Origin of the sequence: Leisingera sp. ANG-DT, from assembly GCF_000813785.1 — a bacterium.
Classification (GTDB): Bacteria; Pseudomonadota; Alphaproteobacteria; order Rhodobacterales; family Rhodobacteraceae; genus Leisingera.
Genome location: NZ_JWLE01000013.1, coordinates 1 through 57,671, shown reverse-complemented (window position 1 = coordinate 57,671; position 57,671 = coordinate 1). Strand labels below are relative to the sequence as shown.

The following is a 57,671-nucleotide window of genomic DNA, read 5'->3' as shown; positions in this document are numbered from 1 at the left end:
CGATGCCGCCGACGTGCTGCGCTTTGGCAAGGATCTGGTGGTGCAGCATGGCTTCACCACCAACCTCAAGGGTATCGAATGGCTGCGCCGCCACTTCCCGGACCACCGGGTGCACACGGTGAACTTCCCGGGCGATCCGTACCCGATCCACATCGACGCCACCTTCACGCCGCTGCGCCCGGGCCTGATCCTGAACAACCCCCAGCGCCGCCTGCCGGAGGAGCAGCGCGAGATGTTCAACAAGAACGGCTGGGACATCGTCGACGCGGCCCAGCCGGCCCACAACACCCCGCCGCCGCTGTGCTATTCCTCGACCTGGCTGTCGATGAATGTGCTGGTGCTGGACCCGAAAACCGTCTGCGTCGAGAAATCAGAGGTCTACCAGGCAGAGCAGATGGACAAGCTGGGCATGGAAGTGGTCGAAGTCGAGCTGCGTGACGCCTATGCCTTTGGCGGCGGTCTGCATTGCTGTACCGCGGATGTCTACCGCGACGGGGAGTGTGAAGACTATTTCCCGCATCAATAAGGCCCTCTGGGACCCCCTGCGCCGTTACCCGGCGCGGGAAACGGCCAGGAAAACATGCGTTTTCCTGGCCGGAATTCTTGCAGAATTCTGGTTGCGCTGTATCCGGGGCGCCGGTCAGAGGTATTCCGGCCCGGTGCGCTTGGGCAGCCCGTCGTCGCTGTTGAACCAGCAGAGCTTCTCTTCATGGGCGACATGCAGGGCCGGGGCAAAGGCCTCCGGGTCTGCCATCGCCGCAACGTAGAAATGCATGGTGCCGGACATCGCCTGCGAGCGGAACGACATGGGCGAGCCGCAGGTGCCGCAAAATGTCCGCTCTACTCCCGGGGATGACCGGAACAGTTTCGGCTCCTCTCCGGTCCATTGCCACTGGCCGTCGGTGACGCCGATATAGGTGGTCATCGGCGCCGAGCATTGCCTTCGGCAGCTCTCGCAATGGCAGTTCACGACCGACAAGACCGGCAGTTCCACGTTGAATGTCACCGATCCGCACAGGCAGCGTCCTTGCATGGGGGCCTCCCTTGGCTGATGGGATCATCCTTGGGCATGGGGTGCTGCATGTCTGGAATGTATGCGAAGCCGATGCGGCTGGCAGCGTCATTTGACGCCTGATGAGTGCCTTTATACCCCGTAGCGTTTTCTCAGCTTGCGTACCCGAGAACTGATCTTGTTCCCTGGCTTGATGCGCTCAGCAAACTCTCTAGTCGGCTTGTACCAGGACTTGTCCTTGTCGCTGTACTTCCATAGCTGGCCCTGACTGTCGGCGACGTGGCGGAAGCACTCCTTGCGCTGTTTGCCTGGTTCGTCTTTGCCGTGGTACCAGAGGGCTTCATAACAAAGATTGCCCTTGGAGGTTGCATACCATTTGCCGAGGCCGACGCTGTCTTCCCAGATAGCTTGAAAGCTGCCGTCTGGCGCCCAATAGGTGCCGCCCTTGCTCCAGATCCAGGTTTTCCCGGCGTACAGCTTGGCGATGGTTTCACCGCTGACCCCGTTCTTTTTGTCTGGGCCAGCCGCAGAAGCTGGTGCTGCTGCAATGATCGACGCAAACGCCAAAACGCAGATTTTCTTGAACACAGACATCACTTGTACCCTCCAACTGGTGAACGGAGTGACTATACCATAAATTGTTCGGAAATCCGACGGCGTGATTGCAAGCTGTATTAGATTTTGCTGCTTAGAGTGGCCGCCCCTGGTAGCGAATTAGGGTGCAGGTTTAGCCCTGCGGCAGCGCCATCCGCAGGATGTGCTGCGGGCCTGCAAGGCCGTGCGGGTAGATGCCCCCTGTATCCTGAAACCCGCCTTTCAGGTAGCAGCGGACTGCCGCAGGATTCTGCATGTTGACCGTCAGCACCACGGCAGGACGATCCGGGTATTGGGCGGGCAGGTAGGTTTTCAGGGCCGCTACGGCGGCAGTGGCATAACCTTTGCCCTGCGCGCGGCGATCAATCATGAAGCCGCGTAGGCCCAGGGTATTTGCCTCCGCGAAATCATAGGTCTCATGATAAAGACGGTCTGTTTTGAAGAACCCGACCGCGCGGGTGCCGTCGAGGATGGCGTGAAAATCCACGCCGTCCTCATCTTCTCCAAAAGCCTGCGCTACGGTGCCGGAAAAACGGATTTGATCCGGTTCAACCTCAATACGGCTTACTAGGTCAAACTCGCTGCGGGCCACCGGGCGCAGGGCTATTGGCATCAGTCTTCCATCGCTTCCAGCTCGTCAATGAAGCCGGAGATCATCGAAAGGCCCTTGTCCCAGAACTTGGGATCGGTGGCGTCCAGGCCAAAGGGCGCCAGCAGTTCCTTGTGGTGCTTGGAACCGCCGGCCTTGAGCATCTCGAAATACTTGTCCTCGAACCCTTCGCCGCCCTCGGCATAGACCGAGTAGAGCGCGTTCACCAGGCCGTCGCCGAATGCATAGGCGTAGACGTAGAAGGGCGAGTGCACGAAGTGGGGGATATAGGCCCAGAAGGTCTCGTAGCCGTCCATGTACTCAAACGCTTCGCCCAGCGATTCCGCCTGCACCGACATCCAGATGGCGTTGATGTCATCCGGGGTCAGTTCGCCCTCAGACCGGGCGGCGTGCAGTTTGCATTCAAAGTCATAGAAGGCGATCTGGCGCACAACCGTGTTGATCATGTCCTCGACCTTGCCGGCCAGCAGCACCTTGCGCTGCGCCTTGGTTTCAGCGTTGTCGAGCATTTTGCGGAAGGTGAGCATCTCGCCGAAGACAGACGCGGTTTCCGCCAGGGTCAGCGGGGTGGAGGACAGCATTTCGCCCTGTTCCGCCGCCAGCACCTGATGCACGCCGTGGCCCAGCTCATGCGCCAGGGTCATCACGTCGCGCGGCTTGCCCAGGTAGTTCAGCATCACGTAAGGATGCACGTTGGTGACGGTGGGGTGGGCAAAGGCACCGGGCGCCTTGCCGGGCTTCACGCCCGCATCGATCCAGCCGTCCGAGAAGAACGGCGCGGCAATCTCACCCATGCGGGGATCAAAGGCGTTGTAGGCCTCCATCACCGTCTTTTCAGCCTCATCCCAGCCGATGGTGCGGGTATCCTCCAGCGGCAGCGGCGCGTTGCGGTCCCAGACCTGCATCACGTCCAGCCCCAGCCATTTGCGCTTCAGCTCATAATAGCGGTGGGAAAGCTTGGGGTAGGCGGCAACCACTGCCTCGCGCAGCGCCTCGACGACCTCGGGCTCCACGTCGTTGGAGAGGTGGCGGCCGGTCTGCGGGCTGGGCATGCCGCGCCAGCGGTCGATGATCTCTTTCTCCTTGGCCTGGGTGTTGTGGACACGGGCGAAGGTCTTGATGTTCTCGCCAAAGACGCGCGCCAGTTCGCGGGCCGCGGCCTCGCGCTTGCTGCGGTCCTGCTCAGTCAGCAGGTTCAGGGTGCCTTCGATGTTCAGCTCTTCGCCGTTCACGGTGAAGGTGAGGCCCGCGATGGTCTCGTCAAACAGCTTTTCCCAGGCGTCGCCGACAATGCCGAGATCATGCATGAATTTCTCCAGCTCATCCGACAGCTGGTAGGGCTTCATCGAGCGGATGCGGCGGAAAACGCTGTCATAGCGCGCCAGTTCCGCATTGGCGGCCAGATGCGCGTTCATCACGCTGTCTTCGATCCGGTTCAGTTCCAGCGTGAAGAACACCAGCGGGGTGGTGGCGATGGTGACCTTTTCCTGGCAATCGGACAGAAAGGCCGCGCGGTCGGCGTCGGTGGTCAGCTGGTAATAGCGCAGCCCCGCAAAGGACATGATGCGGCCGGCGATGTTGTTGATCTTCTCGTTGCGCTGCACGCATTCCAGCAGCCCGTCTGCATTCAGATCAGCGAGCTTGCCCTCGTAATCGGCGGCAAATGCGGCGCATTCCTTCTCCAGCCACTCCAGGTCGCGGGCCAGTTCGGGGGCGTCCTCAGACGCATAAAGATCGCTGAGGTCCCATTCCGGCAGATCGCCGAGGCCGCCGGAACCGGCAGTGGCGTTTGCGTCGCGGACGGGGAAGGGAAGCTGGAACATGGGGGCTCCTGTCATGAGAAATTCGTTGACCCAACATCTAAGGGCGGGCTTGCGGGATCACAAGCAGGCCGGACGCCGGGCCGCAAGAGAATGGCATTTTCGGGTAAGAGCCGGGTAAACGGGGCGTACGCAGCCCAGGCAACGGGGGTCAGCGGCTGTACTGATCAAACAGGCGGCACATGCGGGAAAACACATGGGCGCGGATTTCCGGGGTTTCCATCATCACCTCGTGCTGCCCCCCTTTGATCAGGTCCAGCTCGCCGCCCGGCCAGCGGTTCATGCGGTCGTGAATGGCGCCGGGATTGACGATTTGCTCGTCAGTGCCGAGGAAGGTGATGCAGGGCAGGGCGGGGGAGGGCATCGCTGCCAGTTCCGCGCATTCCTGCAGGCTGACCCGCAGCCATTGGATGGTGGGACCTCCCAGCGCCAGATCCGGCTGTGCCGCCAGCTGGGCGTGCATCAGCTTGTACATTTCCGGATCGGTGGTCAGCGTGTTGCCCTCGAACGGGGTGATCTGCACGTATTGCTCCAGCGCAGTGGTCGGCAGCAGCCGTTCGTCCAGGCGCAGCAGCGGCGCGATGCCGCCAAGGGCGTGGACGAGCGGGCGCAGCAGCGGCGGGATCTGGATGCCCCACATCGGGCCGGTGAAGGCGCAGGAGTTGACCTCCAGCCCCTCGATCAGGGCGCGCAGGCCGATGGCGCCACCCATCGAGTGGCCAACCAGGTGCCAGGGCCGGGGCAGGTCCAGCTGCGCGGCCAGCGCGGCCAGCGCCTGCACATCTTTCTGGAAATCGGTGAAATGGCCGACATGGCCTAGCCGCCGTTCGGCCAGCATCCGTCCGGCCAGCCCTTGGCCACGCCAGTCCACGGTCAGGGTGGCATGGCCGCGGGCGGCAAACTCGGCCGCGGCGGGCCCGTATTTCTCGATGTATTCCGTGCGTCCGGGGAACAGCAGGACCGTGCCCTTTGCCTCCCCTTCAGGACGCCAGTGGCCCGCGCGGATGCGCAGGCCATCTGAGGTGTGCACCCAGTGGGCTTCCCCGCCTGCCGGTCCCTGCGCGATCTCCGCAAACAAGGGGGCGGGCTGGAGGTCCACCGGAGCGCCGTCCATCAGGCCAGCGCCGAGGCGAGCTGCATCGCCGTGCCCATGTCGCCGTCAATGGTCAGCTTGCCGGACATGAAAGCGGCGGTCGGGTTCAGGTCGCCCTCAAGGATCGACTGGAACGTGTCGGCGTCGGCGGACATGGTGACATCGGCCTCTTCGTCGGCGACGCGGGCGCCGGAGCTGTCCAGCATGATGGCGCCCAGGCCTTCGATCTGGAACTTGGCGGAGGCGGTGAATTCGCCTGCGTCCAGTTTGCCGTTCAGGGCCTCAGCTGCCTGTTCAAGGGTAACGCTCATCTTGATCCTCAATCTGTTTTGCGCGCCTTATAGCACAAACCTGTGAAGCCATAGCAGCTATTACTGGTAAATGCAGCGCGCGGGATTACACTGGGGGCATCATGGTGGCAAATTTCCCAAAGCTCAAAGCTATCGTGGCGGCAACGGCTGCCATGGCCGCGCTTTCCCTGCCTGGCAGTGGTGCCGCGCAGGCGCTGTCTGCCGAGGTGCTGCTGCAGGATCTGGCGCAGTCCGAAGCATCGGAGGCCGCGGCGATTGACCGCGAGCTGCAGGCGCTGTGGGCCAGGAGCGGTTCTCCTTCAATGGACCTGCTGCTGCGGCGGGGACGGGACGCGATGGAACGCGGCGACCTGCAGGAGGCGGTGGAGCATCTGACCGCGCTGACCGATCACGCGCCAGGCTTTGCCCGCGGCTGGTATGAACGCGCGCGGGTTTACTTCGAGATCGGCCTCTACGGCCCTTCGATAGCGGATCTGGAACGGTCGCTGGCACTGAACCCGCAGGACTACAACGCGATCTATGCGCTGGGCGTGGTGTTTGAGCAGTTCCGCCAGCCGGAACGCGCCTATGAGGCCTACCAGCGCGCCAAGGCTATACATCCGCACCACGAGGAAGTAAGCAGCGCCCTCGAACGTCTGAGGCCCTCGATCGAGGGCAGGGAACTGTAAGCCCCGCTGGGGCGCGGGGGCTGAAGTTATGGCAAGCGCATCGCGGATCGTGGCCGTTCTGGGCCCGACCAACACCGGCAAAACCCACTATGCCATCGAACGGATGCTGGGCTACCGCACCGGAGTGATGGGCTTTCCGCTGCGCCTTTTGGCGCGGGAAGTCTATGACAAGGTGGTGGCTGCGCGCGGCCCGTCAGTCGTGGCGCTGGTCACCGGCGAGGAGCGGATTGTGCCGCCCCGGGCGCAGTACTGGATCTGCACGGTGGAGGCGATGCCAGAGGGCATGGGCTGTGACTTCCTGGCGATCGACGAGATTCAGCTCTGCGCCGACCCGGAGCGCGGCCATGTGTTCACAGACCGGCTGCTGCGCGCCCGCGGTACTCATGAGACGCTGTTTCTGGGCGCAGACACCATGCGCGGACCGATCTCGGCGCTGGTGCCGGGTGTCGAATTCGTCCGTCGCGACCGGATGTCCGATCTGGTCTATACAGGTTCGAAAAAGATAAGCCGGATGCCGCCCCGGACCGCCATTGTCGGGTTTTCGGTTGATAATGTCTATGCGATTGCCGAGCTGATCCGCCGCCAGAAGGGCGGTGCAGCGGTGGTGATGGGGGCGCTCTCCCCCCGGACACGCAACGCCCAGGTGGCGCTCTATCAGAATGGCGAGGTTGATTACCTTGTGGCGACCGATGCCATCGGCATGGGGCTGAACCTGGATATTGACCATGTGGCGTTTTCCTCCACCACCAAGTTTGACGGCCGCCGGATGCGCCCGCTGGCACCGAATGAACTGGCGCAGATTGCAGGCCGCGCGGGCCGGGGGATGAGTCATGGCACCTTTGGCGTCACTGGCGATGCACGGCCGCTGGACGAGGGCACCGCCTCGGCGATCATGAGCCACCAGTTCACGCCGCTGAAAAAACTCAACTGGCGCTCTGCCGACCTGCAGTTCGGCACCGTCGAGGCGCTGATCAACTCGCTCGAATCAAGCCCCACGAACGAGAACCTGATCAAGGCGCGTGAAGCCGATGATCTGGGCGCGCTGAAGATGCTGTCGCGGGAATCCGCCGTGATCGCGCGCACCACCAACGCGCAGTCGGTGAAATTGTTGTGGGATGTTTGCCGGATCCCTGATTTCCGCGGTATCTCCCATGCCGAACACACGTCGCTTCTGGGGGTGATTTTCGAGCATTTGCATGGCGGCGGGGTGGTGCCGGACGACTGGATGGCCCGCCAGATAAAGCGGATTGACCGCACCGACGGAAACATCGACACATTGTCCAAGCGTCTGGCATTTATCCGGACGTGGACATATGTCGCGCAGCGGAATGGCTGGCTGCGTGACGAAAGCCATTGGCGCGGGGAGACGCGCGCTGTAGAAGACAGGTTGTCGGATGCTCTGCATGAGCGTTTGACTCAGCGATTTGTGGACCGGCGCACGTCTGTGCTGTTGCGGCGGCTCAAACAGAAGGAGGCCCTTTTGGCCGAAGTGAATGACAAGGGTGAAGTGACGGTCGAAGGCGAATTCGTCGGCCGTCTGGAGGGGTTCCGGTTCAGCCCGGACAAAGCTGCGCAAGGCACTGAGGCAAAGGCCCTCAAGGCGGCCTCGCTGCAGGCATTGGCGCCGCAATTCCATCTGCGCGCGGACCGGTTCTACAACGCGCCCGATACCGAGATCGACTTTACCGAACAGGGCGGTCTGATGTGGGGCGAACATGCGGTCGGCAAGCTGGTTGCCGGCGCCGACGCGCTGAACCCGCAGATCGAGGTCTTTGTGGATGAGGCCGCCGGGCCGGACGTGGCCCAGAAGGTCGAGCGCCGTCTGCTGCATTTCATCACCCGCAAGATCAACGCGCTGTTCGAGCCGCTTCTGAACCTGCAGAAAGATGAAGAACTGACCGGTCTCGCGCGCGGCTTTGCCTTCCGCATGGTCGAAAACCTCGGCGTGCTGCCCCGTGCAGGCGTGGCGCAAGAGGTCAAGGACCTGGATCAGGACGCCCGCGGCGCGCTGCGCAAGCACGGCATCCGCTTCGGCCAGTTCACCATTTTCATGCCGCTGCTGCTGAAGCCGGCGCCGACCCGTCTGCGCTTGGTGCTGTGGTCGCTGGCAAACGGCCTGCAAGACTTCCCCGAGGCGCCGCCCCCGGGTCTGGTCACCGTGCCGTCCATCAAAGACGCGCCGGAAGGCTATGACACCATGTCCGGCTACCGTGCCGCCGGCGAGCGGATGATCCGCATCGACATGCTGGAGCGTCTGGCTGACATGCTGCGCGGCGAAGACAGCCGCGGCGGCTTTGAAGCCAAGGCCGACATGCTGTCGATCACCGGTATGACGCTGGAGCAGTTCGCCGATCTGATGCAGGGCCTGGGCTACAAAGCCGAGAAGGGCGAACGCGAAAAGGTGAAGCCTGCCGACGCCGTGGTGGCAGAAACCGGCACGCCTGCCGAAGGTCAGCCGGTGATGGATGCCGCTGCAGAGGCAGAGAACACCCCGGCCGCGGCACCGGATGCCGAAGGCGAGCCTGCGCCGGCGGATGTGCCTGCCGGCACTGAAGCCATCGCAGACGAGGGCGTTGCCCCCGTCGCCGAGGAACCGGCCGAGCCGGCAGCCGAGGCGCCCGTTGCGGAAACGGCTGCGGGCGAAACCCCGGTTGGTGAAGCAGCCGATGCGGCTGTTGACGCGCCGGAGGTGGAAGTCTTTTTCACCTTCACTTGGGGCGGTAACCGCGGCGGACGCCAAGGCGGCCAGCGCCAGCAGAACCGCCGCCCGCAGGGCGACGGCAAGCCTGGCGGCAAGGGCAAGCCGCGCGGTGCCAAGGGCGGCGACCGTGATGGTGGCCGGGGCAAGCCGGGCCGCAAGGGCGGTCCGCGCCAGGATCAGGGCGCCAAGACCTATTCCTCGCGTCCTGCCAAGAAGGAAAAGCAGATCGACCCGGACAACCCCTTCGCCGCAGCGCTGATGGGGCTGAAGCAGGGCGATTGACCCGGCTATGACTGAGGGGGCGCCCAAGATCCGCATCGACAAGTGGCTTTGGCATGCGCGGTTTTTCAAAACCCGCAGCCTGGCCGCGAAACAAGTCAGCGCGGGCCATGTGCGCCTCAACGGCACCAAGGCTTTGAAACCGGCTCAGAACGTTGCCCCGGGTGACGTTCTGACCTTTGCTCAAGGCAAAGTGATCCGGGTGGTCAAGGTGGAAGCCATCGGCGAACGCCGCGGCCCGGCGCCGGAGGCACAGGCGCTGTACTTTGACATGACGGAAAAGCAGGAAAAAATTCCGGCCAATCCAAAGTTCGAGGGAAAAGGCCGTCCGGACAAAAAAGCCCGCAGGGCGCTTGATCTTACCCGCAAGCCAGAGGGCTTTTGACGCCTTGAAGTGCAGCCGCGTCTGGATTAGCTAGGCGCAAACGGAAAACGGGACTCGGTACAATGACCTATGTCGTGACGGAAAACTGCATCGCCTGCAAATACACCGACTGTGTCGAGGTATGCCCGGTGGACTGTTTCTATGAGGGCGAGAACACCCTTGTGATCCATCCCGACGAATGCATCGACTGCGGCGTTTGCGAACCGGAATGCCCCGCTGACGCAATCCGCCCGGATACCGAGCCGGACATGGACAAATGGGTTGAATTCAACCGCAAATATGCTGAACTGTGGCCGGTGATCGTGTCCAAGAAAGATCCGATGCCGGGGTATGAGGAACGCGACGGCGAAGAGGGCAAGATGGAGAAGTATTTCTCCGAGGCCCCCGGCGAAGGCGGCTGATTCTCTGGCTCCCGCGGGAACGCCGCATTTGTGCGGAAAACCGCCGTATCACTTCGGGTTTTCACGGAGCCTTGCCAGAAGGCCGCCTTTCGGGCGGCCCTTTTTTATGATATACTTAGCGCACAATAGACATAAACAATCGGAGTCCGCCCCCGGTGCGCCGTAGCAGTGGCGTGCAAAATGGGCGGTATTTCTGCGGAGAAAATGTCCTGAGGGCTGGTCAAACTGAACTGACCGGATCTGGATTTTTTTTACGCCATAGTGCCGGTGCCGCCCGGCCATGAGTGAGGAAGAACCTGTATGACCAAGTCGAAGAAGCTCGAATTCCGCCCCAATGATTATGTGGTCTATCCGGCGCATGGCGTCGGCCAGATCATCTCGATCGAGGAGCAGGAAGTGGCCGGCTTTGCGCTGGAGCTTTTCGTGATCACCTTTGAAAAGGACAAGATGACCCTGCGGGTGCCGACCAACAAGGCAACTGAAGTGGGCATGCGTTCGCTGAGCTCGCCGGATGTGATCGCCCAGGCGATGAAGACGCTCAAGGGCAAAGCCAAGGTGAAGCGCGCCATGTGGTCGCGCCGCGCCCAGGAGTACGAGCAAAAGATCAACTCCGGCGACCTGATCTCGATCGCTGAGGTGGTGCGCGACCTGCACCGCACCGACGACCAGCGCGAGCAGAGCTATTCCGAGCGTCAGCTGTACGAGGCTGCGCTGGAGCGCCTGACCCGCGAAGTGGCCGCTGTTTCCGGCAACGATGAAATCGCCGCTGCCAAGCAGGTGGATGAGGTCCTGACTTCCCGCGCTGCCTGATCGCTGCGCTGATCTAAGATTGAAGGCCGTGCCCGAAAGGGCGCGGCTTTTGTTCGTCTCAGGGTGAGTTAACCGCAGAAGGCAAGCAGGACGAGAAGTCCGGCAATCTCAGCCGCCTGCTGCGAAGCGCCCAGAACATCTCCGGTCTGGCCGCCGACCTTGGCCTTGGCCAGGGCGCCCAGCCCGGCCGCAGCAGCACCCATAGCCAAAGCCACGCCAAAGGCCGCGCCGCCGATCAGTGGCAGCGACAGAGCAATTGCCAGCACTGCAGCCAGCAGGCAGGGCAGGGCGCGGGGGCGGCCAACGGTCTGTGACAGGCCGGCGGAACGGGCGTTTGGCAAAAATGCCATAAGCTGGGGCATCACTGCCCGGCTCATCATTGCGATTGTCAGCAGCGGCCAGACACCGGCCGCCGCGAACACAGCGGCCGAGGCGCTCCACCGCAGTCCCAGCCCCAGGATCAGCGCGATCACCCCGTAAGCTCCGATACGGCTGTCCTTCATGATCTCCAGCCGCCGCTCGCGGGTAAAGCCGCCCCACAGCCCGTCGGCGGTGTCGGCCAGCCCGTCCTCATGCATGGCGCCGGTCAGCATCACCTGCACTGCCAGCGCAAGACCTGCGGCCACCATGGCAGGCAGCCCGGCAGCCAGCGCCAGCGCCGCCAGCAGCGCTGCGGGCAGCGCCACTGCGAGACCGGCCAGCGGAAACGCCCAGACCGCCTTGGCCTGGCGCTGGAAGGCCTGCTGCGGCAGGTGCGGCAGCGGCAGCCTGGTCAGCAGCACCAGCGCCAGCAGAATGTCTTTTGCCTGAATGTCGTTTTTTTGCATTTGCGGGCCTATTGCAGTGCTTGCGGCGGGGCTGCCAGCGGTTAAACAGGGTCAATCCGCTTTATCCGCGTCCACCACTCAGATGCAACGAGGCTTTCACATGCTGCCACAGCTTTCCTCCCTTGATGATTTCCGCGCCGCACTGGCGGGCGCGCCTGCGCAGGACCAAGCAGCTGCCGCCGCCGCTACGGCGCGAAACAGTCAGCTGACAAAGCCGCCGGGCGCGCTGGGGCGTCTGGAGGAATTGGCGATCTGGTACGGCGGCTGGCGCGGCAGTGAGCGGCCGGAAATTGCCGCGCCCCAGGTGATCGTTTTTGCAGGCAATCACGGGGTGATGGAGCAAGGTGTTTCGGCATTCCCGGCAGAAGTGACGGCCCAGATGGTTATCAACTTCGAGCACGGCGGTGCAGCCATCAACCAGCTGGCAAAGATGGCAGGCGCACGCATGGACGTTCATGCGCTGGAGCTGGACCGTCCGACCGCTGATTTCACCAAAAGCGCCGCAATGAGCCAGGATGACTTGCTGGCGGCGCTGAAGGCTGGATGGGAGGCTGTGGACCCTTCGGCGGACCTGCTGGTTGTTGGCGAAATGGGGATCGGCAACACCACACCGGCTGCGGCCCTGGCCTGTGCGCTGTTTGGCGGAGAGGCGTCGGACTGGACCGGCCGCGGCACAGGTGTGGATGATGCGGGCCTGGCGAACAAGACCCGGGTGGTGGCGGAAGGCGTCGCGTTGCACCGCGCTGCAATCCGCGACGGCCTGGACGCGCTGGCCTGCCTGGGCGGGCGTGAGATTGCGGCCATGGCGGGTGCAATCGCCGCCGCCCGGGTGCTGCATATCCCGGTGATCCTGGATGGGTTTATCTGCTGCGCCGCGGCGGCCTGCCTGCTGCAGACTGCGGATGGTGCGCTGGACCATGCGGTTGTGGGTCATCAAAGCGCCGAAGCTGCGCATGCGGCATTGCTGGCAAAGCTGGGCAAGGAACCGCTGCTGTCGCTGGGCCTGCGCCTGGGCGAGGCCTCCGGGGCGGCGCTGGCGATTCAGGTTCTGAAAGGCGCCATCGCCTGCCACAGCGGTATGGCGACCTTTGCCGAAGCCGGCGTTTCCGACAGCTGAACCTATCGGCCTGAAGATCCAATTCTGAAGCCCCGGCCTGTGCCGGGGCTTTTTGTCATTCTGCAGCTTCGGAAGAGCGTTTGCGCTTCCGCTCAGCCATTTCGAAGATCGCGCTTTCGATAGCCTTCTCCAGTTCCTGCGCCCGTTCGATATAGGCAGGGTTCTGGCTGGCGGGCACGCCCGGGATCCAGTGCTGTGCCAGATCGCGCAGGTTCTGGCGGTCGTGATTGTAGAAGGTCTGCGCGGCTTGCGCGGCCTCGTATTCGCTGAGACCGACGTTCTCCAGCACATAGCGGCCGGCGCGGACGGAGCTGTCGAACAGCTCGCGCACGATGTCGTCGGCACCGGCCTGATACAGCTCATAGACATGGTTGCGGTCCTTGGCGCGGGCAATGATGTGCAGGTCCGGGTAGGCCCGGCGCACATAGGAGACCATCTTGACCACACCTTCCGGGTCATCCAGCGCCACAACAAAAACCTTGGCCTTGGCGATACCTGCGGCCTTCAGAAGCTCCGGGCGGGTTGGGTCGCCCAGGAAACTCTTGACCCCGAAGCGGCGCATTAGCTGCACTGCCTCCATATCGTGGTCCAGTACCACGGTCTTGAAGCCGCTGGCCTGCACCAGCCGGTTGACGATTTGTCCGAACCGCCCGATGCCGGCAATGATCACCGGGCCTTCTTCGTCGATCTCGTCCGGCTCAGGTGCCTGCAGAGGTTCTCCCATGCGTTTGGACAGCAGATCATAGGCAATGAACAACAGCGGGGTAATCAGCATCGACAGGGCAATCACCAGCAGCAGTTTTTCGGACAGCGCCGGCGGAAGCACGTTGAGCTGGGTGGAAAAGGCCAACAGCACAAAGCCGAATTCGCCGGCCTGCGCCAGGCTGAGTGTAAACAGCCACAGACGCCGCCGGCGCAGGCCGAAGGCGCGGCCGACAACAAACAGCACCGCGCCCTTGGCAAAGATCACCAGCAGCGCGAGACCGATCAGGTCGCCGGGATCGGCCAGGAACTGGCGGTAGTTGATGCCGGCGCCAACAGTGATGAAGAACAGGCCCAGCAGCAGTCCCTTGAAGGGGTTGAGGTCGCTTTCCATCTCGTGCCGGAACTCGGAGTTGGCCAGCACCACACCCGCCAGGAAGGCACCGAGCGCTGGCGACAGGCCAACAAGGGTCATCACGAAAGAAATGCCGACCACGATCATCAGCGCCAGTGCAGTATACATCTCGCGCAGGTTGGAGGCGTGGATGAAGCGGAACAGCGGCCGGGTCAGGTAAATGCCCGCCAGGATGATGAAGGCAATCGCAGCCAAAGTGACCAGCGCCACCGCCCAGCCTGGCAGCCCGTCCACCAGTGACAAAGAGCCGTGGCCGCCATGGCCGCCAGCGCCTTCGCGGCTGATTGAACCATCTGCAGCAAACTGGGGGATGGCATAGGTGCCTAGCAAGGGCAAAAAGGCGAGGATCGGAATGACCGCGATATCCTGTGTTAGCAGCACCGAGAAGGCGGAGCGGCCGCCGCCGGTCTGCATCAGCCCCTTCTCCGACAGGGTCTGCAGCACAATAGCTGTAGAGGATAGAGACAGTGCCAGGCCGACAGCCAGGCTGACATGCCAGGGCTGGCCCATGGCCATTGCTGCGCCCATCAGCACTACCGTCGATAGGGCAACCTGCATGCCGCCCAGCCCGATCAGCTTGTCCCGCATCGCCCAAAGCGCGCGCGGCTCCAGCTCCAGCCCGATCAGGAACAGCATCATCACCACGCCGAACTCGGCAAAATGGCGCAGGTCCTCGGTTTCCGCACCGGTCAGGCCCAGCACCGGGCCGATGGCGATGCCAGCCGCAAGATAACCCAACACAGAGCCCAAACCGAGACGCGCTGCCAGCGGCACCGCAATCACTGCTGCGCCGAGGTAAATTGTCGCCTGATAGAAAAATTCTTCCATATTACAGGTATCGCAAGCCTGCCCCGGCCTTGGCAATGGCTTTGCGGCGGCGGAACAGGCTGTTGCGGCAATCGGGCGCCTGTGCGGCCTTTACTGCTCAAGCATCCGGATATCTTCGCTGAGTTTGCCGATCCGGTCCAGCCGCCTGGAAATCCGCTCCTGGAAGCCGCCGAGCTGGTCAATAATATCCGCCAGGGTTTCACCGGAATCAGTCAGGCGAGCGCTTTCGATCTTGAGCAGAACCCGGGTGGAGCTGAGGCCCAGGAAATGCCGGTGCATGATCTGGCAGGCACCGGTGATGCGCGCGGCTTCCTCATCCACTTCCTTCATGCCGTCTTCAGACCGTTTGACCTGCTGCTTCACCAGGTCGCCCAGAATCTTTCGTTCTGATTCCATGTCGGCATCACCCAGATCGCGGCGTTCCTGCTGCAGCTGATTGTCGCATTCGATCAGAACGCGCGCCATGCCCTCGACAAACAGGCTGTCGTTCACCGAAGATTTGATCTTGGCGAAGTTGCTGTTTTCGCCCATCACGTGGGCGCCAAACCAGTCCGACATCTGCCGTGACATGGCGCCGTAGTTTTGAGACAGAACAGTGACCGGCCCGCCTGAGGGTTCGATGCGCGACGCCAGCACCCGCAGATTATGCGGAATCGTGTGCATGGCATCAAAGTCTGCGATCAGACCATCAGTTTCCTCTGCCAGCTTTTCGGCGTCTTCCAGCATGCCGGTCAGCTCTTGAATCCGTGCGTTCTGCTGGTTGCCCAGACCCTTGTCCCGCGCGATCAGTTCCTGGCTGAGGGCATGTGCTGCAAACTGGTGGTAGTCCTCGAAGCCCTGGCTTTTGAGCCAATCGAGAAGGTACTGGGCGCTTTCCTCCGGTTTGACGCCCTCGTCCTTTTCACGCTTCAGCATTTTGGCGTAAAGGCCGCGCACCTCGTCAAACAGCTTGCTGCTGGGCTTGATGCGGGCCGACAGGTACCCGTCCCCGCAGGGCACCACCACTGCAAAGACCCAATAGTACAACCCATCCTTGGCCTTGTTCTTGACGTAGGCACCGATGCTTTCGCCGCGCTGAATGGTGTCCCAGAACAGCGAGAACACCCCCTTGGGCATGTCCGGGTGGCGGATCACCTTGTGCGGCGCACCGATCAGTTCTTCCCAGGGGTAAGCGCCGACGCGGCGGAACACGTAGTTCCCGGCGCGGATCACCCCCCGGCTGTCGGTTCGGGAAAAGAATACTTCATTGAGGCCAAACGGTGCCTCGCCGCTGGTTGGGCGGGTTTCAACACGGCGGTCTACAAAGGACACGGAAAAGTTCCACTTTGGGTTACAGAAGTCGTTGCTGCATCTTTAGGTCCAAATCCTTCCCAGCTGGTTAAGTCGGCAGCGGCGCGTCGCGTTTTAATTGTGCCATCACGATCTGGCTCTGGACCCTGGCAACGCCCGGATGGGGCAGCAGAATTTCATGAATCAATGTGTTCAGTGCTTGGAGATCGGTGCAATAGACACGCAGCAGGTAATCGGCCTCGCCGGTCATGGTCCAGGCTGACGTGATTTCCGGCTGACTGGCGACCAGCCGCGCAAATCCCTTGGACTGTTCCGGCCCGTGGCTGCTGAGGTGAACCTGCACAAAGCCCTGTACCGCCAGTCCCAGTTTGGCCGGGTTCAATCGGGCCGCGTAGCCTTCAATGTATCCCTCTGTTTCCAGCCGCTGCCGCCGCCGCCCGGCCTGACTGGGCGACAAATTCAGAATCTCTCCCAGCTCCTGTGCAGTGAGATGGGCATTTTTCTGCAGAGCTGCGAGCAGTTTTGTGTCAGTCGGATCCAGCATGCGTGATTTCTCCTGAATTCAACATTGTGATGCGTAACTTGCGCGCAAATCAAGGGTGTGGTGCGCAAATACGCGGAAAAACTGCATAACGAATGCGGTATTCTTGATGCAAGAATTCACCTTGTCCCGAATGACATGAAGGAGACGCGCAATGGGTCCTTTCCCGCACAACGCCCCGAAATCCGAAATCACCCCTGAAAACCCCGCAGGCACCGACGGCTTTGAGTTTGTCGAATTTGCCAGCCCGGAGCCGGACGAACTGCGGGCGCTGTTCACCCGTATGGGTTATGAGCTGACCGGCCACCGCAAGGACCAGCCGCTGGTGGAGCTGTGGCAGCAGGGGGACGTCACCTACATCCTGAACGCAGACCCCGACAGCTTTGCCGCGAAGTTCGTCGATGAGCACGGCCCCTGCGCACCGGCGATGGGCTGGCGGGTTGCTGATGCGCAAAAGGCGTTTGAACACGCGGTGTCCAAAGGCGCCGAGGCCTATGAAGGCCCGGGCAAGGTCATGGATGTGCCCGCGATCAAGGGCATTGGCGGCTCGCTGATCTACTTCATCGACCAGTATTACGACACCTCGCCCTACAACACCGAGTTCGAATGGCTGAAGCAGTCCAAGCCGCGCGGTGACGGTTTCTATTACCTCGATCACCTGACCCACAATGTCTACAAGGGCAACATGGACAAGTGGTTCAAGTTCTACGAGGAACTGTTCAACTTCAAGGAGATCCGCTTCTTTGATATCCAGGGAAAATTCACCGGTCTCTTCAGCCGTGCGCTGACCTCGCCCTGCGGCCGCATCCGGATCCCGATCAACGAGGACCGCGGCGAAACCGGGCAGATCGTGTCCTATCTGAAGAAGTACAACGGGGAAGGCATTCAGCACATCGCGGTTGGTACCGAGGACATCTATGCCAGCACCGACGCAATTGCCGACAAGGGCCTGAAGTTCATGCCCGGCCCGAATGACACCTATTACGAGATGTCCAAGGAGCGGGTGCAGGGCCATGATGAGCCGCTGGACCGCATGAAGAAGCACGGTATCCTGATTGACGGCGAAGGCGTGGTGGACGGTGGCGAGACCCGTATCCTGCTGCAGATCTTCTCGAAAACCGTGATCGGGCCGATCTTCTTCGAGTTCATCCAGCGCAAAGGCGACGATGGCTTCGGCGAGGGCAACTTTAAGGCGCTGTTTGAATCGATCGAGCGCGAGCAGATCGAAAGCGGCGAGATCCAGGCTGCGGAGTAAGCGGCATCAGAGAGACTGACTGCGCCGGGCCTGCATAGCAGGCCCGGCTTTTTTGTGGCTGGGGTATTAGGAAAAGGCGCAGTTTCTGACCCTTGCAGAGAAGACAGTGCCAAGAGGGAAGCAGGCAGCTATGCGGCTGTTCAGCTCTTTGGCATCGTCAGAGTTCGGTTGCGGCCGCCTTTCTGATACTGCAATTGGCCTTCGCCAATGGCAATCACCCGGCCGCCGTCGATCCGGTCGCCGACCTGCACCTTCTTGTAGCGGCCTGAGGGCAAACGAACCAAGGCACGGCGGTTGGCAGCGGTGCCATAGACGCCAATCAGGTTCAGTTTCCGCAGGTTGAGGGCGTTGTTTACGGTCGCACGCCGGGCCACGGAGGCGCTGGACGGAATGCGCGGCGGTGCAGCAGCGGCAGCCGCAGGCACGGCGGCCGCGGTCTGCACCTGGTTTTGCGCGTTGCGGCGGGCGCGGTCGACCAGATTGGCAAAATTTGCGGGACGGCCGCGCGGCACAACCGACGACGCAATGGCCTGCGCGGTGACCGGCAGTTCTTCTTCCTCTGCCGGTTTCAGGCTGGCAGGGCGCTTGCGCGGGCGCAGCCCGGCCAGTTCGGCACGGCTGAGGCCGCCGTTCTGGGCCCGTTCCACCTGTTCCGCCAGATCAGCAGGCCGGGCCTTGGGGCGCTTGCGTGACAGCACCTGGTTGCGGGCGACTTCCTCCGCCAGCGCCTCAGCTGCCGGGTCGCTGCGGTCCGGCGCAGGCGGCGGCACCTTCTGCGGCCTGCCAAGAAAAACCGTGACGCCATCCGGGTTGAGCGTGCCTTCGGGGGTGGCCTTGACCAAACCGCGTTCGTCCAGATCAAATGCGGACCCTGCTGCCGCAGGGGAGGCAATCGCGCCCGGAACTTCGTCCTGGGCGTAAGTTTCGGGTTGCGGCAAAGCAACTGCATCAGCCGCAATTTCCGAGTGGTCAACGGAGGCAGTATAAAGTTCATCCAGGCCAAGAGCGGCGGGGATAGTGTCCAGTTCCGGAGCCACCGGCCAGACACCGGTCGCAGCGTAGCGGGCGGCCTGGGCCAGTTCGTCCAGCGGTTCTGACACTGGGGCGTCTGCCGCCCCGGGCTGCAGGGCTTGCGGATCCAGGAACGCGGTATCCGTTCCTTCTTCCGGGGGGGCGACGCCGTCGGCGGCGGCTTCATCCTCTACAGAGGGGGCTGCCTCCGAATCGTCGGGTAAGGATGGTGCGGCTTCGCTCAGGCCCGGATCCGGCTGATCCGCCAGAACACTGACTTGCGGGGAAATCTCAGCCGGCTGGCCGGCAGTGCCGGAAGAAGTTTTCGGCTCGGTTTCTTCGGGTTGAAGTTCGCCAGAGATGACGGCCGGGGCAGGGGATCGGTCATTGTCCGTGGCCGGGCGGGCGGCAAAGAAACCGCCCTCGCTGAACAGCGCCCAGACTGCGACCGTGGCCAGCAGCAACAGCAGCGCGGCGGTCAGCGCAAGTCCCAGGTAGCGCGGTGTGTTCCCGGATGCCTTTTTGCGGTCAGGCTTGGTTTCCGGCCGCGGTGCGGGCGCGGCAGGAGACGGTGCGCGCAGAGCTGCGGGTGCTGGCGGAATGGTCCGTTGCGGTACTTTCTTTTCTTCTGCCGCTGAGGTGTTTGCCGCGCCCTGCGGTTTTGCAGGCCCCTGATCAGCTACCGGCGTGCTGCCATCTGCGAACGGAGCAGCGGCTGGAGGCGCGAGAGGGGCAGATTTGGGTGCGGGGGGCAGCGGCGGGTTTTCCGCGCCTTGCTCTGGCGCGGTGCCGCGGCGGCTGCTGAAAACCTTTGCGGCAGGTGCCGACGTAGCGTGGCGTTCATCCGGCTGTGAAGCTTCGGGCGGCTCTGGGTGCAAGGGGTCAGGTTCTGAGGCGGGGCCGGCTGACGCGGCTGTGACGGGGGCCTCGAGGGGCTCCTGCTGGCCTAAGGCTTCCGGGCTTTCCGGAGCGGGGCCGGGCTGGGCAGCTTTGTCCGTGTCAGAAGATGAAATTGCCGGTGGAGCAGAGGCTGCAAGAGCCTCTGTTTCTTCGGGTTCAACGGAAGCAGGGGGCTGGTCTTCAGAAAGATCACCTGTTTCAGGTTCCGGAAGGTCAGCCGGACCGATCACCTCGACTACGGCGTTGTCGGGTTCAACTTCGGTTCCGCGGATCATCCGGGTGGTGCCAAAGAACGGTTCGCCCCGGAAGCCGCTGTCCTGAGGTGCGGCAACAAAACTGACAGGCCCGAAGCCGTGCTCCACTGCAAAGGTTTCCGCTTCGTCGAGCGTTTCCAGCGCCACTGCCGCGACATGGGTAACACCGCCTTCGGCGCAGATGTCAAAGGCCAGGTCGTCCACGGGATAAGGCGTTGCGCCATCCAGTGCCTTGCGCGCAGCCTCAATCCGTTCGCCCGCGGTCAGATCTCCGGTCTCAATGCTCAGATAGCGGATCTGGTCATTCGGCAGGATCAGCTTGGAATAGACCCCTTCTGATGCCAGCCGCAGTGCAGTCTTGCGCATTGAGGCAAGCGCTGCAGGAAGGTCCCCGGTGTCAAATGGAGTGCTGGCCACGCTCCGCCAGCCGTCCGGGGCACGGTGCAGAAGTTCTATGCCGTCAGCGGAAAGGGAAAGAGCGAAGGCCGGTTTCATGCTTTGGGTCAAACCATCCAAATCCATACTGCCCGGGGCCGCTGCTGCGCCCGGTGTTTTGCCGCGGACCTTAAAGCAGGAACCTGCCGAGTTAAAGGAAAAGACGGGGTGCAGGCCTTGCGGGCGGCGGATTGCCGTCCCCATGTAAGCTGCATTCGGAAAAGGAGCTTTTGAGCATGAAGGCAAAGAAACTTTTGGCAGCTGCCCTGATGCTGTCGATGAGCACAGGCGCACTGGCGGCCAGCGAGGCCGAAATCCCGCGCCAGATCACTGTTACGGGCGAGAGCAAGCTGCAGATGGCGCCGGAACTGGCTACCATCACCCTGGGCGTGACAGAAGAGGCTGAGGAGGCGGCGGCAGCCATGTCTGCGGTTGCAGAGGGGATGCAGTCGGTGATCACGCGTTTGAAGGACGCTGGTATCGCCGCTGAGGATATGCAAACCCAGCAGATTGCCATGCACCCGGTTTGGTCGCAGGACCGTTCCTACGACAGCGGCGGACGGCGCGGGATCACGGGTTTCGAGGCTTCGAATACCCTGATGGTGCGGGTCCGTGACCTGAGCGAACTGGGGCCGGTGCTGGACGCCGTGCTGACGGCCGGGGCAAACCGCTTTCAAGGGCTAAGCTTCGGAGTTAATGATCCCTCTGCGGCCGCCGACCAAATCCGCGGCGAAGCAGTTAAGGACGCGATCCGCAAGGCGGAGCATCTGGCTGAGGCAGCAGGCATGGAGCTGGGCCCGGTGCGTTCGATCTCCGAGCATGGCGGCGGTGGCGGACGTCCAATGATGACCATGGAGATGGCCCGCAGCGACGCAATGCCGATCGAGGCAGGGGAACTGACCTTCACCCATAATGTGTCGGTTGTGTTTGATATGCTGGTGCCGGGCGGTGAGTAACCGGAAAAGCGAAAAGGCCGGGCATTGCGCCCGGCCTTCCTGTTCCTGATAAAGCGAACCTTAGCCGCAGGCCTTGGCCAGTGCCTGGTCCAGATCGCGGATCAGGTCGCCGGCATCCTCAATCCCAATCGACACCCGCACCACATTGGGGCTGGCGCCTGCCGCCTCCTGCTGTTCCGGCGTCAGCTGGCGGTGCGTGGTGGATGCGGAGTGGATGATCAGCGAGCGGGTATCGCCGAGGTTGGCCACATGGCTGAATATCTCCAGCGAATCCACCAGCTTAATGCAGGCCTCATAACCGCCCTTGACCGCAAAGGTGAATAGACCACCGGTGCCCTTGGGATAGCAGGCTTGCGCACGCTCGTAATAGGGGGAGGACGGCAGGCCGGCATAGGTCACGTAATCAATCCGGTCGTCGTTCTCGAGCCATTCCGCAACCGTGCGGGCGTTCTCGCAGTGGCGCTGCATCCGCAAGGACAGGGTCTCAATCCCCATCAGGGTATAATGCGCCGCCTGCGGGTTCATCGTCATGCCGAGATCACGCAGACCGATCGCAATACCGTGGAAGGTATAGGCCAGCGGCCCGAAGGTCTCGTGGAACTTGAGGCCATGGTAGGCCGGTTCCGGCTCGGACAGAGACGGGAACTTGTCATTTCCGGACCAGTCGAACTTGCCGCTGTCGATCACGCAGCCGCCGGTCACGGTGCCGTTGCCGGTCAGGTACTTGGTTGTCGAATGCACGACCAGCGTGGCCCCTTGGGCAATCGGGTTGCACAGGTAAGGCGTGGCAGAGGTGTTGTCGACGATCAGTGGGATGCCGGCGCCATCGGTGATGTCGGCCAGCGAGCGGATGTCGGTCACATAGCCACCAGGGTTGGCAATGGATTCGCAGAACACCGCGCGGGTATTTTCGTCGATCGCCGCCTTCACCGCGTCCAGATCGTCGGTGTCGACGAATTTCGCAGACCAGCCGAAGCGTTTGATGGTCTGGCTGAACTGGGTGACGGTGCCGCCGTAAAGCCGGGTCGAGGCCACCACGTTGCAGCCCGGCCCCATCAGCGGGAACAGTGCCATGATCTGTGCCGCGTGGCCGGAGGAGCAGCAGACCGCGCCGACGCCGCCTTCCAGCGTTGCCAGGCGTTCCTGCAGCACCGCAACGGTCGGGTTGGTCAGGCGGGAGTAGATAAAACCGACTTCCTGCAGGTTGAACAGCGCGGCGGCGTGTTCGGCATCGCGGAAGACGTAGGCCGTGCTTTGATAAATCGGCGTCTGCCGCGCGCCGGTGGCAGGGTCCGGCTTGGCGCCGGCATGGATTTGCAAGGTGTCAAAACCATAGGACGGGGCGTCGGTCATCAGTATGTCTCCCTGAAAGGTCTTCTGTCGCGCGCACCACAGCATGGCTGCGCGCAGAAGGCAATCGCGTGAATGCCGCAGAGGAAGGCTTCTGCAATGCCGCACAAATGGGCCTCCGGCAAATGCCGGACGCTGCAATTCCAGGAGAACTGCTGGATATTCAATTCAGGCGCAGCCAGCCCTGCGGTTCAGGCTGCGCTCCGGATTTGGATCGTTTGGAAGGAGAGGGCCGGACCTACTTGCGGTAGCAGCGGGACTTTTGCCCAAAGCCGCTGGGGGAGCAGACGTATGTCCCCTTGGCCAAAACAGTTTCTCCAGCCAGGGAATTGCTGTCCTGCGCACTGGCGCTGCCCAAGCTGAGCAGACAGGCCAGAAGCGCGCCGCCTGCAATCTTGATTGAATAAGAAAAAACCGGCACAAGCCGGAGCATCGCACGTACTGCGTACATAAACTGCACCTCGTCCTCATAGGCCCCAGGCAGCTCATTTATGCCTAAACGGCATGCGGCAGCCAAACAGCCAATTCACGCGCTGCACGATCTGCACAGCACGTTTTTCTTAGGCGCAATTGTATTTTTTTTCAACGCAGCTGTGCGGAAATCCGCTTAAAAGGCCTGACCCTGTGCGGTCTTGCACAGGTGGAAAGGCTCTGAAATCAAATGGTTCTCTGCCTTGCCTGCCGATGCTGGCCGGGCGTTGCTTGAACTGTGGAGGGGCAGCACCAAGCCGGATTTCGGGTCAGTTTCCTGCGGTCTCGACTCGGATACGGTGTTCCACCCGCCAATCCGGGAGACCGAACCCATTGGGCCAGGGGTAGACTTCCTGCTGGTTGAAATAGACGATGCCGGTGAGGGCGGGGTAGGCGCTCTTGTCTTGCCGGACGGTCTGTTCCCAGCGGGCAACGTATGCTTCATCGCCGGAATAGCCTAGTTCGGCCACCATGACGGGCTTGCCGTACTCCTTCACCCGCTCGTAGCGGGGGGCGAAGATTTCATCAAAGCTCATCTCGCCGCCTTTGTAGATCTGCTCCCAAGGCTGCAAGCCGAAAACGGAAAGCCCAATGATATCCACGTAGTCGTCGCCGGGATAATACTTATTCAGGTTTTCATATCCCAGCGGTGACCACATCACACGAATTTCCGGTGCTTTGTCGCGGCAGACGTCTATCATCCGTTTGAATGCATAAACATAGGTTTCCGGCTGCCACTGCGCCCAGATGAACTGGCCGCTGTTGTCGTCCATCTCTTGCGCCCAGCGGACGGTAACCTTGCTCTCAAACCGGTTCAGCACTTCGCAGATAGCGGCCATATTGCCGTCGTAGGTACCGTCCCGGATGCCGCGGATCAGCCGCGCTGGCGTGTTGCGGGCATCGCGCGTCCAGGTCCAGGGTTCAATCGTGACCAAGACCTCGCGGTTGCGTTCCTTGGCGTATTGGTCAGCCTCGGTCAGCGACTCCAGAAACAAGTCCTCCCACGGCAGGAAGAGATGTTCGACCTGAACATTCTGTTCATCTGAAAAGTCGCCATTCGGATCATAGACGCCGAAAGGCAGCTCACCGGGAGGTGGCGGGAAGGAAGGAAGGGCGGTTCCGAAAAGGGCCGCTGATACAGCGACGGTGACTAGGATATGCCGGCTAGAACGGGACATTGTCTACTCCATCTTCTGCTGGAACAGGGCATTCCCCGGCCATTCCAGGTTTATTTGGTAGGTCACAGTACCCGGCGGGCCGAGATCCGCGCCGGACACAATGTATTTGGGGGTGTAGGGAGAGAACACACCGCTGCCGTGAGACAGTGCATAGAGGCTGTGCGCGCCCTGGCTGCCGAGCGCAGCAGCAATGACTGCGGCGAGTGCCATGCAGGCTGTCGCCTGAAAGGCTGAGGCAAGCGGCCATCTGAAGGGCGACAGCCTGTTTTCCCGCAAGTGCTGGACAGCAATTACGGTGAATAGCACGGTATAAACGGCGGCGTTAATCAGGCTCAGCACCACGAAACCTGCGGCCTGCTGCAGGTCTTGCACAAACAGCGGCGGCAGCGCTGCCCCCAATGCCAGCAACAGGTAAGGCAGAAGGACTCGCAAGGGCACCGGCGGCGCCTCTCCGCCGCCTTTTGGCGTTACACGGAAGTCGACAAACCCGCCCCTCAGCCTGTCCGCAATGGCCATTCCGCAGCCAAGCAGAACCCAGGGCCACTGCGCACAGGGAAACAATGCGCGCTCCCAACTGAGAACCTTGGCGTCATACGGTCTGAGAGTATCGCGCGCGCGCATGAGGTAGACGAACAAGATCACCGCAACGGTTGAAGGAAGCGCGTGCAGAACGAAACCAAGGAAGGTCACCCCGGCAAACCGGATATCCAGCAGCAGGGCTGCAATCGGAAACAGGTACATCAGCGCCATGAACAGGGCAAAAAGCGGGTACCACAGCTGGCACAGCAGGAACTGGAACCGCAGCCGCGGCGGCAGCCCCTTTAGATAGCGCGGGGTGTAGCTCAGCAGCAGCGTTGTCAGGCTGCGCGACCATTGGAATTCCTGAGTTGCTAGATCAGCCATGCAGGCCGGGCCGGCGCCATGCGCGATGGCATCTGCTGCATGGGTGCCGCGCCAGCCTGCGGAGTTCATGAGCATCGTGGTGGAATGGTCCTCAGCAAGTTCGGGCCCCAAGCCGCCTGCTTGCTTCAGGGCGCGGGTGCGCACTGCGTAATGCGAGCCGATGCACATAGGTGCCCAGCCGGCGCTATAGCCTAGCTGGATGCCGCCATGAAACGGTGCCTCGGCAAAAAGCCGCATCCGTGCTGCCCAGCTTCTGTCCGCATTGCTGCAGCAAATGGAGGGGGCGCTGACATAGCCGGTGGCCGGGTCGTCAAACCCCTGCAGAATGGCTTCAAGATACCCGGGCTGCGGCACATGGTCGGCATCAAGCTGGGATACGATATCATAGGCTTCATAGCCGTATTGGTCATAGAAATAGGCCAGGTTGCCTTCCTTGCAGCGGGTTCTGCGCGGCCATTCCTTGCGGTGGTACTCAGAAAGGCCCTTGCGGGTTGAGATCCTGACACCATGCGCCGCACACCAGGCGCGGGTTGCGTCATCAGGATCCTCATCAGCCAGCCAAGTATCGTGCGGCGGCGTTTGCGCCAGCATGGCCGTTAGGGTCTCCTTCAGAACGGACAAAGGCTCGGCTGGGGTTTTGGTGGTTATCATGGCCACCCGCATCGGTCCTTGCAGCGACGGCCGCAGGCGGCGGCGGGTGCCATTCAGGAAAAATAGCATGAAGTAGGCAAGCAGGAAGTACAGCCAGAATATTGCAGTCGAAACAAGGGTATATCGCCCGGTGCCGATATTGTGCCCGGGCTGCAGCCACCAGTGCCAGAAATAGCCGGCAGCCAATATCCACAGACCAAACACAGCAGCTGCTGCCCAGTCAAAGCCGGGCTTGGGGGAGGGCGATGCCCGGTTATTCCGCTGCATGGCGCCCATGGCGATCCTCTCTTGCGGCGGCCAGTCCGAAGGATGGCGCCGCATCCCTGATGATCTGGTCCAGCCTGGAGCGTTCGGTGCGGAAGCCCAGCGTCTGCTGTGCCAGGCGCGGGTCCGCGGTCAGCGAGGGAGGATCTCCGGCGCGGCGCGGTGCCAGGTCATGCGGCACCGTTTTGCCGGTGACGCTGCGGATTGTCTCCAGCACTTCAAAGATCGTATGCCCGGTGCCGCTGCCTAGATTCAGAGCGGTGCTGGCACCGCCTTCTGCCAGATAGTCCGCTGCCAGCACATGGCCGCGCGCCAAGTCGCTGACATGGATGTAGTCCCTCTCGCAACTGCCGTCGCGGGTGGGGTAATCCGTGCCGAAGACTTGCAGCGGTCCGCGCCGGCCGGAAGTCGCCTGCAGCGCCAGCGGCAGCAGATGGGTTTCGGGATCGTGACGCTCGCTCAGATCGCCCTCCGGGTCGGCTCCGGCTGCATTGAAATAGCGTAGCGCCGCAAACCGCAACCCATGCGCGGCAGAGCAATCATGCAGCATTTCCTCGCACATCAGCTTGCTGCGGCCATAGGGGTTGATCGGTGCCTGCGGCGTATCCTCACGTATAGGGCCGCCTTCGGGGCTGCCATAGGTCGCACAGCTGGAAGAGAACACGACTTTGTCCACTCCTGTATCCAGGCACGCATTGATCAGGGAGATCATCCCTCCGGCATTGTTGTCGTAGTAAAAGGCCGGGCGCGCCATAGACTCCCCGACATAGGCCGAAGCGGCAAAGTGCATGACCGCCTTGATGCCGTGATTTTTGATGGCGTCCTTCAGTGCTGCAGCGTTGCGCACATCTGCATGCACCAGCGGACCCCATTTGACCGCATCTGCATGTCCGGTGGTCAAGTTATCGACCGTGACCGGCAGGTAGCCCGCCTGGTGCAAAGCTTTGCAAGCGTGGCTGCCAATGAACCCGGCGCCGCCGGTCACAAGTATGGCGAACCGGCGGGGCATCAGCGGACCGCCGCGGACATCTGGTCCGGCTCAGCCATCTCAGCCTGGAAATGGCGGATGGTCCTGCGCAACCCGTCTTCAAGCCGCACTTTCGGGCGCCAGCCCAATTTGGTTCTGGCCGCGCTGATGTCGGGCTTGCGCTGCTGCGGATCGTCCTGAGGCAATTCGCGGAAAACCACTTGCGATCCGGTTCCGGTCAGCCTGCAGACTTTTTTGGCCAGTTCCAGCACCGTAAACTCACCAGGGTTGCCGAGATTGACGGGTGCCGGGCTGGGATCATTGAGTTCCATCAGCGCTTCAATTGCATCGAGCAGGTCATCTGCATAACAGAAGGAGCGCGTCTGAGCACCGCTGCCGTAAACAGTGAGGTCCTCGCCCCGAAGCGCCTGATTAATGAAGTTGGACACCACGCGGCCATCCTGCGGGTCCATGAAAGGGCCGTAAGTGTTGAAGATGCGGGCAATCGAGATTTGCACGCCGTAGCGATGGTGATAGTCGTAAAACAGCGTCTCGGCAGCGCGCTTGCCCTCGTCGTAGCAGGCACGCGGCCCGAAGGTATTGACGCAGCCCCGGTATCCTTCCGGCTGCGGGCTGATTTCAGGGTCGCCATAAACCTCGGAGGTGGACGCCTGAAAAACCTTGGCCCCCTTTTCACGTGCAAGTTCAAGCGCGTTCATTGCACCCATCACGCTGGTTTTGAAGGTGTGGATGGGATCAAGCTGGTATTTCGGCGGAGAGGCCGGGCACGCCAGGTTGAAGATCTGATGCACTGGACCTTTAAGCTGGTAAGGCGCCACGACGTCATGTTCGACAAAGCGGAACCGGCGGTGTGACATCAACGGTGTGATGTTGCGCATTCGCCCGGTCTGCAGGTTGTCCAGACAAACCACTTGATGGCCCTGTTCCAGTTTGCGGGCGCAGAGCTGAGATCCCAGGAATCCAGCGCCCCCGGTTACCAGAACCGTCTTGCGCATCGGCACCAACGGTTCAGCCTTGGCGTGAATTACACGCTTGTTATCGTTTCGCAGCGTCATGTACCCAACCCCCATCCGGTACAGCACCACAATATAATTGTCGGGACACGTGTCCCCTGAAAAACCGCCGTGCGCGACGGCGTTTCTTGCTTCAGCTGGCTATTATTTAATGTTATTAACCAGCGCCCCCGGACAAACTAAATTGCGTTGCATCTTTCAATACACTGCCGGCCTCGCAGAAAGACGATAGCTGCAAGACGCCCGCCATCAAGCACCGGGTGCGCCTTTAGTACTTAATCGTGCGGCATTACCACTTTTGGTCAGGGATCGTCCCAGCGCTTTTACCCAGCAAAGGGAGCTGCGAAACTGATCCTCAGCTTTTGATGGAGTGAACCGCGGAATGTTATGCCGCGATGTCTGCCGGTGGTGCCAAGAGAGTTGAACTGCGTTCTCTTTGCCAGTTTGTTCTGCAACGCGAGTAATTGAGGCATGGCATATCAGGCGCAGAACGCGTTTTGAATTTCAGCATTGGCAATCCCGAAAGTGTCCTTGTTTGCCCTCATCTGCTTACTCTAAGAAGCGTTCCGGCCGCCCCTGGAAGGGCTGCTTCCTCTCTCCTGTCTCGCCGCTCTTGCCAAAGGTTCGATCCCGGATTTTTCCTGAAAAGAGAAGCCTTGATTTGACTTGCCGGAAAAGCACACCAACTGAACTGGAAAGAATATTCAAGCGATCTGTTTCCCCTTGCAGAACGTTTATAAATCAAATGCACCCGAGCGGATGAATTGAATTGTGCTGAAATGCAGAAATGGTGGAAATCTAATTATTCCTGGAGACAAAAGGGGTCGAAGATGAAGTTGGTAAGTGTTTTTGCATTCGCTTTGGCGAGTTCCATTCTGGCCGGATGCGAAGAGTTTGAAGGTGAACAGGCGCCTGAAGTTACGCCGCCGGAATACTATCCGTGCCGCGAATTGCCTCAGGCCATAGCTCAGGCTGACGCAGTTGTCCGCAATCCGGATAGGCTAAGCGCGAATGAGCAAAACTATTGGTTCGATCGCAAGGACCGCTTGGTCAAACGTGCTTGGGAATGCAAGTCTTAACCTTCCGCCAGCGCGGTGAACACCGCCTTTGGGCACCAGAATTGGTAACCATCGGAAGTGTCTGAAAACCGGCGCCAGCAGTGAACCTGCTGGCGTCATGTGTTGAACCAGTTGCAATAGCGACATTCGGTGCCGGCCGGCTTCCGGAGCTTGCTCCGCTGAACCGGCGGGTTCGCTGCGAGGCTGCCGCTTGAGTAAAGAGCGGAGGGCAGGGGCCAATGTGCCGCTTCCACAAACTCTCTCTGTCTGCTTGGTTGTTGCAAAGCGAGAAACAGGCACTGTTTGGAAGCAAACGGGCGGTATCCATGCCAGAGCCGGGTGTGGTGACACCCCGCAAAACCGGCAGCGGACTTGGGCTGCGGTAAAGGCCTGTGGAGGCAAGGCGCGTCATGCGGCTAGTGCGGAGTCGGCAGCTGCACTGTAATCCAATAGTCTCCCAGCAGATTGAGCAGGTTTGAGAAATCGTGGCCGGCAGTTTCCTTGATGATGTAGCCTGCCACGTTCTGCTGATAGGCGCGGTCTACATCGCGGGGTTCGCGGGAGGTCGTCAGCATAAAGCAAATCATGTGGCGCAGGGCTTGCCTGGACCGTATCGCCTCAACCAGTTCATGCCCGTTCATCCGCGGCATGTTGATGTCGATAAGCATGATTACGGGGCCGTTGACAGATACCTCCGGATGCCGTTGCTCAAGAATTTCCAGGGCTTCCTCACCGTCGTGTGCGCGGGTGATCTGGTTCGAAAGCCGCGCCTTGGCAAAGGCCCGCCGTACGGCCATTGCTTCAAAGTCGTCGTCCTCCACTAGAAGAATGTTGACCGGCTGCATCTGTTCCGGCGGATTAAGCTGCATTTTGTTCTCCGCTTTCTGGTTTCCTGGGCCATGTGAAAATGAATTGGGTTCCGCCGTTATCACCATCGGATACGATGCGAATGTCATGTCCCAGCACATGCAAATGCTTGCGCACGAGGGATAGTCCCATGCCGCTGCCTTCGACCTTGTCCCGTGGGGCCAGTGTCTTGAATAAGCCAAAGACGGTTTCATGATGGCGTTCGGGGATCCCTGGACCGTTGTCGGTCACGGTGAACTCCAGGAGGTCCCCTTTGTCCGCGAGACTGACATGAACCTCTCCATGCTCCTTGTCGTTATGCTTGATCGCATTGGTGATCAGATTGAGCAGAACGATTTGCAGCGGGAAGCGGGAAAAAACTGATTGCTTGAAGCTGTCGTCGAATGTGAATGAAAAATCATCGGGCGGCGCTGCCAGAAGCTCCAGATCTTCGGCAAAACTGCTGCCGTCAACCATGTCTTCCGCCGGAGCATGAGTTTCGTTGCCGATCCGGGAATGTTCTAGCAGGTCATCAAGCAGGCGCGACATGCGCCCGATCCTGGACTTCATGAAGGAGATGTGTTCGCGGGTTCCTTCCGTCAGCTTGTCCGCCAGGTCCTCCTCCAGCCAGGCCGCGGCGTGGGAAATCGCCCTCAAAGGTGCCTTCAGGTCATGGGAAGCCACATAGGCAAACTCCACCAGATCTTTGTTCGACCTGTTCAACTGTTCAATCAAATGTTCCGCTTGGAGCAGCATTTTCCGGCGTTCGGTGATGTCACGTACTACCAGCGCAAAACTTGGGGAGGCCTGCTCCGGAATAGGGGACAGGGTCAGCTCCAGCCAAGTGCGGCCGCCCTCCTGGACCGGGCCTTCGCATTCATGCATCCGGCCCAGAACCGGGCAGTCCTTCTCGTGCGGGTAGTCCGATAGGCCATGCTGAAAGCGCTCCCATTCGCCCGGTGCCAGAAACTGCGCAAAGTCATTACCTGCGGCATCAGCTTCGGACACTTGGAACATGATTTGCATGGCCGAATTAATGCGCAGAATCTTGCCTTGGCGGTCGAGAATGGCAAGCCCGTCTCCAACCCCATTGAACAGCATCAGCGCACTGGATTCCTGTTGCCGAAGCTTGGTGATCAGCTTTTCAAAGCTTCGGGCAAGATCGCCGACCTCGTCTTGTAGATGGGTTGGAAGATCAGGCAACCGCCCCTGATTGGATGCCCTGATAATTTCAGAGCTCATTTCAACCATTGGCGTCATTTCCCTTTCGACCCGTTTCCTGGAGAAACGGGCGGACCAGCCAACAAAAACCAGGCCCAGGGCGATAAGGGCAAGTGTGCTGTCCGGCAGGAAACGGGCAAAGAAATCCTGCTGCTTGATCAGGGTGAAGCTGACGGCATGACCGGAGTTGCTGAGGCTGTCGAGCCGCGTCGTTACAAACAATCTTCCGCCGCTGGTTGTCCGTACCGGCGCGTCTGCGGCTGAGGTCGCCGCCTGCCAGACACTGTCCGGCAGGCCGGCGCTGCCAGCCAGGGAAAAGACGCCTTCCTGATCACCTGCGTCCCAAGCGTAACTGCCGCCCTTTGTGTTATGCAGCACAAAATCTGCCTTGAGCGGCAGATTTCTGAAGGTGTTCCTGTTATGCTTCAGCACGTTCACGTTGATAATGATAAAGCCGAACATCTCTCCGCTGTCGCGGAAGGCGGGCACAAGGACCCGGTACATCACCGTCCTAGGTTCCGCGATGCGGCCGTTTTCGCGATTGTAGGAGGCTGTTCCTGTCAGCGCCGAACGCGGATTCAATGACAGGGCGTCCTGGAAATAGGATTCCCCAGCCTTTTCCTGCAGCCCGTCCTCTGGAACGCGCAGCACTTCGCTGCCCTGTCTGTTGAGGCGCAGGATTTCCCGGCCATTGTCATCAATGCCAACCAGGCGGATTTGCTCATAGGCAGGGCGGAGTTCAAAAAAGGCGCTGAAAATTTTGGCCAGCCGGGCAAGCGCCTCCTCCCGCTTTTCACTGCTAGCCGGGTCACCGCCGCCGTTCCTGGTCAACTGAGCGACCGCCGGCATGCTGGCGAGAATGACTGCATCCGAAACCACTTGGCCGTTGGCATCTTCGGTGGCGCGCGCGATCAGCGCAGCGGTATCCATGACCTCGTCGAGGGTTCTTTGCCGTTCCAGGTATCTGGAGGTCAGGCCGCTTGCGAGGGTAAGCAGAACAACGGCCGTGATCGAAATCGCAGCGGAAAGACCGGCGACCCGGCCTCTGAGCGAGGAAGCGGAACTTTTGAACATCTGCGGCCCTCAAGGCGATTGCATTCGCTGTGATTGCGATAGCAGGCGGCTGTTCTACGCAGAGTGGGGCTGGAAAGTGAATGAAAGGATAACGTTTTGTTATCCTTCGTGAAATCTCCATTAAAACAGCATTCGCCTGCTTCTGCCCCCGTCAGGGCATAGGCAGCCAACGCTGCCTCACGTGCGGCCCGAAGGACCTGCCCGGTGGAGCAGCGCCGATGGTCAGTTGAGGGCCAGAACTGACAAAAGCAGCCAAACACTCCGGTCTCGCTGAGAACACTTAACGCCGTGTCCAATCAGTCCGGATGGCTCAGTTCATCGCCCAAACGATCCCGCAGCGGAAAACGTGCAGGTTAATCCGAAAACTTGGACATTTCCTTTTAGTGACCGGTCCAATGTTCAAGCAACTATCAACCGGTAGGAGGCTTGGGGGCCGCAACGCAGAAGACGAGATTTGTTGTCAACTCGCGTTCTTCGATATCGGGGATCGTCTTGCGGATTCTGCCGAGGACTTCTGGCGTCAGACGCGACAAGGTGGAGGGCGAAGACGGGATTTCTTGCCAGGTTTCGATGTCGAAGTATTTTTCGGTGACTGATCGGATTTCGTCAAGGCGAACCCGGTTCAAATGAGTTCTTACATAGTCGTCCTCTGGGGCGTTAACGGCAAATTCAATATGGTTCCAATCGTAAAGCCGCAGATGCTCAGGATTGTCGGTATCCAGCTGCTCCGGCCACGCCGGGTTTCCGTGATGCCCGTTCCAGCAATAGTAGTTGTGGTGGGTATAAATGAGCTTCGCATCTTTTTTGCAGAGCGTGGCGAGCTCTTTGAACACCTCCTCGAGCTGGATCAGGTGTTCCGTTACATTGTGCAGCGAAATAGCGTGAAACGTGCTGTCAATGTGCAGGTCTTCCAACTTGCCCTGGATAAGATTGATCGCGGGAAGCGAAGCGCTGATTTCCCGCGGTGTCACTCCCAGGTTTGCAACGCTTCGGGTGCGTTTGTTCCGCGCCTTTGTGCTGTCAAGCTGCATCACAGGATCCAAGCCTGTGTAGGATTTAGCACCGGCGATCAAAAAACCCATGCCATAACCGCCGAAACCGCAGCCGACATCGAGAACCGCCCCGCCGCGGATATGGGGCTGGATGCGCTTGGGCCAGGTGATGTAATCAAATTCCACTGATGCGCTGATCAGATGCGGGTCATAGTTTCTCAAGGCTGCCTGCAGATCATCGGCATGCTTGAAATAGGCGATTGCTGCTGCTGTTGAGTCGTCGTTCCAGCGGTTTCCAGGATCCAATTCGGCCAGCGTCGCAGCGGCGGCAAGCAGTTTGCTGTCTGGTCCGTCCTGCCGCGCTTTGAGATAGCCGGAGTTCAGTGTTTCCAGTGCTTGGGCGGCTGCCTTTGTGTTCAGTGCATCGTCAATCTGGGAACGTATGCTCAAAGCACCAAAGTTTTTTGGGTCCTGCTCAAGAGCTTCGTCCGCCAGTTCTGACGCCAGCTCCAATTCACCACGGATCAAGGCGACCCGGGCCTTCAGCGCTAGTGCGCCAGGGTGCCGGGGGCGGAATTCCAAGAACGCATTCAAGTGAGTTTCAGCCGCAGCTGTGTCCCCGGCTTCCAGTTCGAGGCGGGCCAGATGAAAAGAGGCCACGCTTTTGGGTTTCTGAGCGGCAAGCGGCACCAGTATACGGCGGGCTTCCTCCCACTCCTGGCGCTGCATGGCCCCGATCGCCCGCGGCAGATCCGCTTGCGAGCCGTTTGCAGGTTGTGCGGGGTGAATAGTTCCTGATTGCATTGGCAGTCAGCCTCCTTAGCGTTGAAACCAGCCGGCTATACGGTGAGGGCCGCGCAGGGCCGGGTCTCACTGTGAGCCCTCAAAGTGCATATTGTGCAGACACTTGCTTGATCCTAGCTCAAGCAAGTGTCTGATAGATGTCTCTGCATTCAGCGGGTTTTGCTTCCCATCGCCTTCAGAACCCTGCCTGCGCGCCGCATCAAGGACTCGTTTCTGGCAGGAGGGCGCGTGCCTGTACGGGCGTGTTGAGTGCCGCCCTTGGCAGGAACAAGGACGCTGGGAGCTGCACTGTCCAATTCAATCTGGCCGTTGCGGACCAGGTCACCCGTTTCCAGGATCCGCAGCGAAAGGGGGCCTTTGCTGCTATTTAGAAACGCGGGCAGCACCGGAATGCGGAAGGCGTGCCGCTCCAGTCCCGGCGTGCGGCGGCCCAAGTTAGGATCATGATAGCCTGCTGGACCTGCAAATACGGGTACTGAGCCTTGCAAGACCACAATATGAAGCGTTTCTTCCGGACTGTTCTTGTCCCAAGCCCAGCCTTGCAGCCATTCGTTTTCCTGCCAGCGCCCATCGGCTGGCAGGGTCAGGAATGAACGCACATCCCGCGGATCGCTGGCGGTCTTTTCGTTCCAAACAAGCGGAGATTTCTCTGCAAGCAGCAGTTCGCTGCGGGTCTGCATCGCCAGGCGTTCCAGCTCAGGCCGGTCCGTTTCCTGGGCAAGCCGCAACAGCTCGGTTACGGTTTGCGCTGAGGTATTGCCGGAAACCGGAGCAACCGCAGCTGGCTGAGGCTGTTGTTGCGGCGCGTCCTGCGGGCGGGCAGGGAGATGCTTTGCCGCTTCTTCCAGATGCGGGAGCGAGGCAGCTAGGGCCTTGTTTTCAAGTGCAGCCGTTGCGGAAGCACCCTCGGTCTGCAGACTGAATACCTTTTGCAGTGTCTCTTTAGTCAGGACAGGCTTCCGCGAGGAAAGCGCATAGGTGTTGCTGGCAAGTTTGCTAACACGAAGAAACTGATTTCCCGTCCTCGTTTCGCCGTCGAACAGGCACCAGTTAAGAGCGTAGGCCGTACCGGTTTCCCAGCTTTCGGGGATCCTGTAGCAGTGCAGTGTGAGGTGATCCTTCCCGTCCGGGCTCAGATGTTCTTCCACCAGTTCAATCGGCTGATCAGCGTCACGCGCCACGAGGCGGCGGTTGCCAGCACCCCGTGCAAACAGCCAAAGCGTGTTGGTCTCTTCATCAAGCCCAGCCACCAGCTTCCGTTTCAGCGCATCCCGGATTTCTTCCCGGTTCCAGTCAGCCGGTGTCAGCCACAGCGGGCTCTCCGCGGGGCGTCCTCCATCGCGAAGGGAATTGCTGCCGACGGACCGGTTGCTGCCGTTGACCATATGCAGAGCGCTCAGCAGAAATTTCCGCTGGGCCAACCCTGACTCATCAAGCAGTGGTTTGGATTTGAGGTAGGCATACACAGTATCGTCTGCCATCGCCTGCGCATCTTCCAGCGCATGCGGCCAATCAAGCAGCTCTTCGGGGCAGACCAGAAGATCGTCATTGAACTGCACAGCAGCTCGGGTGACAAACTCGTGCAGGATCCCCCGTTGGACGTCGTAGGGCTCGAATTGACCGACCTTGTCATAGGTGGTGCGCAGCATGGCGAAAACCTCTGGCCCGTAGGCGCGCGGGGACAGCAGCTGCGAGGCCACATCGCTGCCTGCTGGCAGTCCCCGGAGATCTCCTGCGGCACTGAAGAAGCTGGTGAACAGGCTGTCCGGCCGGTGTTCCAGCGCCGTGCGGGCAGCAGCAAGGAAGCCCGGAGCCGGCCTCACAGAGGCTCCATGCGCGATTACGATAGCGTCTGCCCCTGGAAGGTTCGCCAGCGCATGCAGCGTGCTGCCAGCTGCCTGACCGATACAGGAAAGCTCGATTACGTCGAGTCCGGCATCCTGCAGGGTAGTCTTCGCCCTGGCAACGGCACTTTGCAGTTTCGCGTCGTTGTAGGCGAGGGCCACGCTGTCAGGGCGTTCACTCAGCAAGGCTTGTGTCAGGGCTTCCACGTCATCGCCGTTGCGCAACAGCACAGCATAACGGATCGTGTCGACGGGCTGGCCGGGCGCGTCAATTTCAGCTGTAATGGCTGAAATAGCTTGCCGTGCGCCGAGCTGTTCGATCTGTTCACCGAGATAGGCGTGGAAGCCATACCAGACCTGCAGGTTCTCATCATTGGAGAACCCCGGCCTTGCGATACGCTGGCCGTGTTCCAACACCTGTTCCAACCGGTCCGCGAGCGCTGTGGAAATAGGCTCAACCAAGCAACTGGCGTGGTCCCTTTGGTCAATCAGTTCAGCGGTGCCCCCAACATCGGTCGCAATGAATGGAATGTTGCATTCCAGCGTTTCATAGACTGCCATAGTGGAGTTTTCGATCAGCGACGGCATCACTGCGATCATATCGCGCGAACACATGTGGCTGAGCGCTTCAGGCTGGTTCTTATCGGTGATGTAGGAAACCGGGAAATCCCAATCCCGCGCCTTTTCCTCGATATAATCCTGCACCTTCATACCGCCCTGAGTGGCCAGGGCGCCACCCCATTTCCCCATGAACGTCAAGCTGGACGGAGAGATCTGGCGCTCGCGCAGAATATCGAGCGCGTTGCACATCAGTTCGACACCTTTGCGGCCTTCCAAGCGGCCGAAAAAGATCAGTTCACGTGATTTTACAACGTCACCCGGCTGGCGCGGCGGGCGCTGATCGGTGACTGGCACCTTGGAAAAATCCACGATGTTGGGCTGCACGAAAACATTGGCATCCGGTATCCGGTAGCCGATTTGCTCCATGAAGGTGATCAGATGGGCGGAGCCCCCAATGACTGCGTCGGCCAGTTCTACACACTTTTGTTCCGCATAGGCGGCAAGGACCAGATCGCGCCGCTCAATCGGCTGCATCTGGTAGTGGCGGTTCCAGATGTGCGGCGAAGAGGTTTTTACCAGGAAAAGCGTATCCTGAAAGGCAAGGCCCAAGCGCTTGGCCATCAGCGCATAGAACATGCCCCCGCGCCATTCCGATGTATGAACCACATCAAACCGTTCCTGATCTCTCAGCCATTGATAGGCAGCGGCGTACCGGGGCTGCCAGTTCGGAGCACTGCTCCAGGCTGAATCGCTTGGAATATCGAGGTAGTGCAGAGTGACCCCGAAAGCGGCGAAATGCTCTACCCAGTGTTCAGGTGTTTCATCCTGAACCACGGGTCCTTTCAGGAACAGAACATGCACCTCATGCCCATGCGCAGCCAGCCCCTTGGACAGGTGGTAATAGGTAGAGGCAATACCGCCATTACGGACCGGTCCGATGATTTCTTCGGTAACAATGCAAACGCGGAGCTTGTGGTTCGAACTGCTCAGGCCGAGTGACGAAATCGCAGGGAAGCTCTTGGTCTTAAAATTGTCGATCTGCATGAAATCTCCATGTGTTTCGATGCTGTCGTCTGCTGCCTCTGACCGTCCCTCAGAGACGGATGCCCGAACAGGCATGGTAGAGCTTCAGCATTGGAACTTTCAAAAAGGGAATACGTTCTGCGGTTTTGCGGCCAGCGCTCACGAGCAAGGGGGCCAGCCTGCGCTTGCGGCGGCTGCCCTTCCTTGCCAGTCCGCTTACCACCTCGCCATAGAATGGCGTGCGGATCAGCGCCTGCCAGTAGTGCTGCGCTTCGGGGACCGCATGGCCCAGCCAGGGTTTGAAGTCCCGGTCGGCGTAATGAGTGATCCAAGGGCTGCGGCGGGCCGCCATTGCTTGCACATGGTTGTTTCTCGGTACTCGGGCATAGGCCTGCTCCGGCGCGTTGAAGACGTTCCACCGTGCATCAAGAAGGCAAACCTTGTCCTTGAAATACACATTCAGGATGTCCTGATCCCTGAATAGATACCGGCGCTCGCTGGCCATCCGGCGGAGCTTGCCGCCTATCGCTTCGGGGTTCTTCATTGCAGCGAAATCGAACAGCAGAACCCCTGCATTAAAATACCGCCCGATCTCAGCTTCTGTTAGTCCAAGAGTTTCCCGCTGGTACTTGGTCAGATCCGGGACTTCGGGATCGATTGTTCTGGTCGGGCCGGACAAGGTACGCGTCATAATCCAGTCGGGAACAGCAGCGATTTCTGCTGAACCCATATCTGCATCAAACAGTTTGCCGATGTCAGCCCTGACGATGAGGTCCGCATCCAGGTAAAGCAGACGATTGAGCTCAGGAAACAGAGACGGGAGCAGGAACCTGTTGTAAGTGGCATTGGAAGGTGCGCGTGATGCAGACCGGTAACTGGATTCGAAAATGCCATTGGCATTGATCGGGTGAAAGCTGGTGCCTGGCCGCTCATCCATCATTGCCTGCAAGAGTGACAGGTCGCAATTGTCGATATTCGAATGCAGGAAGAAGAAATTCAGCGGCCGCGACGGGTCTGCATGATCCAGTACCGAGCGCAGCATTGCAGCTGCGTGGGGAAGGTAAGCCCGGTCTGCCGAACAGGCAATATTAACGGCGCTTTGCTCCTGGCAGTCTGCAGATACCAAGAACGGGGACACCGCCGCGCGGCTGAGGTTCAGGACCGACACCTCCTTGATGCGTGCCGATGGGTTTGTCTTGGCTTCGTGGTGGACAAAAACGGTTAGCAGCCGTTCCGACAGGAACCCGGGATATCGAGCCTGGTAAGGGCTGTAGGTGTCACGGTTTACAGGAGCGGCCTCAACTTTGAAAAGAATGTCGAACAGCCAGCTGCAATACCTGTCGAGTACAGGCTTGGCCATGAGGGCCAGATTGCCCAGCCGCACCTCGTAGCCGGAAGCCACGGCATCCAGGCTGGCGGAATATTCCGGGTGGTCGCGCCGGATTATGCGGCACATCTCTTCCCAGTCCTGCGCATTGTGGCCGGACCGGTAGTTTTCTTCTACTGTTTTGCCCATCCGGTGCGGCCGCGGCAGCACGATGTCCCAATTCGCACCTTCCTGCATGATCCACTCTTCGGCCTCACGGCACCAGGCACGCGTGTCGAATTCGTTCGGAAATGTCTCCACCGGACCGGATGAAACGCGGCCCGAAAAATCCAGCAGCCGACGATAGTGCATAAGTCCGGTCAGGTCATTTCCCGTATGGTTCTTCCAAGCCCAGTAGAGTACGGTTAGTTCGCACCAGGTTTCGTTTTTTTCCGAGATGTTAATGCCGGTTTCGTCGCCGATCATTCCGGGGATCGGAGACCGGGTCAGCGCCCTGCCTGCCTGAACAGGGAGCACGCAGGTGCTCTGAAGGCGCGGTGCCGGTTTATGATAGGCGACATAAAGGGCCGTTTTCATCAGATGTCAGCCCCAGCGCTCCGGCGCGCATAATAGGCGTGTGTGCTTCGAATTCCTTCGACCAATGGGGTGAACTCCCCCCCGAGCAGCACCGCAGTATCTTCGCGTGACGCGATGACATCCCGGGGTTCGGTTTTCAGAAGTTCTTCGGCTGGAATTTTCGTGTAGCTCAGCGTCTTGCCGGTTGCAGCCTCAATCGCACTGACAACATCCATCAACGAAGTTGAAACTCCGGCGCCCAGCGTGTTCACGCGGGACGTTTCTGCGCCGTTTTGAACCCTCAGCGCCTGGGTAGCAATGCCACGGCCGACATCCCCGGCATAGATGAAATCGCGCCGCTGCTCGCCGTCGCCGTTAATAAACACATCCGTTTCTTCCAGTGCTGCGCGGGTGAAGGCGTGGATGGCGCTTTTTTTGTTTTCGGAATAGCAGCCATAAACGTTAGTCATCCGGATAACCGAGAATGTGCCGCCGCGCAGCTCGACCAGCTTTTCCAGAATCATTTCTTCAGCTGCCTTTGTGGCGCCGTAGAAATTCTTGGGACAATATGCGGAGGTGTTGCGGACCTCGAAGGTGCCGTCGAAGAGAGCACCAGCCGTTGAGATCAAGATGAAGTGGTCGCCGGGTTTCACGGCATCCAGAACGAAACCGGCCGGCTGGCTGATATTTGCCTCAATGAAATCAAGGGGTCTGTCCTTGGATTCGGCGACCCGGGTCTCCCCAGCGAGGAACACAAAGATGCGGCCGTTGAACTCTTGCTTGTCCAGATCAGCCAGGAAATCTTTGGCACCTGGCTCCTCATAGCCGCCGCAATAGGCTGGAACGTCGATTGTTTCATGGCCCGGTGCCGCATTGGACATGTTGTCGATCACAGCGGGGGACAGCCCGGCGAATTCAGGGCCGTTCTGGACAACATCCAGGATGTTGCGGCCCACGAAACCATAGCCGCCAATCAGGATAAATGCAGAGCTGTTCTTCATGAAAAATCCTTTCGTCTGAGGGTTGCGTACCCGCAATCGCTGCGCGATAAAAGGCGAAATTATTGATGGCGTGCTTCTAATACCAGGGGCTGCAGCGGTGCTTCGGTCCTGTGGACGGGCGTTGAAAACAAAAAATCCGTTCAGGGGTGAAGCAGAGCAGTGCCGGGCATCAGTTTTGATTTGTCTGTAATTCTCACGGCGCACGATGAAACGCTGGTCTGCGGGCCAACGATCAGGGCAGCTGATGATGCGATCCGTGCTGCCGAAGCCAAGGGATATTCAGTTGAGCGCCTTGTCGCGCTGGACAATGCGACTGAAGAAACCTGCCAGTGGTTCTCGCAGCCTCAACTTCTGAATTGGCGGAAAATCAGTTTCGAAGAGGGTGACCTGGGAAGGGTGCGCAATGCCGCCGTGCGTTTGGCAAAGGGGCGTAGCATTGCCTTCCTGGATGCTGATGACCTTTTTTCGGAAAACTGGCTCAGCAACGGGATGGACCGCTTGCGCCAAGCGGAGCGGGCAGGGCACCGGGTGATCGTGCACCCTGAACTCAACTGGCTCTTTGACGGGGCGCATTCGGTGTTCTTGAAGCCAGACCAGACAGACCCTTTGTTCTCGCCGTATCACTTCTATTGCATGAATTACTACGACAGCCTGTGCCTTGCTCCGCGCGAGGCACATTTGGAGTTTCAATATTCTGCACGTGATATTCCGGCGGGGCTGTCGTTTCAGGACTGGCAGTTTTCTATCGAAACAATGGCGGGCGGCTGGCTGCACCTGAACGCGCCTGACACAATTATCTTCAAGCGGCGGCGCGACGCGTCTCTGGTTACTGAGAGCCGTGCGCGCAAGGCAGTTGTCCGGCAGTTGGAGCCAATGGCCGTGGACCGGGTTGCAGACCTTGGCGCTTGCGGTCAGGTTGCACTTCCTCCGGAAAGCCCGCACGTGCCCCCAGGTCAGCAGCTTGAGCAGGTTCCGCATTACGGCGCTGCATTTGCAGCGCGGGTGGAACGTGCCCGGGCGCACAAGGGGAGAATTTCTTGGCGCGACCGGCGGGCTTACAAGGTTATACGGGCCAAGTTTGACTACGCTTTCTACCTTGCTTCTTACCCGGACATTGCCGCTCTCGAAAACTTTGACCCGGTAGCGCATTATGTCCGAGCCGGCTGGAAAGAAGGCCGTAATCCGGCTCCTTGGTTTTCCACCAAAGCCTACCTGAAAAGCTATCCGGATGTGGCCCGCAGCGGGATGAACCCGTTTTTGCACTGGCTGGAAAAAGGCGAGCATGAGGGATATGTGCCCCGCCCGGTAACTGCGTTCGGCACAATTGCCGAGATGCTCGGCTGTTCCGCAGGGGATGCATTTAAATTGTGGAGGTCCCGGTACGGCGGGCTCCGCCAGCGGCTGGAGTTTGGAGAGCTGGGTGCACAGGTGGCGCGTGCCGCTCAGCACGAACCCTTGGTTGAACAAGGGTGGATGCAGGCTCTGCAGGTTAAGATTCCGCCGTTCCACACGGATGCAGTATCGGAACGCACGGCGGCGATGTGGCGCTTGAATGGCGCTGCAGGCCACCGGCGCGCGCGCCATGTGATTTGCGTGAACCGTCCGCGTTTCGGTGCTGCGCCGCGCTTCGAAGGCCATATTGCCCGAGTGCTGGCAGACGGTGATGCGAACGAAGTGCTGGTTATCCTGACGGATCAATCCGGAGCCATGCCAGAAGGCAAACTGCCGCCGGGTGTTCGCGTGGTGGACTTCGCAGCACTGACGTCCGGTCTGGAAAAGGAGGCACGGCTGCGGGTTCTGGTGGAGTTTTTGCGGGCTCTGCATCCGGAATGTGTCTTCAATATGAATTCCCGGCTTCTTTGGGATGCGATGACCCCTTTTGGAACAGCGCTCGCGTCTTCGGCACGCCTGTTTGCCTGCCTGTTCTGCAACGAGCAAACCCCTTATGGATATTGGACGGGTTACCCGCTTAGGCGTGTCTATCCGCATTTCCAGAAACTGGCGGGAATTCTCACGGACAGCCAGTTCCTGGCCAGCGAACTTTGTGAACGCTTTATGCTGCCGCGCCAGTTGGCTGAGCGGGTGCATGTTCTGCCGAGTCCGGCAGACAGCTCGATCCCGGCCGCGCCAGCGCCGCCATCCGGCACGGGCCGGCGTCCCCAGATCTTTTGGGGCGGGCGGATGGATCCGCAAAAGAGAGCCGGGTTGGTATATGAGATTGCCCGCAGCCTGCCGGAAGCGGACTTCCGGATGTGGGGTTCCAGTGTGCTGGAAGGAGGGCCGCCGCTTCCGGATCGCCCTGCCAATGTATGCCTGGAAGGGGAATATGAGCATTTTGCCAGCCTGCCGCTGGGGGAAGCCGACGTGTGGCTCTATACCTCCGCGTGGGATGGGGTGCCAGTGCAACTGCTGGAGGCTGGCATGACGGGTATTCCGCTTGTGGGGGCGGATGCCGGCGGGACACGGGAAGTGCTGCGTCCCGGGCTGTCCCATTGCCTGCCCGCGGATGCGCCTGCTGATCAATGGGCCGCCGTCCTTCGGAAAGTCCTGGCTGATCCCGCGAAGGCGCGCGCAAATGCGCTGCAATTGCGCGACGCTCTGTTACAGGAGCGGACAGAGGCCTCGCACGCATTGGCGCTTGCCAAGGCAATATCAACACCGCTGTCAGCTGAGTGCGGGCAGACGTCTGGTGCTGACTTGGAGGAAGACCACGGCAAGGCGGCCGCCCTGCCGGAGAGTTCATTCAGGCAGCTCCAGCAGTAAAAAGTGCTCCAGTTTCAAATGCGCATTTCCGCTTGCGAAAAAAATCTAAGCGGTATTAATCTCCACTCAAAACAATCATAAGGCGAATTTTGGATGAAAGTTCTCATTCTTGGAGGAGACGGGTTCTGCGGTTGGCCGACCAGTCTCTATCTTTCAAACCGTGGGCATGACGTTGTTATCGTTGACAACCTTTCCCGCCGGAAAATCGACGTAGAGCTTGAGGTTGAAAGCCTCACCCCCATCCGGCCGATCGGCGAGCGCTTGCGTGTCTGGAAGGAGCTGACCGGCAAAACGATCCGCTTTGAAAACCTGACGGTGGGGCAGGATTATGAACGGCTGCTCACTCTGATCCGTGAAGAGCGGCCGGATGCCGTAATCCACTTTGCGGAACAGCGGGCTGCGCCTTACTCCATGAAAAGCGCGGCGCACAAACGTTATACAGTCTCAAACAACCTCAATGCGACCAACGATGTTCTGGCGGCTCTGGTCGAGGCTGGTTCGGATGCCCATCTGATCCATCTCGGGACCATGGGGGTCTATGGATATGGCACCGCCGGGATTGAGATCCCGGAGGGTTATTTGAATGTGAAAATCGAAACTCCTTCGGGCGACATCGAACAGGACATCCTGTACCCGCCGAACCCGGGGTCGATTTACCACATGACCAAATGCCAGGATCAGCTCCTGTTCGCCTTCTACAACAAGAATGACGGTGTCAGGGTCACCGACCTGCACCAGGGTATCGTGTGGGGAACGCAAACGCCGGAGACCAAGCTGGACGAACGGCTGATCAACCGTTTCGACTACGACGGAGACTACGGCACGGTTCTGAACCGCTTCATCATGCAAGCGGCGGTCAATTATCCAGTCACTGTGCACGGGACAGGCGGTCAGACGCGCGCCTTCATCCATATCCAGGACACCTGCCGCTGTATTGAACTGGTACTGGAAAGCCCGCCGCAGGAAGGCGAACGTGTCCGGATCCTGAACCAGATGACGGAGACACACCGTGTTCGCGACCTGGCTCAAATGCTTCGCACCATGATGGGAGCTGAAATTTCCTATCTCGAAAACCCGCGGAACGAAATGGCCGAGAATGAGCTGAAAGTGAACAACGAAGGCTTCATGTATCTTGGCCTTGAGCCCGTCAGGCTGAAAGAAAACCTGATGGAAGAAGTGCGCGAGATCGCTCAGAAGTACGCTACGCGCTGCGACACATCTAAAATCCCTTGTGTATCGCTTTGGAAGTAAACAGCGGTAAGGAGACACAGCGGCTGACCCCCAAGGGACCCTTCTGGGCCTTTCCGGCAGCTGACTTCTTATAAGCATAGACGGCGGCCGGGCGGATTGCTTCTCCCGGCCGCCTCCTTGCTCGTAACTGCCGCTGTAGGCATCAGACCTAAGCCTCTCCTCGGCTGGCTTGAACTGCTACCGGTTGTTTGTGGCGCGCCAGAACAGAAAAGGGTGATTTGATATGTATTCAGTGATTGCGGCGGGGGTCGTCGGCAGCTCGTTTGTAGAAAAACTTGACCTTCCCAACCTAGTGCTTAGCCAACGCCAGAGCGGCGCACCGGGCATGCTGTCATATATGGAACGGGCAATGCTGGCTGCTCTGACCAGCAAGCTGTACCGCGGTGATGGGGCCATCATCGACGGCGGCAGCTTCTTTGGATCTTCCCTGGTTGCCAGTGCTTCTGGTCTCCAATCCAACCCGGACTTTGCCAGAATGGATTTCTCGGGTTTTCCCGATGCCAGGCCTCTGCACGGTTACGAACTGGGGTTCCTGCCTGCGCCTGCCAGCGACAAGATCGACAAAAACAGGGTCTTCCATGGCACACCCTACGTTCTCGGGGAGAGCTTTGTTCCCATTTTGGAAAAGAACGTAGACCCCTACAGAGACCTGATCTCGCTTCACATCGGTGACTTGAACGAAGAAGTGTGGGAGGGCGCTCCTATCGAGATAGCGTTCATAGATGTCTGCAAAACCATGCGCTTGAACGCCCATGTCTCGAAACAGTTTTACCCCTCGATGATCGGTGGGAACTCTGTATTGATCAATCAGGACTTCTTCTTTGACCGGCTGCCCTGGATCAAGGTCACGATGGGCTACCTCAGGGATTACTACCGCTGGGAGGGCCAGGTCTTCACGTCATCAATTTATACCAGCATCAAGGACGTACCGCAGGAAGTAGCTGACTATGATCCTTTCACCCAAGGCAGCTACGAAGAATGCTTGGCATATCACGACGCTGTTGCCTTCCCGGGTATTGAGCGCAAGTACGAGTATTTCCTGGAGTTGTCGCGCGGCTACCTGATGGCACTGAAGGACCGCAAGAATGACGCTCTGGAACACTTGCGTGCCGTGGCCGATAGATACGAGGATCTGCTGGCGGATGAGCACACCGATCGGGGCAATCAATTCCGTATGGACCGGGCAGTGCGCCAAATCACCAATGGCAATATTTTCAAAGTGTCCTGATTGATGCTGGAACGCCTGATTTGGTTGTGCAGTTTTTCCTGAGGGAGCCAGTCTTCCAAGCCGGTATCTGGTTAAACTGCCGCTTGGCATGATTTCGGAGCCGCTTGAGATCTTTGCCAAACTGCACAACCAGGCATCAGGCAGGGCGTCGCAGGTTTCCGGCTGGCTGACGGGGGACAATTGAAACCGCCAAAATTCGCGCAGTTTTCCAGCCTTACTTAAAAATCAACGCTATAGGAAAACAAAACGCCAGCGGAGTTTTCGTAGCTGCCGCTCGTCTTTTCGCGTTTGTATGCCAGCTCCACATACAGGCTGTCAAAAAAAGTCTTGCCCACAGACGCGGTGGCAAAGCGGTTGCTGCCATTGGCAATTTCGGATGTGTCGCTGCTGTTGCCGATGTCCTGCACGCCGCCGCCAAGTGTGGCGACCCAGTCGGCGCCGAAATAATATGCGGCGTTCGCCATCAAGGTTTCCTGATCAAAGGTCACGCCGTCGTCTTGCGAGTTGTCCAGGCTGACCAGTTCGGCGAACACTTCCAGCTCATTGCCGTTGGCAAGCTCGAACAGCTTGCTGGCGCCAGCGGCAAAGCCGGTTTCCGTTGCCTCTCCCGGAAGCCCGCCCTCTTGCGAGCGGTAAGTGATGTTGTAGCGGGAATCCTCGATGCCAAAGGCATCTTCGCCTTCCAGCCAGATGTTGTAGGAATTCAGGCCGCCAGTGTTGCTCAGCCCGCCGTCTGTACGGGACGCAAGCCGCTCACCGCGCAAAAAGCTCTTGGCGAGGAAACTGGTATCCAGCTGAAAGGCGCTGGCGCCTAGGATGTGTTCACCGCCCAAAGCATCCTCGAAGGAGTAGTAGACACCTGCTCCAAGCCGCTCAGTCAGTTCATAATCGTCGTGAAAGCCCGCACCGTAGAGCTCTCCGGCCACGTCATCAAAACCTATTCCGAACACCGGGTTGAACTTGCCGCCGAAGACACCAACGCTGTCAATCTCTGCATTCAGGTACAATTCTTCAAAATAGAAATCGTAGTCGTTCGGGAATGTTCCCTCACCTTTCACCGATGTGCCAAGCAAGGTGCCAACCAGCAAGACGTTCTCGTTCAAATAAAACTCGAGATCCAGCGTAGCTGTGTATTCGTCTTCCTGATCGTCCGGATCATCACTGTCGTTGTGGAGATATTCCAATGTCAGTTCAGCCAGAAAGGGTGCGGCTGGATCATAGCTTTCGTCATCTGCCCCGTCTGCTCCATCCAGAAGAACCAGACGGTTTTCTTCGGCCCAGCCAGCCGCAGGCACCGCAAGCGCCAAGGCGCACACCGCGCATGTCACAACAATGGATTTCATTTCCTTGCGGTCCTCCTGAGGTCCTGCCCGGTCCGTGCTCAAGATACTGCCTACAGCAGGGCATCCCTGCCGGTCGAACATGACGCACTCAATTGCCGTCTGCAACACGGCGGGCAAGCAATGCCCGGTTGAATCATTCGGCACAGATCGGCTGCTGGCAAGCGTTTATTCGCACCTCTGCGTCGCGGTGGCCGAAGTTCAGTGCGCCTTCGGTTTCGGTGTGCGGCGGAGGGCAGGCCGGGTTGCCGCACCAGACATCGCCGGCACCGACTTCTTCACCCTTCATAAGGAAGCAGTTGGCACCAAGAACCGCATTGTCTCCAACACAAGCTCCGTAGTGGACAAAGCCGCCAACGCTGACCGTGGCCCCGCTGCCCACTGAGATGCAGTCCGATTTGAACACGCCTTCCTCCAGGGAGTGGCACTGCAGCGTCGCCCTATAGTTGAAAGTTGCGTTGTCACCGATGCTGATCAGGGTGCGTTCCACGAACTGGGCACCATCATCAAACATTTTGCGCCCGATCCGCATGCCCAGAAGACGGCCGATAATCCCGCGCATAGGTGTTCCCGCGAACAGGTTGATGACAGGATGGTCAGTCATTTTCCAATGCCGTTCGTGCGACCAGAAGTAGTCATCAAGCACAATTGCCTGGCGCGGTTTCAGCCTGCCGAAGGAGAGGCTGGCCCGTTCACAAAAGACAAAATAGCCGATTGTGAAGAAACTCATGCCGATCGCCACGACTGCTAAGGCCGGAAAACCAACCACCAGATAGCTCTGCCAGGCGATTTGAGCCGAGAACAGCATGATACAGACAAGCACAAGCATAGCTGCCTGATAGATCAGCGCCGTATTCAGATTGTGGATGTTTTTCACCCTCAGCCGGCCGGCGCGGGCAGCTGCTTCTAGTTTGCTCGCCATCTCTGTGTCACGCTGCACGGCCCTGGGAATCTCAAAGGGAGGCGAACCCAATAGGCCTGTATTCTCCAAAACCGGCCCGTCGACAGGTATCATCGCCTTAGTCCCGATCAGGCAGTTTTCACCGGTGCGGCCGCCAGCCGGGTAGTGGATGTTGTTGCCCAGATAATTCTGCGCACCGATCTTCACGGGCAGCACGCGGAAAGAGGATGCCGAATACTCAGTGTTGATCATAGACAGCCCATCGGAAACCATCGTGCCGGTGCCAATGTCGCAGAGAAACGGGTTGGTGTGGCGTTGGTTGACCCCGAAGTTGGAGCCGGTCTGTATCACCTTGTTCAGGCTAAAACCCACATACTGCAGATAATAGACAATTGCCGAGCTGTCGCCGAAAATCAGATTGTAGAAGCGTGAATTCGACCAGCGGGCAACAAGGCCGTGCATGAAGTAGTGAAAACCATACAACGTGTAGACCCGGCCGGGCTCCACGAATTTATGTGCAATGCGGGGCATGATGCCGATAAACAGCAGTCCGGCTGGAAAGGCCACGAGGTAGAGGACAAACGTGACTTGCACGGCGAGGATTGCCATTTCCCGCAGGTCAGTGATCGCGGCGATTTCATTCACATAGCCGCCCAGAATGACCGCGCCCAAGAGGCTGGACATCAGCCCCAACATCAGGAAGCCGAAGACCAATCCGCCGAGCGTATAGGCCCAACGGCGCAGTTCGCTGCAGCGGCGCGGTTCGATCCTGCAATAGTCGTCCTTTGTTTCGACAGCAGGGGTGCCGTGATAGCGCTTGCCGGAAAGTGCAACTTGATCCCTTTCCAGGCTCGACGCGTGGCCAAGCTGGGTTCCGTCTTCCATTGACGAGCCGATTTCAAGAATGCTGGCCTCGCCGATGAACACATCATCTCCGATTGTGACTGGCCCGGTCTCGATGAAGCCGGCTTCGGCCTGGTAACCAAGTGCAACCGTTTCGCGGCGCAGGATTGTGTTGCTGCCGATTGACAGCAGATCGGTACAGACCGGCGTGGCGGAGTGGATAACAGTGCCGCGTCCGATCCTGGCACCAAGGGCGCGCAAATAGACATTGTAGACCGGCGTGCCGGCGAGCAGGGCCGGCGGAGCGCTGCGCACCAGTCCCTTGACCAGCCAGAACCGGAAATACACCATGCTCCAAATCGGAAAACGCCCAGGCTTCCAACGGCCGATCAGCGTCCATTTCGCGGCAATCGGAATCAGGCTGAACAGCACAAACAGACCAAAACCGGCGAGCATCATGCGCCCGCCCGCCTCTACGGCGGTGGGGCTGCCCGACAGCGCCCATTCAATGGATTTGACAATCAGCCACAAGCCCGCCAGCCCATAGGCCATCATCCAGGCGGCTTGCGCAGCTCCGCAAAGAAGGTACGCGCGGTCGCTTGCGATGTGTGCGGGTTTGGGCGCCTGCGGCGGTTTGCGGACCTGCGGGGCAGGTGCTGCGGCCTTTGCAAAATCGCCCAGCTTACGGATTGTCGGGTTAAGGTAGATATCGCGCATCGAGATGCTCGGCAGCTCGGGGCATTTGCGCAGTGCCGCGCAATAGCGCGCCATCAGCAGGGAGTGGGCCCCAAGATCATCAAAAAAATGGTCGTCCGCCGAAATCAGTTCAACATCCAGGATCGGGTAAAGCTGCCCGGCGAGCAATTCCTCCACTTCGCCCTGCAGGGCAACCGCATTCTTGCTGCTGACAATGAAGCGCGGCCCGGCCGGGGCCGGCAGCTGCTTCCGGTCCGCCTTGTTGTTGACGGTCATTGGAATGTGTTTCAGCTCCTCCAGAAATGAAGGGATCATATAGGCCGGCAGCCTCCCCTTCAGCTTCCGGGCGACGGCTTCCTTGTCCAGCGCTGCAACACCTTGATTGAGTGCGTAATAGGCAACCAGCTCCCGCGTTCCGGGTTCGGTTTCCCAGGTGTCGACGACGGCTTGAGAGATTTCAGGAAGTTCAAGCAGCACCGACTCGATTTCCGTCAGCTCGATACGGTACCCCCGCAGTTTGACCTGGGTGTCTATCCGGCCGTGGAATTCGATTTCGCCATCGGCGTTGATACGGCCCAGATCGCCCGTGCGGTAAAGCCGGCGGGAGGGATTGTTGGGGCCGTTCAGGCAATCGGGAACAAATTTCCTGGCTGTCAGATTAGGACGGTTGAGATAGCCGGCGGCCAAGCCAACGCCTGCGACGGCTATTTCCCCCAGCTCGCCATCTGCCAGCTCGGTGTCCTCGTCCGGGTCGAGGATGGCAATCGAATAACTGGGCAGCGGGCCGCCGATGGTGACCGGCTTGTCCGGGTGCAGTTCAGTTATGGTGCATGTAACGGTCGCTTCCGTTGGGCCATAGGCATTCAGGATCGTGCGGCCATCCCGGTGCCAGCGCGAGATCAGGCCTTGCGGACATGCCTCTCCCGAAACAAGCAGCAGCCGCAGGTCTGGCAATTCTTCTTCCAATGTCGCCAGCAGCGTCGGCACGCAGCACATCGCAGTGACCTGGCGCCGGCGTAGAAAATCTGCCAGTTCTTCTCCGACCAGACTCACTCCCTGCTTGGTGGGAACAAGTGCCGCCCCGGCCAATAGCGGCACCCAAAGCTCTTCGACGGAAAAGTCGAACGCAATCGTCATGCCCTGATACACCCGGTCGTCGGGCCGGTAGCCATAGGTCTCGGCTGCGACCCGCACAAAATTGCAGATACTCGCCTGTTCAATCACGACACCCTTCGGCTTCCCTGTCGTGCCTGACGTGTAGATGAGATAGGCAACCTCGTCGCCTTTGCCTGTCAGTTCAGCGGGGCTCAGCCGGGCAGTGCTGCAGGCTTCGATTTGCGGCGCAGCGAAGTCCAGAAAATGTGCGGGAAGATCAATTCCGCTAAAGCAGCCGGCATACCGCTCAAGCGAAAGAACCGCGTCGACGCCCGCGTCTTCCAGAATGAAGGCTATGCGCTCGCGGGGGAAACCTTCATCCAGCGGCACATATGCGGCGTGTATCTTCTGCACCGCCAGAAGGGCGGTATAGGATGCCGCGGATTTGTCGAACATCAGGCCAATGCGGTTGCCCGGTCCCAGCCCGTTTGACAGCAGGTAGCGGGCCAGCTGGTTGGCATGGTTGTCCAAATCCCGGAAGGTCAGCGTTGCGTCCCTGGAAATGACTGCAAGGTGGTCACTGTCGCCGGCGGCCTCGAATTCATCGCAGCGTCTTTCGAACAGGTGGTGCAGCCGTTCACCGGGCTGCCAGCGGACAGAGTTCACTGCTGAATGACACGTAAGCACTTTTGAGCTCCATTGGCCGGAACGCCGTGCAGCGCGGGCTGTTCAGGCGTCGTTGCGTGGTGGTGCTGTGCTCTGTGCTTTCCGTCGCCCTGGCGGGGATTGCGTGGATGGATGCGGCTGCAGGCTCGCAAATGCGGTGCCCGCAGTCCGGTTGGGAAGGAAAACTGTGCCCCCCTTCCCAACCTTTCCGGCTCAAGGGTCGCAGAACGGCAGACTTTGAGCCGGAATTCTCATGCAAACGTCCCTCAACAGCGCTGTCCAGCGGTTAGGAAAGCTGATGCACAGTTGCCGGGTCAGGACTTCGCGATGCGGATTTTCGGGCCGGATCTGCCTCGCGCACCCAGAATATCAGCGGTGGCGCGCTCCAGGATGTCCAGTCCCTCGGCCAGTTCCCCGTCGGTGATCGTCAGAGGCGACATGCATTTGACGACTTCGTCATCCGGTCCGCAGCGCTCGCAGATCAGCCCAAGGGCGAAGCAGCGGTCGCGCACCTGACCGGCCTTGCCTGCGTTCGCAAAGCTGATGCCCCGCATGAACCCGCGCCCCTTGACCCTCTCCAGATGCCCGGGGAACCGGGCGACGATGCCCTGCAGGCGTCCCTCGAGATATTCAGCCTTCCGCATGACATCCCGGGAGAAGTCCTTTGTCCGCCAATAGTGGCGCAGCGTTGCAGCGGCGGTCACGAAGGCATGGTTATTGCCGCGGAAGGTTCCGTTGTGCTCACCGGGCTCCCATTGATCCAGTTCCCGTTTCAGCAGGACTATCGCCAGCGGCAGCCCATAGCCGGAGAGGGATTTCGACAGCGTGACGATATCCGGAACAATGCCCGCCGCCTCAAAGCTGAAGAACGTGCCGGTGCGTCCGCAGCCGGCCTGAATGTCGTCGACAATAAGCAGGATCTCCAGGCGGTTGCACAGCGCCTCAAGCTTGCGCAGCCACTCCCGGCTTGCGGGGTTGAGGCCGCCTTCCCCTTGAACGGTTTCAACAAGCACCGCCGCTGGCAGGTCGATGCCGCTGGAGTTGTCGCAAAGCATCCGGTCCAGAATGGCGATCGTATCCACGCCGTCCCCGAGATAGCCGTCGAATGGCATGCAAACCGCCCCCTGCAGCGGTACGCCGGCCGCCTTGCGCAGGGTCTGATTGCCGGTCATGGAAAGCGAGCCGAGCGAAACACCGTGGAAACTGTTGGTAAAGTGCACAACAGTGGTCCGGCCGGTCACTTTTCTGGCCAGTTTCAACGCCGCTTCCACCGCGTTTGTGCCGGTCGGCCCGGTGAACTGAGCAACATAATCCAGCCCGCGGGGCCGCAAGATGGTGTCCGCAAGTTCCGCCAGAAAGAACGCCTTGGCCTCTGTGTGCAGGTCAAGGCTGTGAACGATGCCATCCGAATTCACATATTCGGTCAGTGCCGTTTTCAGAACGGGGTTGTTGTGCCCGTAATTCAGTGATCCTGCACCTGATAGAAAGTCGAGATAGCGGTCTCCCGCCTCGCTCCAGATTTCACAGCCGACGGCTTTTGCAAAAACTGCAGGCATTGACCTGGCATAGGATTGCACATTGGATTCATATCTCGCAAATAGTCCGGTTTCGGAAAATTGGACATTTTCCGATCCGAATTGCTGCACGTGTTCCATGGTATTCTCCATATCTAACGCAGCACACCCCAGAAACAGGTCTGGCCGGGGAAATTAACTGTATTTGAAGTTGTGTGGCAGCCCGGTTCGGGGCCGTGCAGGAGGGGCGCCTATTCTGAGGACCCAATCAGCACGTACACAAGGGGCGCCCTGCAGCCGGCAAGTTCCTGGCGGATAAACCGCGTGGCAGACACGCGGTCCTGAAACACTCCGCCGCAAGCAAACTTGGCATCCAGAACTTGCCACAAGCCGGTTTTCGTCTTTGCAAGCTGGAATTTCAGGTCTGCCTTCGGAGAATTGCCCACATGCCCGGTGGCGGCGTCCTTGCGGATGGCCGCACGCTCTCCACGAGAAGAAAGCAGGCTTTTAGGTGCAGAACGGACGCTTGCGCTGCTTTGTGTTTCGCAGCGCAATTCTGGCCTAACAATCATTTGATACCCCCCCTAGTAAATAAACCCCCTAGTTTTGCTCCATTAGCAAATGAGAAGAATAGCAAATTGCTATTCAACGCTCTCCGTGATCCCGGATGAACGCATCAAGTCCACGGTTTACCATGTTAGGATAATTTAACCACTCACTGTTGCATGGCAGTATCAGCTTATGTCATTTTTGCGAAATTTTCAAGAAATTATTTGAAATGCGGACCCACCATACTAGCGCGGATCGGGTATCATTTTGAATTTCCCAGCATCAATTGGAGTCTAGCTCCAGTTCACTTTTTCGAGTGCCAGGTTACACTTTGGCCATTGAAGCTGGCGACCAGTGCTCAGCAAAAACTGCAGCTCGGCGCGAGAGCCGGGAGCACGTTCCGCATCTGAGGCCTGGCGATCGAAGCCAGCATTTTGTAGAAACGCCTTGGGTATACAGTGCCGGCAAGCCGCCCGCATCTGCGCAGGCAATTGAAGTCTTTTCCCGCCGCAGCGAAATACAGAGCAGTTTTGCCGCAGGTATTTTCATCCGCCTGTGCAGACCGCAACCTGGTTGCTTCTGAATAACTGATATCCGGGAAAATGGTGCCCCCACACGGACTCGAACCGCGGACCTACTGATTACAAATCAGTTGCTCTACCAGCTGAGCTATAGGGGCGCTGAGCTGTGAAACCGCGCTTAGCATCGTTCGCGGGTCGGTCGCAAGAGGTCTTTTTCAACAAGCGGACAGGCCTTCTCTCATGTGGGGAAAACCTGATGAATATCCGTTGCAGACCGGGCAGGTGCCTGGCCTCTGGTTTGACCTGGCGGCCGCGCCGCAGTAGGTCTGGACACAGGCAACAGGCAAACACGGGTCCGCTCATGCAGGTCATCATTCACTGCGGCGCGCATGCCACTGAGGAGGACCTGCTGCTGAAGGCGCTGTTGAAGAACACAGGCGCGCTGTCACGGCAAGGCGTCGCTGTACCCGGTCCCGGAAAATACCGCAGTTTGCTGAAGGATTGCCTGGCCGCCATGAAAAGCGGCACCGCCGCAGCAGAGGCGCCTGATGTCCTGTGGGATGCCATTCTGGATGACAGCCCGGCCAGCCGGGTGGTGTTTTCGAACCCGCATTTCTTCGGTTCGCCGCGGCATGCGCTGCGGGGCAGCAGTTTTTATCCGGACGCAGAGCAGCGGCTGCAGGGGCTGCAGCAGCTGTTTCCCTATGATCAGCTGGAAATCTTCATGGCGCTGCGCAACCCGGCGGCCTTTCTGCCTGCGCTGTTTGCAAAATCCGCCCGCGGCACCGTGCGCGAAGCTCTCCAGGGATGCGATCCGTTGCAGCTGCGCTGGTCCGGCCTGCTGCAGCGGATGCGGCAGGCGGTGCCGCAGATGCCAATCACGGTCTGGTGCTACGAGGATTTGCCACTGATCTGGGGCCAGGTTTTGCGTGACCTCGCGGGGCTGGAAATGTCAGCGCCGGTCAAGGGCGGGTTCGACCTGCTGGCGTCGCTCATGCAGCCCGCAGGGGTTGAGCGGTTGCGCGCCTATCTGGACGCACACCCGGATATGACAGAGATCCACAAACGCCGGGTGTGCGCAGCCTTTCTCGAAAAATTCGCACGGGAGGACGCGCTCGAGGAGGAGCTGGATTTCCCCGGCTGGACTACAGGGCTGGTCGCGGAAATGAGCGAGGCCTATGAGGAGGATCTCTATTCCATCCAGCGTATCCCCGGCGTGTCTCTCATTTCCCCGTAACAGCCCGTTTGCTTCGCGGACTGCAGGCCGCGTCTGCTCCGTATTACTGCACCGGCTGGCCGTTGCGGCCGAAGGTCAGGCTTTCGGAGGTCAGATCATCATAGGTCACCTCGACGGCGATTTGCTGGATCGAGCCCAGCGGGTAGCTGCGGTAGGGCAGGCCGTCCTCTTCTTTGATCATGTTGGGAAAGCCTTCGTCCAGATGGCAGTCCGGCAGCGGCCAGATTTCCGGCGCCTGGCCGTTCACCCCCAGCTTGATCTGCGCCAGGCCACAGCGCCAGGACCACAGGTGGGTCACATAGAGCAGATCCTGCCCATCAAACTCGCGCACATGGATCCAGTTGGCCTGCGTCGCCGCCAGGATCGGCTTGACCTCAAGCGCGGTCGTAAAGCTGCCAGTCGCCTCTTGCGGTTCCGCGGTCAGGGCGGTCTGCACCGCTTCCGCGGCGGGTGCCGCTGCGGCAGCTGCCGGCGCGCCGCTGTCCACCCCGGGCCGGGCCGAGGCGGCAATGATGGCCAGGATTACGTCAAACATCGTCTCTCTCCATTCTCGGGCGCCTTTTGCGTCACAAGGCGCCCTGAAATTCCTAAGGCCGGTTGCGCGGCTTCCTGCCGGCTTATAGCTAGCTTAGCAGGCAATTCTCTTTGCTGCCTTAACGCGCAGTCCTAACCGCCCGGCAGAGACGGAAAACGGGGAAAACAATGGCAAATGCCCCCTTCAATGTGATGATCGTCGGCCAAGCGGGCCGGCTGCAGTATGAGGCGCTGCTGTTTGCTGCCTCGCTGCGCCACTGTTCCCCGGGCTTTGCCGGCCGCCTGTTCGTGGCCGTGCCGCAGCCGGGGCCGCTGTGGGACAAAGATCCCGGCATCCGCAATCAGGATGTCCTGCAGGCCCTTGCGGATCTGGGCGCAGAGATCCTGCCGTTCGAAAGCAAGCTGTTCGGCGCGGCCTACCCCTATGGCAACAAGATCGAGGCGCTGCAAGCGCTGCCCGAGGGGGAGCCGTTTGTGTTCTTTGACACCGACACGCTGATCACCGGCGAGCTGGCAGAGGTGCCGTTTGACTTCTCCCGCCCCAGCGCCTCGCTGCGGGTTGAGGGCACCTGGCCGAAACCGACGCTGTACGGTCCGGGCTACGCGGGCATCTGGCAGGCGCTCTATGACCGCTTCGGCCTTGATTTTCTATCCAGCCTCGATCTCAGCCAGCCGGATGAGTACTGGAAGCGTTACCTCTATTTCAACGCGGGCTTTTTCTATGGCGCCTGCCCGCGGGCCTTTGGCAAACGCTTTCTGGTTTATGCGCAATCTGTTCGGAACGACCCGCCGCAGGAACTGGCGGGCCAAAGCCTGGACCCCTGGCTGGACCAGATCGTGCTGCCGCTGGTGATCCACTCCTTCGGCGGCGGCCGCGATGCGCTGCCCGCAGGCTATCTCGACGGCGAGGTCAGCTGCCACTACCGGCTGTTCCCGCTGCTTTACGCGCGCGAAAGCGACCGCGTGGTGGAAGTGCTGCAGGAGGTTGCCGCACCAAACAGGATCAAAAAGGTGCTGAAAGGCTACGAGCCGATCAAGCGCATGGTCTATCAGGGCCGCGGCGAGAAGGTGCGGGCGCTGTTTGACCGCAAAAACCTGCCGCGGCGCGAGCAGGCGATCCGCAACCGGATCAAGTCCGAAGGCTTCTGGATGCGCTGAGGCACGTCAGCCCTGGATCGCCCGCTCGATGCTGCGGGCAAACTGCAGCAGCCGCGCATCCGACCCTTTCGGCCCGGTGATATGCAGCCCAACCGGCATCCCGTCAGCGGAATTGCCAAAGGGGATGGAGGCTGAGGGCAGCTCCATCGGCGGTGTCAGCGTCACCGTGCGCCAGTCCTCAGTGATCTCCCCGTCGCGCAGGTCAGCGGAAAACGGCATCCCCGTCGCAGTGGGCCAGAGGGCAAAGTCGTAACGCTCGAAAAAGGCGCAGACATTTGCCCAGACCTTGGCGCGGGTGGTCTGATAGGCGATCAGCTCCGCTAGGCTGCGCCCCTCGGCCTGGGCGCAAGCGGTGCGGTAGCTTTCGCCCGCCAGCGCCATATCCGGCTGCAATGCAGACCGGAGCTGCAGCGCGCATTGGCCCCGGATGATGTCCTGATGCGCCAGCAGCGGCTCCAGAGGCGGCGTGTCTTCCGCGACCTGCCAGCCCAGCTCGCGGCACAGCGCCTCCACCGGGGCAATCGCCGCCTGTACGGATGGCTCCACGCTGGAGCCAAACGGGGACAGTGACAGCGCCACCCGGCCAGAGCGCGGTGCAGGGGCCTCTTCCAGCTCCGCCAGCCGCGGCAGCGCCTGCCAGTACCCCAGCGGCTGGCAAGCCGCATTGCCCTGCATCACCTCCAGCATCAGCACCAGGTCCCGCACCGTCCGCGCCATCGGCCCCGGCACCGACAGCCCGTCAAAAGGTGCCGGGTTCGGATCATAGGGGATCAGGCCGGAGGAAGGGCGCATCCCCACCACACCGCACCAGGCGGCAGGGGTGCGGGTGCTGCCGCCCAGGTCGGAGCCGTCGGCCAGCGCCGCCATGTTTGCCGCCAGTACCGCTGCCGCGCCGCCGGAGCTTCCCGCAACGGATTTTTGCGGGTTCAGCGGATTGCGGGTGGTGCCGGAGACCAGGTTGGCGGTTTGGCCCGACAGGGTGAACTCCGGTGTATTGGTCTTGCCGGTGATCACCGCACCGGCTGCGCGCAGCCGG

At 60.0% G+C, this 57,671-nt stretch carries 42 protein-coding genes and 1 tRNA gene (1 of these 43 running past the window's edge); 15 read left to right on the top strand and 28 right to left on the bottom strand.

Translation table 11 applies throughout. The features are described 5' to 3' along the window. Positions 1-526, top strand: partial view of a serine/threonine protein kinase gene (locus tag RA21_RS13960; protein ID WP_039149909.1) — the 3' portion only. It extends 596 nt beyond the left edge of the window; only the last 526 of its 1,122 coding nucleotides appear in the window; its start codon lies off the left edge, out of view; it ends in the stop codon at positions 524-526. A gap of 114 nt (positions 527-640) precedes the next feature. On the opposite strand, the gene RA21_RS13955 is transcribed toward RA21_RS13960, so the two are convergent. The 6 genes from RA21_RS13955 to RA21_RS13930 form a co-directional block, all read right to left on the bottom strand. Next, entirely contained in the window at positions 641-1,033 is a 393-nt protein-coding gene (locus RA21_RS13955) for a GFA family protein (protein WP_082008953.1), read from the bottom strand. A gap of 111 nt (positions 1,034-1,144) precedes the next feature. Further along, positions 1,145-1,606, bottom strand: a complete 462-nt coding sequence (locus RA21_RS22025; protein ID WP_019294703.1) for a DUF995 domain-containing protein — start codon at positions 1,604-1,606, stop codon at positions 1,145-1,147. A 133-nt stretch (positions 1,607-1,739) separates the two neighbouring features. Continuing rightward, entirely contained in the window at positions 1,740-2,219 is a 480-nt protein-coding gene (locus tag RA21_RS13945) for a GNAT family N-acetyltransferase (protein WP_019294702.1), read from the bottom strand. After that, positions 2,219-4,039, bottom strand: coding sequence for a M3 family oligoendopeptidase (locus RA21_RS13940; protein WP_039149901.1), 1,821 nt, complete (start codon positions 4,037-4,039; stop codon positions 2,219-2,221). Before RA21_RS13940 ends, RA21_RS13945 begins: the two co-directional genes overlap by 1 nt. A 148-nt stretch (positions 4,040-4,187) precedes the next feature. Further along, positions 4,188-5,150, bottom strand: coding sequence for an alpha/beta hydrolase (locus tag RA21_RS13935; RefSeq protein ID WP_039149898.1), 963 nt, complete (start codon positions 5,148-5,150; stop codon positions 4,188-4,190). Beyond that, positions 5,150-5,440, bottom strand: coding sequence for an SCP2 sterol-binding domain-containing protein (locus RA21_RS13930; protein ID WP_019294699.1), 291 nt, complete (start codon positions 5,438-5,440; stop codon positions 5,150-5,152). Before RA21_RS13930 ends, RA21_RS13935 begins: the two co-directional genes overlap by 1 nt. Before the next feature lie 101 nt (positions 5,441-5,541). Here RA21_RS13930 and RA21_RS13925 point away from each other — a divergent pair, with 101 nt between their 5' ends. The 5 genes from RA21_RS13925 to RA21_RS13905 all read left to right on the top strand — a co-directional run bounded on the left by RA21_RS13925 (position 5,542) and on the right by RA21_RS13905 (position 10,684). After that, on the top strand, positions 5,542-6,108 hold the full coding sequence (locus tag RA21_RS13925; RefSeq protein ID WP_039149895.1) for a tetratricopeptide repeat protein: 567 nt from the start codon (positions 5,542-5,544) through the stop codon (positions 6,106-6,108). A gap of 28 nt (positions 6,109-6,136) precedes the next feature. Then, entirely contained in the window at positions 6,137-9,091 is a 2,955-nt protein-coding gene (locus RA21_RS13920) for a helicase-related protein (protein WP_039149892.1), read from the top strand. A 7-nt stretch (positions 9,092-9,098) separates the two neighbouring features. Next, a complete protein-coding gene (locus tag RA21_RS13915) occupies positions 9,099-9,473 on the top strand; it encodes an RNA-binding S4 domain-containing protein (RefSeq protein WP_019294696.1) in 375 nt (124 codons plus the stop codon). 62 nt (positions 9,474-9,535) lie between these two features. After that, positions 9,536-9,874 carry a ferredoxin FdxA gene (fdxA, locus tag RA21_RS13910; protein ID WP_019294695.1) on the top strand — a complete coding sequence of 113 codons (339 nt, stop codon included), beginning with the start codon at positions 9,536-9,538 and terminating at the stop codon, positions 9,872-9,874. Positions 9,875-10,174: 300 nt separating this feature from the next. Continuing rightward, positions 10,175-10,684: a CarD family transcriptional regulator gene (locus RA21_RS13905; RefSeq protein ID WP_019294694.1), complete on the top strand. Its 510-nt coding sequence runs from the start codon at positions 10,175-10,177 to the stop codon at positions 10,682-10,684. 68 nt (positions 10,685-10,752) lie between these two features. Here RA21_RS13905 and RA21_RS13900 read toward each other — a convergent pair whose 3' ends face one another. Beyond that, a complete protein-coding gene (locus tag RA21_RS13900) occupies positions 10,753-11,511 on the bottom strand; it encodes an adenosylcobinamide-GDP ribazoletransferase (RefSeq protein ID WP_039149889.1) in 759 nt (252 codons plus the stop codon). A gap of 100 nt (positions 11,512-11,611) precedes the next feature. Here RA21_RS13900 and cobT point away from each other — a divergent pair, with 100 nt between their 5' ends. Then, complete coding sequence (cobT, locus tag RA21_RS13895) at positions 11,612-12,628, top strand: nicotinate-nucleotide--dimethylbenzimidazole phosphoribosyltransferase (protein ID WP_039149886.1); 1,017 nt, start codon at positions 11,612-11,614, stop codon at positions 12,626-12,628. A 55-nt stretch (positions 12,629-12,683) separates the two neighbouring features. On the opposite strand, the gene RA21_RS13890 is transcribed toward cobT, so the two are convergent. The 3 genes from RA21_RS13890 to RA21_RS13880 all read right to left on the bottom strand — a co-directional run bounded on the left by RA21_RS13890 (position 12,684) and on the right by RA21_RS13880 (position 16,407). After that, positions 12,684-14,573, bottom strand: a complete 1,890-nt coding sequence (locus tag RA21_RS13890; RefSeq protein WP_019294691.1) for a monovalent cation:proton antiporter-2 (CPA2) family protein — start codon at positions 14,571-14,573, stop codon at positions 12,684-12,686. A gap of 90 nt (positions 14,574-14,663) precedes the next feature. Next, on the bottom strand, positions 14,664-15,884 hold the full coding sequence (locus RA21_RS13885) for a PAS domain-containing protein (protein ID WP_039149883.1): 1,221 nt from the start codon (positions 15,882-15,884) through the stop codon (positions 14,664-14,666). 67 nt (positions 15,885-15,951) lie between these two features. Then, entirely contained in the window at positions 15,952-16,407 is a 456-nt protein-coding gene (locus RA21_RS13880; protein WP_039149880.1) for an Lrp/AsnC family transcriptional regulator, read from the bottom strand. Positions 16,408-16,558: 151 nt separating this feature from the next. Here RA21_RS13880 and hppD point away from each other — a divergent pair, with 151 nt between their 5' ends. After that, positions 16,559-17,659, top strand: coding sequence for a 4-hydroxyphenylpyruvate dioxygenase (hppD, locus tag RA21_RS13875; protein WP_039149878.1), 1,101 nt, complete (start codon positions 16,559-16,561; stop codon positions 17,657-17,659). Positions 17,660-17,799: 140 nt separating this feature from the next. On the opposite strand, the gene RA21_RS13870 is transcribed toward hppD, so the two are convergent. Beyond that, on the bottom strand, positions 17,800-20,190 hold the full coding sequence (locus RA21_RS13870; RefSeq protein WP_241483507.1) for a hypothetical protein: 2,391 nt from the start codon (positions 20,188-20,190) through the stop codon (positions 17,800-17,802). A gap of 305 nt (positions 20,191-20,495) precedes the next feature. Between RA21_RS13870 and RA21_RS13865 the strand changes: the two genes are divergently transcribed. Further along, on the top strand, positions 20,496-21,215 hold the full coding sequence (locus tag RA21_RS13865) for an SIMPL domain-containing protein (RefSeq protein ID WP_039149876.1): 720 nt from the start codon (positions 20,496-20,498) through the stop codon (positions 21,213-21,215). A 60-nt stretch (positions 21,216-21,275) separates the two neighbouring features. On the opposite strand, the gene RA21_RS13860 is transcribed toward RA21_RS13865, so the two are convergent. The 5 genes from RA21_RS13860 to RA21_RS13835 form a co-directional block, all read right to left on the bottom strand. Beyond that, positions 21,276-22,568, bottom strand: coding sequence for an O-acetylhomoserine aminocarboxypropyltransferase/cysteine synthase family protein (locus RA21_RS13860; protein ID WP_019294685.1), 1,293 nt, complete (start codon positions 22,566-22,568; stop codon positions 21,276-21,278). 737 nt (positions 22,569-23,305) lie between these two features. After that, on the bottom strand, positions 23,306-24,214 hold the full coding sequence (locus RA21_RS13850; protein ID WP_039149871.1) for a glycoside hydrolase family 26 protein: 909 nt from the start codon (positions 24,212-24,214) through the stop codon (positions 23,306-23,308). 3 nt (positions 24,215-24,217) lie between these two features. Continuing rightward, positions 24,218-26,089, bottom strand: coding sequence for a glycosyltransferase (locus tag RA21_RS13845; RefSeq protein WP_241483506.1), 1,872 nt, complete (start codon positions 26,087-26,089; stop codon positions 24,218-24,220). Continuing rightward, the gene (gene galE, locus RA21_RS13840) at positions 26,022-27,041 is read right to left on the bottom strand and encodes a UDP-glucose 4-epimerase GalE (RefSeq protein ID WP_039149865.1); all 1,020 of its coding nucleotides are present in this window, start codon (positions 27,039-27,041) and stop codon (positions 26,022-26,024) included. The genes RA21_RS13845 and galE overlap by 68 nt, the downstream gene beginning before the upstream one ends. After that, on the bottom strand, positions 27,041-28,075 hold the full coding sequence (locus RA21_RS13835; RefSeq protein WP_152610551.1) for a UDP-glucuronic acid decarboxylase family protein: 1,035 nt from the start codon (positions 28,073-28,075) through the stop codon (positions 27,041-27,043). Before RA21_RS13835 ends, galE begins: the two co-directional genes overlap by 1 nt. Positions 28,076-28,863: 788 nt before the next feature. Between RA21_RS13835 and RA21_RS22655 the strand changes: the two genes are divergently transcribed. Then, positions 28,864-29,112: a hypothetical protein gene (locus tag RA21_RS22655; RefSeq protein WP_152610550.1), complete on the top strand. Its 249-nt coding sequence runs from the start codon at positions 28,864-28,866 to the stop codon at positions 29,110-29,112. A 395-nt stretch (positions 29,113-29,507) separates the two neighbouring features. Here RA21_RS22655 and RA21_RS13825 read toward each other — a convergent pair whose 3' ends face one another. The 6 genes from RA21_RS13825 to RA21_RS22015 all read right to left on the bottom strand — a co-directional run bounded on the left by RA21_RS13825 (position 29,508) and on the right by RA21_RS22015 (position 40,375). Continuing rightward, entirely contained in the window at positions 29,508-29,960 is a 453-nt protein-coding gene (locus RA21_RS13825; RefSeq protein WP_019294679.1) for a response regulator, read from the bottom strand. Further along, complete coding sequence (locus RA21_RS22020) at positions 29,950-32,232, bottom strand: sensor histidine kinase (protein WP_052254199.1); 2,283 nt, start codon at positions 32,230-32,232, stop codon at positions 29,950-29,952. The genes RA21_RS13825 and RA21_RS22020 overlap by 11 nt, the downstream gene beginning before the upstream one ends. 410 nt (positions 32,233-32,642) lie before the next feature. Then, positions 32,643-34,028 (bottom strand): methyltransferase domain-containing protein, encoded by a 1,386-nt coding sequence (locus tag RA21_RS13815; RefSeq protein WP_082008952.1) that lies wholly within the window; start codon positions 34,026-34,028, stop codon positions 32,643-32,645. Positions 34,029-34,177: 149 nt separating this feature from the next. Then, positions 34,178-37,477 carry a glycosyltransferase family 4 protein gene (locus tag RA21_RS13810; RefSeq protein ID WP_193748073.1) on the bottom strand — a complete coding sequence of 1,100 codons (3,300 nt, stop codon included), beginning with the start codon at positions 37,475-37,477 and terminating at the stop codon, positions 34,178-34,180. A 49-nt stretch (positions 37,478-37,526) separates the two neighbouring features. Then, positions 37,527-39,359: a DUF4422 domain-containing protein gene (locus RA21_RS13805; RefSeq protein ID WP_039149859.1), complete on the bottom strand. Its 1,833-nt coding sequence runs from the start codon at positions 39,357-39,359 to the stop codon at positions 37,527-37,529. Further along, positions 39,359-40,375 carry an NAD-dependent epimerase/dehydratase family protein gene (locus RA21_RS22015; RefSeq protein WP_206540060.1) on the bottom strand — a complete coding sequence of 339 codons (1,017 nt, stop codon included), beginning with the start codon at positions 40,373-40,375 and terminating at the stop codon, positions 39,359-39,361. Before RA21_RS22015 ends, RA21_RS13805 begins: the two co-directional genes overlap by 1 nt. 123 nt (positions 40,376-40,498) lie before the next feature. On the opposite strand from RA21_RS22015, the gene RA21_RS13795 reads away from it, so the two are divergent. From RA21_RS13795 to RA21_RS13785, 3 genes are all read left to right on the top strand, one after another. Next, positions 40,499-43,102, top strand: coding sequence for a glycosyltransferase (locus RA21_RS13795; protein ID WP_039149856.1), 2,604 nt, complete (start codon positions 40,499-40,501; stop codon positions 43,100-43,102). Positions 43,103-43,195: 93 nt separating this feature from the next. Then, positions 43,196-44,353: an NAD-dependent epimerase/dehydratase family protein gene (locus RA21_RS13790; RefSeq protein ID WP_039149853.1), complete on the top strand. Its 1,158-nt coding sequence runs from the start codon at positions 43,196-43,198 to the stop codon at positions 44,351-44,353. 223 nt (positions 44,354-44,576) lie between these two features. Next, complete coding sequence (locus RA21_RS13785; protein WP_039149848.1) at positions 44,577-45,581, top strand: hypothetical protein; 1,005 nt, start codon at positions 44,577-44,579, stop codon at positions 45,579-45,581. 218 nt (positions 45,582-45,799) lie between these two features. On the opposite strand, the gene RA21_RS13780 is transcribed toward RA21_RS13785, so the two are convergent. The 4 genes from RA21_RS13780 to RA21_RS13760 all read right to left on the bottom strand — a co-directional run bounded on the left by RA21_RS13780 (position 45,800) and on the right by RA21_RS13760 (position 53,864). Next, complete coding sequence (locus RA21_RS13780; RefSeq protein ID WP_152610548.1) at positions 45,800-46,924, bottom strand: hypothetical protein; 1,125 nt, start codon at positions 46,922-46,924, stop codon at positions 45,800-45,802. A 133-nt stretch (positions 46,925-47,057) separates the two neighbouring features. Beyond that, the gene (locus RA21_RS13775) at positions 47,058-51,122 is read right to left on the bottom strand and encodes a Pls/PosA family non-ribosomal peptide synthetase (protein WP_052257660.1); all 4,065 of its coding nucleotides are present in this window, start codon (positions 51,120-51,122) and stop codon (positions 47,058-47,060) included. Between the two features lie 314 nt (positions 51,123-51,436). After that, positions 51,437-52,777 carry a diaminobutyrate--2-oxoglutarate transaminase gene (ectB, locus tag RA21_RS13770; protein ID WP_052254204.1) on the bottom strand — a complete coding sequence of 447 codons (1,341 nt, stop codon included), beginning with the start codon at positions 52,775-52,777 and terminating at the stop codon, positions 51,437-51,439. A gap of 1,011 nt (positions 52,778-53,788) precedes the next feature. Continuing rightward, positions 53,789-53,864, bottom strand: a tRNA-Thr gene (locus RA21_RS13760). 203 nt (positions 53,865-54,067) lie between these two features. Here RA21_RS13760 and RA21_RS13755 point away from each other — a divergent pair. Beyond that, on the top strand, positions 54,068-54,943 hold the full coding sequence (locus RA21_RS13755; protein ID WP_039149840.1) for a hypothetical protein: 876 nt from the start codon (positions 54,068-54,070) through the stop codon (positions 54,941-54,943). Positions 54,944-54,986: 43 nt separating this feature from the next. Here RA21_RS13755 and RA21_RS13750 read toward each other — a convergent pair whose 3' ends face one another. After that, entirely contained in the window at positions 54,987-55,478 is a 492-nt protein-coding gene (locus tag RA21_RS13750; protein WP_039149838.1) for a hypothetical protein, read from the bottom strand. A 167-nt stretch (positions 55,479-55,645) separates the two neighbouring features. Here RA21_RS13750 and RA21_RS13745 point away from each other — a divergent pair, with 167 nt between their 5' ends. Beyond that, positions 55,646-56,635, top strand: a complete 990-nt coding sequence (locus RA21_RS13745) for a hypothetical protein (protein WP_039149835.1) — start codon at positions 55,646-55,648, stop codon at positions 56,633-56,635. 6 nt (positions 56,636-56,641) lie between these two features. Here the strand turns inward: RA21_RS13745 and RA21_RS13740 are convergent. Further along, a partial coding sequence (locus tag RA21_RS13740) for an amidase (protein WP_039149832.1) occupies positions 56,642-57,671 on the bottom strand: 1,030 nt, incomplete at its 5' end.

What these genes read in the sequence shown, in the direction of transcription:
- RA21_RS13955 (WP_082008953.1), bottom strand. Translation starts at nt 1,033, where the DNA reads ATGCAAGGACGCTGCCTGTGCGGATCGGTGACATTCAACGTGGAACTG.
- RA21_RS22025 (WP_019294703.1), bottom strand. Translation starts at nt 1,606, where the DNA reads ATGTCTGTGTTCAAGAAAATCTGCGTTTTGGCGTTTGCGTCGATCATT.
- RA21_RS13945 (WP_019294702.1), bottom strand. Translation starts at nt 2,219, where the DNA reads ATGCCAATAGCCCTGCGCCCGGTGGCCCGCAGCGAGTTTGACCTAGTA.
- RA21_RS13940 (WP_039149901.1), bottom strand. Translation starts at nt 4,039, where the DNA reads ATGTTCCAGCTTCCCTTCCCCGTCCGCGACGCAAACGCCACTGCCGGT.
- RA21_RS13935 (WP_039149898.1), bottom strand. Translation starts at nt 5,150, where the DNA reads ATGGACGGCGCTCCGGTGGACCTCCAGCCCGCCCCCTTGTTTGCGGAG.
- RA21_RS13930 (WP_019294699.1), bottom strand. Translation starts at nt 5,440, where the DNA reads ATGAGCGTTACCCTTGAACAGGCAGCTGAGGCCCTGAACGGCAAACTG.
- RA21_RS13925 (WP_039149895.1), top strand. Translation starts at nt 5,542, where the DNA reads ATGGTGGCAAATTTCCCAAAGCTCAAAGCTATCGTGGCGGCAACGGCT.
- RA21_RS13920 (WP_039149892.1), top strand. Translation starts at nt 6,137, where the DNA reads ATGGCAAGCGCATCGCGGATCGTGGCCGTTCTGGGCCCGACCAACACC.
- RA21_RS13915 (WP_019294696.1), top strand. Translation starts at nt 9,099, where the DNA reads ATGACTGAGGGGGCGCCCAAGATCCGCATCGACAAGTGGCTTTGGCAT.
- fdxA (WP_019294695.1), top strand. Translation starts at nt 9,536, where the DNA reads ATGACCTATGTCGTGACGGAAAACTGCATCGCCTGCAAATACACCGAC.
- RA21_RS13905 (WP_019294694.1), top strand. Translation starts at nt 10,175, where the DNA reads ATGACCAAGTCGAAGAAGCTCGAATTCCGCCCCAATGATTATGTGGTC.
- RA21_RS13900 (WP_039149889.1), bottom strand. Translation starts at nt 11,511, where the DNA reads ATGCAAAAAAACGACATTCAGGCAAAAGACATTCTGCTGGCGCTGGTG.
- cobT (WP_039149886.1), top strand. Translation starts at nt 11,612, where the DNA reads ATGCTGCCACAGCTTTCCTCCCTTGATGATTTCCGCGCCGCACTGGCG.
- RA21_RS13890 (WP_019294691.1), bottom strand. Translation starts at nt 14,573, where the DNA reads ATGGAAGAATTTTTCTATCAGGCGACAATTTACCTCGGCGCAGCAGTG.
- RA21_RS13880 (WP_039149880.1), bottom strand. Translation starts at nt 16,407, where the DNA reads ATGCTGGATCCGACTGACACAAAACTGCTCGCAGCTCTGCAGAAAAAT.
- hppD (WP_039149878.1), top strand. Translation starts at nt 16,559, where the DNA reads ATGGGTCCTTTCCCGCACAACGCCCCGAAATCCGAAATCACCCCTGAA.
- RA21_RS13870 (WP_241483507.1), bottom strand. Translation starts at nt 20,190, where the DNA reads ATGCGCAAGACTGCACTGCGGCTGGCATCAGAAGGGGTCTATTCCAAG.
- RA21_RS13865 (WP_039149876.1), top strand. Translation starts at nt 20,496, where the DNA reads ATGAAGGCAAAGAAACTTTTGGCAGCTGCCCTGATGCTGTCGATGAGC.
- RA21_RS13860 (WP_019294685.1), bottom strand. Translation starts at nt 22,568, where the DNA reads ATGACCGACGCCCCGTCCTATGGTTTTGACACCTTGCAAATCCATGCC.
- RA21_RS13850 (WP_039149871.1), bottom strand. Translation starts at nt 24,214, where the DNA reads ATGTCCCGTTCTAGCCGGCATATCCTAGTCACCGTCGCTGTATCAGCG.
- RA21_RS13845 (WP_241483506.1), bottom strand. Translation starts at nt 26,089, where the DNA reads ATGCGGCGCCATCCTTCGGACTGGCCGCCGCAAGAGAGGATCGCCATG.
- galE (WP_039149865.1), bottom strand. Translation starts at nt 27,041, where the DNA reads ATGCCCCGCCGGTTCGCCATACTTGTGACCGGCGGCGCCGGGTTCATT.
- RA21_RS13835 (WP_152610551.1), bottom strand. Translation starts at nt 28,075, where the DNA reads ATGACGCTGCGAAACGATAACAAGCGTGTAATTCACGCCAAGGCTGAA.
- RA21_RS22655 (WP_152610550.1), top strand. Translation starts at nt 28,864, where the DNA reads ATGAAGTTGGTAAGTGTTTTTGCATTCGCTTTGGCGAGTTCCATTCTG.
- RA21_RS13825 (WP_019294679.1), bottom strand. Translation starts at nt 29,960, where the DNA reads ATGCAGCTTAATCCGCCGGAACAGATGCAGCCGGTCAACATTCTTCTA.
- RA21_RS22020 (WP_052254199.1), bottom strand. Translation starts at nt 32,232, where the DNA reads ATGTTCAAAAGTTCCGCTTCCTCGCTCAGAGGCCGGGTCGCCGGTCTT.
- RA21_RS13815 (WP_082008952.1), bottom strand. Translation starts at nt 34,028, where the DNA reads ATGCAATCAGGAACTATTCACCCCGCACAACCTGCAAACGGCTCGCAA.
- RA21_RS13810 (WP_193748073.1), bottom strand. Translation starts at nt 37,477, where the DNA reads ATGCAGATCGACAATTTTAAGACCAAGAGCTTCCCTGCGATTTCGTCA.
- RA21_RS13805 (WP_039149859.1), bottom strand. Translation starts at nt 39,359, where the DNA reads ATGAAAACGGCCCTTTATGTCGCCTATCATAAACCGGCACCGCGCCTT.
- RA21_RS13790 (WP_039149853.1), top strand. Translation starts at nt 43,196, where the DNA reads ATGAAAGTTCTCATTCTTGGAGGAGACGGGTTCTGCGGTTGGCCGACC.
- RA21_RS13785 (WP_039149848.1), top strand. Translation starts at nt 44,577, where the DNA reads ATGTATTCAGTGATTGCGGCGGGGGTCGTCGGCAGCTCGTTTGTAGAA.
- RA21_RS13780 (WP_152610548.1), bottom strand. Translation starts at nt 46,924, where the DNA reads ATGAAATCCATTGTTGTGACATGCGCGGTGTGCGCCTTGGCGCTTGCG.
- ectB (WP_052254204.1), bottom strand. Translation starts at nt 52,777, where the DNA reads ATGGAACACGTGCAGCAATTCGGATCGGAAAATGTCCAATTTTCCGAA.
- RA21_RS13755 (WP_039149840.1), top strand. Translation starts at nt 54,068, where the DNA reads ATGCAGGTCATCATTCACTGCGGCGCGCATGCCACTGAGGAGGACCTG.
- RA21_RS13750 (WP_039149838.1), bottom strand. Translation starts at nt 55,478, where the DNA reads ATGTTTGACGTAATCCTGGCCATCATTGCCGCCTCGGCCCGGCCCGGG.
- RA21_RS13745 (WP_039149835.1), top strand. Translation starts at nt 55,646, where the DNA reads ATGGCAAATGCCCCCTTCAATGTGATGATCGTCGGCCAAGCGGGCCGG.